The 57,671-nt window shown below is 64.3% G+C and carries 45 protein-coding genes and 1 pseudogene (2 of these 46 running past the window's edge); 15 read left to right on the top strand and 31 right to left on the bottom strand.

Going from position 1 to position 57,671, the window contains the following annotated elements; genetic code table 11:
- Positions 1 to 443, top strand: partial view of an anti-sigma factor family protein gene (locus AC0L2F_RS03505; RefSeq protein WP_473247501.1) — the 3' portion only. It extends 325 nt beyond the left edge of the window; 443 of the gene's 768 nt are visible here — the last part of the coding sequence; its start codon lies off the left edge, out of view; it ends in the stop codon at positions 441 to 443.
- 228 nt (positions 444 to 671) lie between these two features.
- Here the strand turns inward: AC0L2F_RS03505 and hpnO are convergent, their stop codons facing one another.
- Complete coding sequence (gene hpnO, locus AC0L2F_RS03510) at positions 672 to 2,063, bottom strand: aminobacteriohopanetriol synthase HpnO (RefSeq protein ID WP_473247502.1); 1,392 nt, start codon at positions 2,061 to 2,063, stop codon at positions 672 to 674.
- A 141-nt stretch (positions 2,064 to 2,204) separates the two neighbouring features.
- Here hpnO and AC0L2F_RS03515 point away from each other — a divergent pair, with 141 nt between their 5' ends.
- A complete protein-coding gene (locus AC0L2F_RS03515; protein ID WP_063993111.1) occupies positions 2,205 to 2,837 on the top strand; it encodes a DUF2147 domain-containing protein in 633 nt (210 codons plus the stop codon).
- Here the strand turns inward: AC0L2F_RS03515 and hpnN are convergent.
- A complete protein-coding gene (gene hpnN, locus AC0L2F_RS03520; protein WP_473247503.1) occupies positions 2,805 to 5,393 on the bottom strand; it encodes a hopanoid transporter HpnN in 2,589 nt (862 codons plus the stop codon). The two genes, AC0L2F_RS03515 and hpnN, sit on opposite strands and share 33 nt — an antisense overlap.
- A 463-nt stretch (positions 5,394 to 5,856) precedes the next feature.
- Here hpnN and ispH point away from each other — a divergent pair, with 463 nt between their 5' ends.
- Both ispH and hpnH read left to right on the top strand, forming a co-directional pair.
- Complete coding sequence (gene ispH, locus AC0L2F_RS03525; protein ID WP_473247504.1) at positions 5,857 to 6,783, top strand: 4-hydroxy-3-methylbut-2-enyl diphosphate reductase; 927 nt, start codon at positions 5,857 to 5,859, stop codon at positions 6,781 to 6,783.
- Positions 6,784 to 6,818: 35 nt separating this feature from the next.
- Positions 6,819 to 7,979, top strand: a complete 1,161-nt coding sequence (gene hpnH / locus AC0L2F_RS03530; protein ID WP_007608088.1) for an adenosyl-hopene transferase HpnH — start codon at positions 6,819 to 6,821, stop codon at positions 7,977 to 7,979.
- Positions 7,980 to 8,615: 636 nt separating this feature from the next.
- Here hpnH and AC0L2F_RS03535 read toward each other — a convergent pair.
- Positions 8,616 to 8,948, bottom strand: a complete 333-nt coding sequence (locus AC0L2F_RS03535) for a DUF6572 domain-containing protein (protein WP_473247505.1) — start codon at positions 8,946 to 8,948, stop codon at positions 8,616 to 8,618.
- A gap of 68 nt (positions 8,949 to 9,016) precedes the next feature.
- Here AC0L2F_RS03535 and AC0L2F_RS03540 point away from each other — a divergent pair.
- Positions 9,017 to 9,550 (top strand): annotated as a pseudogene (locus tag AC0L2F_RS03540) (REP-associated tyrosine transposase).
- 152 nt (positions 9,551 to 9,702) lie between these two features.
- On the opposite strand, the gene AC0L2F_RS03545 reads toward AC0L2F_RS03540, so the two are convergent.
- From AC0L2F_RS03545 to AC0L2F_RS03570, 6 genes are all read right to left on the bottom strand, one after another.
- Positions 9,703 to 10,452, bottom strand: coding sequence for a phosphorylase (locus AC0L2F_RS03545; protein ID WP_007608085.1), 750 nt, complete (start codon positions 10,450 to 10,452; stop codon positions 9,703 to 9,705).
- Entirely contained in the window at positions 10,449 to 12,416 is a 1,968-nt protein-coding gene (gene shc, locus AC0L2F_RS03550; RefSeq protein WP_007608083.1) for a squalene--hopene cyclase, read from the bottom strand. The genes AC0L2F_RS03545 and shc overlap by 4 nt, the downstream gene beginning before the upstream one ends.
- Before the next feature lie 76 nt (positions 12,417 to 12,492).
- The gene (gene hpnE, locus AC0L2F_RS03555; protein ID WP_473247507.1) at positions 12,493 to 13,746 is read right to left on the bottom strand and encodes a hydroxysqualene dehydroxylase HpnE; all 1,254 of its coding nucleotides are present in this window, start codon (positions 13,744 to 13,746) and stop codon (positions 12,493 to 12,495) included.
- Positions 13,746 to 14,585: a presqualene diphosphate synthase HpnD gene (gene hpnD / locus AC0L2F_RS03560; RefSeq protein WP_063993116.1), complete on the bottom strand. Its 840-nt coding sequence runs from the start codon at positions 14,583 to 14,585 to the stop codon at positions 13,746 to 13,748. The genes hpnE and hpnD overlap by 1 nt, the downstream gene beginning before the upstream one ends.
- A complete protein-coding gene (gene hpnC / locus AC0L2F_RS03565; RefSeq protein ID WP_063993117.1) occupies positions 14,575 to 15,459 on the bottom strand; it encodes a squalene synthase HpnC in 885 nt (294 codons plus the stop codon). The genes hpnD and hpnC overlap by 11 nt, the downstream gene beginning before the upstream one ends.
- Before the next feature lie 194 nt (positions 15,460 to 15,653).
- Entirely contained in the window at positions 15,654 to 15,887 is a 234-nt protein-coding gene (locus AC0L2F_RS03570) for a hypothetical protein (RefSeq protein WP_007593627.1), read from the bottom strand.
- Positions 15,888 to 16,349: 462 nt separating this feature from the next.
- Here AC0L2F_RS03570 and AC0L2F_RS03575 point away from each other — a divergent pair, with 462 nt between their 5' ends.
- Positions 16,350 to 16,847, top strand: coding sequence for a hypothetical protein (locus AC0L2F_RS03575; RefSeq protein ID WP_007608075.1), 498 nt, complete (start codon positions 16,350 to 16,352; stop codon positions 16,845 to 16,847).
- A 123-nt stretch (positions 16,848 to 16,970) separates the two neighbouring features.
- Here AC0L2F_RS03575 and AC0L2F_RS03580 read toward each other — a convergent pair whose 3' ends face one another.
- From AC0L2F_RS03580 to AC0L2F_RS03595, 4 genes are all read right to left on the bottom strand, one after another.
- Positions 16,971 to 19,337 carry an efflux RND transporter permease subunit gene (locus AC0L2F_RS03580; protein WP_473247508.1) on the bottom strand — a complete coding sequence of 789 codons (2,367 nt, stop codon included), beginning with the start codon at positions 19,335 to 19,337 and terminating at the stop codon, positions 16,971 to 16,973.
- A gap of 206 nt (positions 19,338 to 19,543) precedes the next feature.
- On the bottom strand, positions 19,544 to 20,329 hold the full coding sequence (gene eutC / locus AC0L2F_RS03585) for an ethanolamine ammonia-lyase subunit EutC (RefSeq protein WP_473247509.1): 786 nt from the start codon (positions 20,327 to 20,329) through the stop codon (positions 19,544 to 19,546).
- 6 nt (positions 20,330 to 20,335) lie between these two features.
- Positions 20,336 to 21,922: a B12-binding domain-containing radical SAM protein gene (locus AC0L2F_RS03590; protein ID WP_063996594.1), complete on the bottom strand. Its 1,587-nt coding sequence runs from the start codon at positions 21,920 to 21,922 to the stop codon at positions 20,336 to 20,338.
- 152 nt (positions 21,923 to 22,074) lie between these two features.
- The gene (locus AC0L2F_RS03595) at positions 22,075 to 23,457 is read right to left on the bottom strand and encodes an ethanolamine ammonia-lyase subunit EutB (RefSeq protein ID WP_473247510.1); all 1,383 of its coding nucleotides are present in this window, start codon (positions 23,455 to 23,457) and stop codon (positions 22,075 to 22,077) included.
- A gap of 220 nt (positions 23,458 to 23,677) precedes the next feature.
- On the opposite strand from AC0L2F_RS03595, the gene AC0L2F_RS03600 reads away from it, so the two are divergent.
- Both AC0L2F_RS03600 and AC0L2F_RS03605 read left to right on the top strand, forming a co-directional pair.
- Complete coding sequence (locus tag AC0L2F_RS03600; RefSeq protein WP_473247511.1) at positions 23,678 to 25,417, top strand: methyl-accepting chemotaxis protein; 1,740 nt, start codon at positions 23,678 to 23,680, stop codon at positions 25,415 to 25,417.
- Between the two features lie 748 nt (positions 25,418 to 26,165).
- Complete coding sequence (locus AC0L2F_RS03605) at positions 26,166 to 28,139, top strand: AI-2E family transporter (RefSeq protein ID WP_473247513.1); 1,974 nt, start codon at positions 26,166 to 26,168, stop codon at positions 28,137 to 28,139.
- 113 nt (positions 28,140 to 28,252) lie between these two features.
- Here the strand turns inward: AC0L2F_RS03605 and AC0L2F_RS03610 are convergent, their stop codons facing one another.
- From AC0L2F_RS03610 to AC0L2F_RS03640, 7 genes are all read right to left on the bottom strand, one after another.
- The gene (locus AC0L2F_RS03610; protein WP_063993120.1) at positions 28,253 to 28,744 is read right to left on the bottom strand and encodes a septal ring lytic transglycosylase RlpA family protein; all 492 of its coding nucleotides are present in this window, start codon (positions 28,742 to 28,744) and stop codon (positions 28,253 to 28,255) included.
- Between the two features lie 349 nt (positions 28,745 to 29,093).
- Positions 29,094 to 30,323, bottom strand: coding sequence for an acyl-CoA dehydrogenase family protein (locus tag AC0L2F_RS03615; RefSeq protein WP_473247514.1), 1,230 nt, complete (start codon positions 30,321 to 30,323; stop codon positions 29,094 to 29,096).
- A 186-nt stretch (positions 30,324 to 30,509) separates the two neighbouring features.
- Entirely contained in the window at positions 30,510 to 31,718 is a 1,209-nt protein-coding gene (locus AC0L2F_RS03620) for an ABC transporter substrate-binding protein (RefSeq protein WP_473247515.1), read from the bottom strand.
- A gap of 110 nt (positions 31,719 to 31,828) precedes the next feature.
- Positions 31,829 to 32,404: an HdeD family acid-resistance protein gene (locus AC0L2F_RS03625; protein ID WP_007608059.1), complete on the bottom strand. Its 576-nt coding sequence runs from the start codon at positions 32,402 to 32,404 to the stop codon at positions 31,829 to 31,831.
- A 128-nt stretch (positions 32,405 to 32,532) separates the two neighbouring features.
- Complete coding sequence (locus AC0L2F_RS03630; RefSeq protein WP_473247516.1) at positions 32,533 to 34,056, bottom strand: FAD-dependent oxidoreductase; 1,524 nt, start codon at positions 34,054 to 34,056, stop codon at positions 32,533 to 32,535.
- A 27-nt stretch (positions 34,057 to 34,083) separates the two neighbouring features.
- Positions 34,084 to 34,710, bottom strand: a complete 627-nt coding sequence (gene folE / locus AC0L2F_RS03635; RefSeq protein WP_473247517.1) for a GTP cyclohydrolase I FolE — start codon at positions 34,708 to 34,710, stop codon at positions 34,084 to 34,086.
- Between the two features lie 136 nt (positions 34,711 to 34,846).
- A complete protein-coding gene (locus tag AC0L2F_RS03640; protein WP_473247518.1) occupies positions 34,847 to 35,737 on the bottom strand; it encodes an alpha/beta fold hydrolase in 891 nt (296 codons plus the stop codon).
- A gap of 105 nt (positions 35,738 to 35,842) precedes the next feature.
- Here AC0L2F_RS03640 and AC0L2F_RS03645 point away from each other — a divergent pair, with 105 nt between their 5' ends.
- Complete coding sequence (locus AC0L2F_RS03645; RefSeq protein WP_473247519.1) at positions 35,843 to 36,175, top strand: hypothetical protein; 333 nt, start codon at positions 35,843 to 35,845, stop codon at positions 36,173 to 36,175.
- 90 nt (positions 36,176 to 36,265) lie between these two features.
- On the opposite strand, the gene AC0L2F_RS03650 is transcribed toward AC0L2F_RS03645, so the two are convergent.
- From AC0L2F_RS03650 to hpaR, 10 genes are all read right to left on the bottom strand, one after another.
- Positions 36,266 to 37,093: a metal-dependent phosphohydrolase gene (locus AC0L2F_RS03650; protein WP_007608041.1), complete on the bottom strand. Its 828-nt coding sequence runs from the start codon at positions 37,091 to 37,093 to the stop codon at positions 36,266 to 36,268.
- 217 nt (positions 37,094 to 37,310) lie between these two features.
- The gene (locus tag AC0L2F_RS03655) at positions 37,311 to 38,189 is read right to left on the bottom strand and encodes a transglutaminase family protein (protein ID WP_473247520.1); all 879 of its coding nucleotides are present in this window, start codon (positions 38,187 to 38,189) and stop codon (positions 37,311 to 37,313) included.
- The gene (locus AC0L2F_RS03660; protein ID WP_473247521.1) at positions 38,186 to 40,711 is read right to left on the bottom strand and encodes a circularly permuted type 2 ATP-grasp protein; all 2,526 of its coding nucleotides are present in this window, start codon (positions 40,709 to 40,711) and stop codon (positions 38,186 to 38,188) included. Before AC0L2F_RS03660 ends, AC0L2F_RS03655 begins: the two co-directional genes overlap by 4 nt.
- A 27-nt stretch (positions 40,712 to 40,738) precedes the next feature.
- Complete coding sequence (locus tag AC0L2F_RS03665; protein WP_473247522.1) at positions 40,739 to 44,008, bottom strand: transglutaminase family protein; 3,270 nt, start codon at positions 44,006 to 44,008, stop codon at positions 40,739 to 40,741.
- A 225-nt stretch (positions 44,009 to 44,233) separates the two neighbouring features.
- A complete protein-coding gene (locus AC0L2F_RS03670; RefSeq protein ID WP_473247523.1) occupies positions 44,234 to 45,538 on the bottom strand; it encodes a methyl-accepting chemotaxis protein in 1,305 nt (434 codons plus the stop codon).
- Complete coding sequence (locus tag AC0L2F_RS03675; RefSeq protein ID WP_473247524.1) at positions 45,516 to 46,037, bottom strand: PAS domain-containing protein; 522 nt, start codon at positions 46,035 to 46,037, stop codon at positions 45,516 to 45,518. The genes AC0L2F_RS03670 and AC0L2F_RS03675 overlap by 23 nt, the downstream gene beginning before the upstream one ends.
- A 186-nt stretch (positions 46,038 to 46,223) precedes the next feature.
- On the bottom strand, positions 46,224 to 47,747 hold the full coding sequence (locus tag AC0L2F_RS03680) for a UxaA family hydrolase (RefSeq protein WP_473247525.1): 1,524 nt from the start codon (positions 47,745 to 47,747) through the stop codon (positions 46,224 to 46,226).
- A 170-nt stretch (positions 47,748 to 47,917) separates the two neighbouring features.
- Entirely contained in the window at positions 47,918 to 48,694 is a 777-nt protein-coding gene (locus tag AC0L2F_RS03685; protein ID WP_035974924.1) for an HpcH/HpaI aldolase family protein, read from the bottom strand.
- A gap of 145 nt (positions 48,695 to 48,839) precedes the next feature.
- The gene (locus tag AC0L2F_RS03690; RefSeq protein ID WP_007608031.1) at positions 48,840 to 49,925 is read right to left on the bottom strand and encodes a malate/lactate/ureidoglycolate dehydrogenase; all 1,086 of its coding nucleotides are present in this window, start codon (positions 49,923 to 49,925) and stop codon (positions 48,840 to 48,842) included.
- A gap of 118 nt (positions 49,926 to 50,043) precedes the next feature.
- Positions 50,044 to 50,562 (bottom strand): homoprotocatechuate degradation operon regulator HpaR, encoded by a 519-nt coding sequence (gene hpaR, locus AC0L2F_RS03695; protein ID WP_473247526.1) that lies wholly within the window; start codon positions 50,560 to 50,562, stop codon positions 50,044 to 50,046.
- Positions 50,563 to 50,672: 110 nt separating this feature from the next.
- Here hpaR and hpaH point away from each other — a divergent pair, with 110 nt between their 5' ends.
- The 6 genes from hpaH to AC0L2F_RS03725 all read left to right on the top strand — a co-directional run bounded on the left by hpaH (position 50,673) and on the right by AC0L2F_RS03725 (position 57,167).
- Positions 50,673 to 51,479: a 2-oxo-hept-4-ene-1,7-dioate hydratase gene (gene hpaH, locus AC0L2F_RS03700; protein ID WP_473247527.1), complete on the top strand. Its 807-nt coding sequence runs from the start codon at positions 50,673 to 50,675 to the stop codon at positions 51,477 to 51,479.
- A gap of 30 nt (positions 51,480 to 51,509) precedes the next feature.
- Positions 51,510 to 51,908: a 5-carboxymethyl-2-hydroxymuconate isomerase gene (locus AC0L2F_RS03705; protein WP_473247528.1), complete on the top strand. Its 399-nt coding sequence runs from the start codon at positions 51,510 to 51,512 to the stop codon at positions 51,906 to 51,908.
- Positions 51,901 to 53,439: a 5-carboxymethyl-2-hydroxymuconate semialdehyde dehydrogenase gene (hpaE, locus tag AC0L2F_RS03710; protein ID WP_473247529.1), complete on the top strand. Its 1,539-nt coding sequence runs from the start codon at positions 51,901 to 51,903 to the stop codon at positions 53,437 to 53,439. Before AC0L2F_RS03705 ends, hpaE begins: the two co-directional genes overlap by 8 nt.
- 133 nt (positions 53,440 to 53,572) lie before the next feature.
- The gene (hpaD, locus tag AC0L2F_RS03715; protein ID WP_473247530.1) at positions 53,573 to 54,556 is read left to right on the top strand and encodes a 3,4-dihydroxyphenylacetate 2,3-dioxygenase; all 984 of its coding nucleotides are present in this window, start codon (positions 53,573 to 53,575) and stop codon (positions 54,554 to 54,556) included.
- Positions 54,557 to 54,643: 87 nt separating this feature from the next.
- Complete coding sequence (locus AC0L2F_RS03720) at positions 54,644 to 55,513, top strand: fumarylacetoacetate hydrolase family protein (RefSeq protein WP_473247531.1); 870 nt, start codon at positions 54,644 to 54,646, stop codon at positions 55,511 to 55,513.
- Between the two features lie 25 nt (positions 55,514 to 55,538).
- Positions 55,539 to 57,167: a thiamine pyrophosphate-dependent enzyme gene (locus AC0L2F_RS03725; RefSeq protein WP_473247532.1), complete on the top strand. Its 1,629-nt coding sequence runs from the start codon at positions 55,539 to 55,541 to the stop codon at positions 57,165 to 57,167.
- Here AC0L2F_RS03725 and AC0L2F_RS03730 read toward each other — a convergent pair.
- On the bottom strand, positions 57,145 to 57,671 hold the end of the coding sequence (locus AC0L2F_RS03730; RefSeq protein WP_473247533.1) for an MFS transporter. It continues 715 nt past the right edge of the window; the window shows 527 of its 1,242 coding nt (coding positions 716–1,242); its start codon lies off the right edge, out of view; the stop codon is at positions 57,145 to 57,147. The genes AC0L2F_RS03725 and AC0L2F_RS03730 overlap by 23 nt on opposite strands.

The raw sequence follows: 57,671 nt of genomic DNA on the forward strand, positions 1-57,671 counted from the left end.
AGGACGACCAGCAGCGCATCCTGTCGGAGGTCGTCTCCGCGCATCTGCGCTCGCTCCAGGCCGGCCACCTCATCGACGTGGTCTCGACCGACCAGCACACGGTGAAGCCGTGGTTCAACGGCAAGCTCGACGTCGCCCCGCCCGTGATCGACCTCACTGCACAAGGCTTTACGCTGGTGGGAGGCAGGCTCGATTATATCGACGCGCGCGCCATCGGCGCGGTCGTCTACAAGCGCCGGCAGCATGTGGTCAATCTGTTCGTCTCGCAGACGTCGAACGCGGAGTATCGCGCGCCCAAGACTGAGACCATGCAGGGCTTCAACTGCCGCCGCTGGGGCAATCGCGGCCTGAACTTCTGGGCCGTGAGCGATCTCGGAGCCGACGAGCTCGCTGAGTTCGTCGACAAGTTCGAGGCCGCGATGAAGGGGAATGTGGAGGGGTAGCGGCGCAACATCGCACCACGATGTTGATAGACCGAAGTGCCTCCACTTGGTCGTCCTGGCGAAAGACCCATTGCCACAGGGCAAAGTTATGCACGTGGTACTGGCCCCGAGGTCTATTGATAAATCACGCGGTATGGGTCCTGACTTTCGCCAGGACGACATCGGGGGCTTGGAAGCATTGGAGCGACACGCCGGTCTCGCGCGACGGACCGCGCATTCGGCCTCAGGTTACGCCGACCGCCTCACCGCGTTGTCCACCAGCGTCTTGCCGAGCGACCAGATCGCGCCGGGGACCTTGTGGCTGCCCGCGATGACGTCGTCGAAGGCGCGCTCGATCCAGCCGCAATCTTCCTCGGTGATGGTGAGCGGCGGCAGAAGCTTGATGGTGTGGCTGCCATGGCCGGCGACCTGCGTCAGGATCTTGTGGTCCTTGAACAGCGGCACGGTGATGAGCTGGCAGAACAGGCCCTTGTTGGCCGCCTCCAGCACGTTCCAGGACGCCCGCAGCCGCAACGATTTCGGCGGGCCGAACTCGACGCCGATCATCAGGCCCTTGCCGCGGACTTCCTTCAACAGCTCGTAGCCGGGCACCATGCGCGTGAGCGCGAGGCGCAGCTCGGCACCGCGCTTGGCGGCGGACTCGATCAGCTTCTCGGACTCCATGATGTCGAGCGTGGCGATGCCCGCGGCCATCGCCAGGTCGTTCTTGGAGAAAGTGGAGCCGTGCACGACTGCACGGTCCATCTGGTTGAAGATCTTGTCGAAGATGCTCTTGCGCGTCAGCACCGCGCCGACCGGCACGTGGCCGCCGGACAGCGACTTCGACAGCAGCACCATGTCGGGCTCGACGTTCCAGTGCTCGATCGCGAGGAAGCGGCCGGTGCGGCCCATGCCGGTCTGGATCTCGTCGGCGACGAACAGCGTGCCGTATTTCTTGCAGAGCGCAGCCGCACCCGGCAGGAACTCGTCGGTGGGCATGTTGACGCCCTTGCCCTGGATCGGCTCGACGACGAAGGCCGCCACCTCGCGCGAGGCCAGCGCCTTTTCAAGGGCGGCGAGATCGTTGAACGGGATCGAGGTGCAGCCCGGCAGCAGCGGCTCGAAGCCGGTGCGGAAGTTCGAATCACCGGTGAGCGACAGCGCGCCATAGGTCAGGCCGTGATAGCCGTGGGCACAATAGACGATCCCCGGACGGCCGGTGGCGCCACGGGCGAACTTGATCGCGGCTTCGACGCATTCGGCGCCCGAATTGGCGAAGAACGCCTTGTCGAGATAGGGGACGTACTTCAGGAGCCGCTCGGCGAGCACGCCGGCAAGCACCGAGACGTCGAACTGGACGAGGTTGGGCAGATCGGCATCGAGCACGCTCTTGAGCGCCTCGCGCATGACAGGATGATTGCGCCCGATCGCAAACACGCCAAAACCGGACAAGAGGTCGAGATAGCGCGCCCCGTCACGATCGTAGAGGTACTGTCCCTGCCCCTTCTGGAAGCCGACATCGTAGCCGATGGTCTTCAGAACCCGAACGAACTGCTCGTTCAGATGCCGATTATGCAGGGCGCTGCGCTGGGCCTGGCGGTCCGCGAACAGCTGAGACATGTCTGGATTTGGGCTGTGCATCCGCTACATACTTCGGTTGAGGGCCGTCTCGTCAACTGAAAACGGACCGTTGCCAAAAACGGTCTGTGCGGCCTTTTGCCCTTTTTCGGACCATCTTCGCAAGCAGAGCTTTAGACCATGTTGCACTGCCAAGGAACTATCATGCGTTTAGCCCTTTACACCGGACTAATACTGGCTGGCGGTTACACCTGCCTGACTCCGGCGCTCGCCGCCGATCCGACCGGCGACTGGCGGGTTGCCGACGGCGTCGCCAACATTCGTGTCGCCCAATGCAATGGCAGCATGTGGGGCGCGGTTTCCTGGGAAAAACAGCCCGGCGGCCGCGACGAGAACAATCCGGACGCGTCGAAAAAGACCCGGCCCACGCTGGGCATGGCGACCCTGATCGACATGAAGAAGAAGCCCGGCGCCGATCAGTGGGAAGGTCAGGTCTACAACGCCAAGGACGGCCAGCTCTACAGCGCGACCATCACGCCGGTTGGCACCGACCAGCTCGAGATCAAGGGCTGCGTGATGGGCTTCCTGTGCGGTGGCGAGACCTGGACACGGGTCAGCCCCCCGATTCCCTTGAGCTCCGCCAACGCCATGGCCAAGGGCGCGCCAAAGCCCACCGGCGCGGCGCCGAAAGCCCTGGGAACGACGGGCGCTATGGCGGCGCAGCCTGCGCCCGCAGCCCCGAAGGCCGCCGGCACCGCCAAACCCGGTCAGAAGGGCGCCGCCGACCAGGTCGGCGACATCTGCCTACTCCCTGAGATTGCGGGGTTTGCCCATTAGGGCGGGCTGAAACAGCAGCACAGCGGCGAGCGTCGTCACCAGCGACAGCGCGAGCAGCTTGCCCATGCTGGACGTGCCGGGATGGCTCGACAACCAAAGGCTGCCGAACGCGGTCGCCGTCGTCAGCGCGCTGAAAAAGATCGCGCGCGTCAGGCTGGTCTGGAGCAGGTTTGTCCTGCCCGAGCGCCAAGCCACGACATAGTAGATCTTGAAGGCCACGCCGACGCCGAGCAGCAGCGGGAACGCGACGATATTGGCGAAGTTGAGCGGCAAGCCGATCAGCACGCAGATCTCGAGCGTCACCGCGCCGGCCACCAGCAGCGGCACCAGCGTCATCAGCACATCGACGAACCGGCGCAGCGTGATCCACAGCAACAGGCCGATCACCAGCAGCGCATAGATTCCGGCATGGATGAACGCCTTCACCACGGTGTCGCCGGATTTCAGGATCGAGACCGGACCGCCGATCGCGGTCGGCTCGGCAACGAGTACCGCCGCCGCAAATTTGCGTAGCGTGTCGTTGTCGTTGGGATCGCCCTTCGGCAGCGCCTCGACGCGGATGATGCCGTCCTTGCTCTTCCAGGCGCTGACGAGATCTGCCGGCAATGATTTCAGGGTGACCGGCTCGGCCTGCATCGCGTTCCGGAGCTGGTCGAACACGATCTTCATCGGCGCGACGAACACATCCTGCGCCTTGTTCCGCGTGGCTTCATCGCCATTGGCGAGCTTTTCCAGTGCGTCCGCGAGCCGACGCGAGGCGACCGCACCCGGGCCCTTCGCATCGCCTGCGGTCCGGCGCAGATTGTCGACCGAGGATTTCAGCGCATCGACGTTTTCCTTGTCCGTCGGTGCGGCGTCGATCTGGTCGGGATTGAGCGCGGGGTTCAGCACCTTGGCGCCCTGCGCGAGCAGCTTCAGCTTCGGCGGCTGGTCTTCAGGAACGAAGCTGTTGAGCGACATCACGCGCAACACCTCCGGTACCTTCTCCAGCTTTGCCTCCACCTGCCTTGCCTGCTCTTCCGACGTGGTCATCACGTTGATGGCATTGGCGCCCGTGTTGGGATCCTTGCGCAAATCGAGGAAGGTCGCGATCGACTCCGCCTTCGGGTTGCGCAGGTTCATCGGGTTGAAGTCGAACTTCATGTAGTAGAGCAGCGGCAGGCCGGCGACCGCCAGAAACATCGTGCCACCGACGACCAGCACGCGGTGCTTCTCCAGGAAGTGATCGAGCGGCGCCAGGAAGGCGTAGCCGACCGGCTCCTTCTCGCCGGGCGGGTTCAACAGCTTCAGCATCGCCGGGAGTACCGTGATGCTGGTGACGAACGCGACCAGCATGCCGACGCCGGCGATCTGGCCGAGTTCGGCGATACCCTTGTAGTCGGTGGGGATGAAGCAGAGGAAGCCGGCCGCTGTCGCCATTGCCGCCAGCGACAACGGAATTGCCGAGCGCTTGGCGGCCAGCACCAGCGCCCCCGAAAGGTCGTTATGCTTGTAGCGCTCGGAGCGATAGCGGACGCTGTACTGAATGCCGAAATCGACGCCGAGGCCGACGAACAGCACGGCGAATGCGATCGACAGCAAATTGAGCGAGCCCACCATCATCAGGCCGGCGGCGGTTGTCAGCGCAAGACCGACGAAGAGATTGACGAACACCGCGAAGATGATCTTCGCCGAATGCAGCGCCAGCCACAGGATGAGCAGCACGACGAGGACCGTGCCGATGCCGTTGACGACGGCGCCTTCCTGGACGGTTGCATATTCCTCGTTGGCGATCGGGACCGGTCCGGTCAGCCGGACTCGCGCCTGATACTTGGTGGCAAAATCCAGATCGGCTGCGGCCTTGCGGATCGCATCGGTGGCGCCCTTGCCGGGCTCGAGCGCGTTGTAGTCGAGGATCGGCTTGAACTCGATGAAGGCGCGCTTGTCCGAATCCGTCAGCGGCTGGTCACTGACGAGCTCGCGCCAGGAGAAGGTCGCGTTGCCCTTATTGAGCACGGTCTCGACCGTTTGCGCGATCTGGTTGAAGGGCCGCTCGGTGTTGTCGAGCTTGACCTGCCCGCGCTTGACGCCGGCAAGCCCCGTCTCGAGCGCGCCGGTGAGGCCGCGGATCGAGGGATCGCCCGCCATGATCTCGATCAGGGGCGCCGCGGATTCGAACTGGCCGGTGACCTTGGCGACTTCCTCTGTCGGCAGGAACAACAGACCATTCTTCTCGAAGAACTCGCCGGTGCCGAGCTGCTGCATCGACTGGAAGTCGGTCTTGTTGTCCTTTAGCTTGGCATAGAGCGCGTCCGACGCCGCGGTCGCCATCTCCGGCGTCTTGGCTTCGACCACCGCCGTGATCGTCGCATCGCGGTCGAAGGCGCGATCGAACTGCTGGTCGCGTTGGCGCCAGTCCAGATTTTGGGCAATCAGCGAATTGATGTCGGTGTTGATGGCGAAATGCCGGGACGTGTAATAGCCCGCCCCCACCGCCAGCAGGAGCCCGAGAACGACGACGAGGGAGGCAAACCGGGTGCAGGCCCTGACGATGGCAACGACGACGCTTTGCAGCACTACTTTTCTTTCTGCGGTTAACAGCTTGCCGGAAACGCCCGCTGTTTAACGGAGTTCCCGGCCGAAACCTATTGCTGTTTTGAGTGGTTATCGCCGTCAGAAGGTTCGAGGTAAACGGCGGAAGACCATGGCAAAATCATGCGGGGGCCGTCGGTATAGCCGGGGAGTTGAGGCGGGAAAGTGACGAAGCGCGCGCACAAATGTCGTCACATTTGCTGCCACGGACGACATCTACTATAATACCGCGAAACTGTTCCCGCAGGGAACCAAAGTTCATTCCACCTTTCCTTGCTGCCGATTTTTTGACACAAAGTGCTGCGCCTCCATGCATCGGGCCCCGAAAGGGGTGGGCGGCTACCGCGTGCGCGAAACCGATGGTGCGGATATTGCAACTCATTGGTTCGTATCGGGCTGTCCCCTGAACTTGAGAGCGGATTGGTGCAACTTGCGTGATGGCCGTCCAATGGAAGTTTATCTGGCGCAACCGCGCGGCTTTTGCGCGGGCGTGGTACGTGCGATCGAGATCGTGGAACGGGCGCTGGAGAAGTACGGCCCGCCCGTCTACGTGCGCCATGAGATCGTGCACAACAAGTACGTCGTCGAGAGCCTGAAGAACAAGGGCGCGATCTTCGTCGAGGAACTGTCGGAGGTACCGCCGACGGCCGTGACCGTCTTCAGCGCTCATGGCGTCGCCCGCAGCGTCGAGCAAGAAGCGGCCGCGCGCGATCTTCCGGTGCTCAATGCCACCTGCCCCCTGGTCACGAAAGTTCACAATCAAGGGAAGCGCTACATCGCCAGGGGCCGCACCCTGATCCTGATCGGCCATGCCGGCCACCCCGAGGTCGAGGGTACGATGGGCCAGGTTCCCGCCCCCGTCCTGCTGGTCCAAAGCGTTGAAGAGGTTAAGGCCCTCGAGCTGCCGGCGGATACGCCAGTGGCCTATATCACCCAGACCACCCTGTCGGTGGACGACACCAAGGACATCATTTCGGCCCTCCAGGCCCGCTTTACAGATATTCAAGGCCCGGATATCCGGGATATCTGCTATGCGACACAGAACCGCCAATCTGCGGTAAGGGACTTGAGCAAGCTGGTCGACGTGATCTTGGTGGTGGGCGCTGCCAATAGCTCGAATTCGAACCGGCTCCGCGAAATCGGCACTGAGGCCGGTGTCGCGAGTTATCTGATCGCCGACGGCAGCGCGCTCAATCCCGAGTGGTTGAAAGATGCCAGGACCGTCGGTGTCACGGCTGGCGCTTCGGCGCCCGAGGTACTCGTGGATGACGTGATCGAAGCAATGCGGCGGATCGGACCGGTCAAGGTCTCGGTGCTCCCCGGCCGCGAGGAAAACATCGAATTCCGGCTTCCGGCCCAACTGGCTGCGAGCTGACCCACCCGAATTTCAAGCCCAGAAAGAAACTTGTAATGGCTATCCCCTTCTTCAAGGAAATGCGTATCGGCGGCTATTTGATCAAGCAGAAGCTGCTTGGCCGCAAGCGCTATCCGCTCGTGCTGATGCTGGAGCCGCTGTTCCGCTGCAACCTCGCCTGCGTCGGCTGCGGCAAGATCGATTATCCGGATGCGATCCTCAACCGCCGCATGACCGCGCAGGAGTGCTGGGACGCGGCCGACGAGTGCGGCGCGCCGATGGTCGCCATTCCCGGCGGCGAGCCGCTGATCCACAAGGAGATCGGCGAGATCGTGCGCGGCCTCGTGGCGCGCAAGAAGTTCGTCTCGCTCTGCACAAATGCGCTGCTGCTCGAGAAGAAGCTCGATCTGTTCGAGCCTTCGCCCTACCTGTTCTTCTCCGTGCATCTCGACGGCCTGAAGGAGCACCACGACAAGGCCGTGTCGCAGAAGGGCGTGTTCGACCGTGCCGTCTCCGCGATCAAGGCGGCCAAGGCCCGCGGCTTCACCGTCAACGTCAACGCCACCATCTTCGACGGCCACCCGGCCGAGGAGATCGCCAAGTTCTTGGACCTCACCGTCGAGCTCGGTGTCGGCGTCTCGATGTCGCCCGGCTATGCCTATGAGCGCGCGCCGGACCAGGAGCACTTCCTCAACCGCACCAAGACCAAGAAGCTGTTCCGCGACGTCTTTGCGATGGGCAAGGGCAAGAAGTGGAATTTCATGCATTCCGGCCTGTTCCTCGACTTCCTCGCCGGCAACCAGGAATACGAGTGCACGCCCTGGGGCATGCCCGCGCGCAACATCTTCGGCTGGCAGAAGCCCTGCTATCTGCTCGGTGAAGGCTACGCAAAAACCTTCAAGGAGCTGATGGACACCACCGACTGGGAGACCTACGGCACCGGCAAGTACGAGAAGTGCGCCGACTGCATGGCCCATTGCGGCTACGAGCCGACGGCGGCGACCGCCGCCATCAACAACCCGCTAAAGGCGATGTGGGTGTCGCTGCGCGGCATCAGGACCACGGGTCCGATGGCGCCGGAGATCGACATGAGCAAGCAGCGCCCGGCGCAGTACATCTTCTCGGCGGAAGTGCAGAAGCGCCTGTCGGAGATCCGCAAGGACGAGGCCGAGGCTGCGCAGGAGAAGGCGGCGCGGAAGGCTTCGACCGCCGCGTAAGCGCGATGACCTGTAGCCCGGATGGAGCGCGAGCGAAATCCGGGACGGTCCCTCCGCGTTGAATGTCCCGGATTGCGCCCCGCTCCACTCAGGTTAGGCAGACATCAAACAAAAAGCGCCCGATCGCCAATGGCGACCGGGCCTTTTGTTTTTTTGCTCAGGCGCATTGGGGAAGAGCAAATGTGCAGGCAGTGCTCCTCTCCCTCCGCTTGGGGTCAGTTAGCTCTCTCGCAAAAAAGTGAAAAACAACCCCATGCACAGTAGAAACGCGACTGCTGAACGGCTCAGTGTGCATTCGGCAAGTCATTGCGGGGTCGAACAAATCAGCGGCAACCGGGCAATGGCTGGGATTCTGCAGATTTGCACCGCATTCGAGCCGCGCCCTCATTTTGAGCGCAATCGAAGGCCAGCACCAGCTTCGTATTTTACGAATTTAATTTGACGCGTCGGGCAAAACAGTGGCACTATGCCATCATGGCCCATTCGAAAGCGGCGCCAGCCAGTCGGCGGCGCGCGGAAGCACTACTTTCCCGAAATCCAACCTCCGCGCAAACCGTACGATAGACGAGCGCTTGTCACAGGAATTACCTGTGTCTCACTTAGGGGTGCATTCCAAGGGTGCCCCGCGAGGGCCACTTAATTGGGGCTCATAAGGCTAAACTGTAACCGAACGCCCGCGCTTTCTATGGCGGCTCGCGCCTTCCCGTAGAAGAAGTCGGCCTTATGGCTCAGCGGGAAATTCCCGACCAAGTTTATTACAATACCGCGCCCCTTGGCATCGGGCAACTTTTTGAATACCTCGCCACTTTCGATAAAGCGAAGATACGCGTTGAGCTTGTTCTGAAGAAGGACGAGATGGTCGCCTTCGTTGTCATCCCACGGCAGATGATCGCTGATCGTGAGCCATAGCTCACCGGAAGCCTTGTTGATGGTCGCGAGGTCAATTGTATCGGCCTGATCTACTGACATATTCAGCCCGTAGGATGGGTTGAGCCCTTGCGAAACCCATCTCACTTGTTTGGTGATAACGTTGCGCCATGACCGCATACCGTCGCAACTTCGTTCCGGGTGGGTGCTTCTTCTTTACCGTCAATCTGGCGGAACGGAAGCTATCGTTGCTCACGGATCATGTCGAGCTATTGCGCGCGGCGTTTCGCGAGACGCACCAGCGCCATCCGTTCACGATCGATGCCATCGTGGTGTTGCCTGACCATCTTCACACCGTATGGACGTTTCCTGAAGCTGACGCCGATTTTGCAATGCGCTGACAATTGATCAAGTCCACGTTTTCGCGCGGTCTGGCGCGAAACGAAAGGATCTCCCGAAGCCGTTCGGCCAAAGGTGAGCGGGGCATCTGGCAACGCAGATATTGGGAGCACACCATTCGCGACGAAATCGATTTCGCCCCGCATATCGACTATGTTCATATCAATCCGGTCAAGCACAGGCTCGTCGACCGGGTACGCGACTGGGCGCCGTCCTCGTTTCATCGTCACGAGGAGCTTGGCAACTATCCAGTCGATTGGGCGGGCGATCAGTCGGATGATGGCCGCGATTATGGAGAGCGCTGATCGGGAAGAGATGGGTTTCGCAAGGGCTCAACCCATCCTACGGAGTGACGCTTTGCGAGGCCCGGCCGCTGATGGCGACCAGGCCACGATCAAAAAAAGGCCCGGCGCCAATGGCGACCGGACCTTTTGTTTTTAGTGATCGCAGAACCCGCTCAGGCCGCCTCGGAGACCAGGGCCTCGCTCTCCACGAGCTCGGTGCCGATCAAATAGTCGCGGCAGCCGCGCAGGCTGCGCAGCGCGCGGTTGAAGTCGAGGCCGGTCGAGACCAGTCCATGCAGCGCGGTCGGATTGCGCGCGATGCCGCGCAGCACGGCCAGCACGTCGATCTGACCGTTCGGCTTGATGGCGGCGCGGGCGAGCGCCGGCAGCGCGCGATGGGCGGGATCGCTGATGACGCGGACCGCGGCGAACGGCAAGCCGGCCTCGGCGGCGTAGGCGGCCGCGATGTGGCTTTCCATGTCGACGGCGGCCGCTCCGGTCTCGGAATGCAGCGCCGCCTTGCAGGAGCGCCCGGTGACCACTTCCTCGGCACCGGCGAGGCTGCCGCGCACCACGCGGCGGCGCCCCGACGTCAGGCGGTCGATCAGGTCGTCGCCGAGCGACAGGCCGGCAGCCCAGCGGGTGTCGCCCGCGAGCACCTCGGTCGCCAGCACGACGTCGCCGGAGCGCAGCGTCGGGTCAAGCCCGCCGGCCACGCCGAACGAGATCACACCGCGAATCGTCTCGGGATCCAGCACCGTCAACAGCGCCCGCAACTGGGTCGGGCTGCTCGACGAGCAAATAACCGCCATTCCGGGCCCGGCCGCGATGCGGGCCTCCTGAACCAGTCCAGTCACGATCAATATCGGCCGCGGATCAACGGTTTGACCCGCGGTAACATAGTCCCCCGTCCCCAAAGTCACATTCCGACCCCTACCACCCTGCTGTTGGTGTTCCGCAAGTTCCGATACCGCGCCAACGCCCACAGCGGGAAGAACTTCGGATAACCATGGTACCGTAGATAGAATACACGGGGAAAGCCTGTGGCGGTGTACCGCTGTTCGTCCCACAGTCCTTTTTCGTTCTGTGTTGCAATCAGGTACTCCACCCCGCGGGCGACGGCCGGGTGATCAACCTCGCCTGCCGCCATCAGGGCAAGCAAGGCCCATGCCGTTTGCGAGGCGGTCGAGGGGGCAGCCTCCCAGCCGCGATAGTCCAGCCGGTAGCTGACGGCATCCTCGCCCCAGCCGCCGTCCTTGTTCTGGATCGAGGCCAGCCAGCCGGCGGCTTTCCGGATCATGGGGTCGTCATGGCGGACGCCGGCCATGTTGAGGGCGCACAGCACCGACCAGGTTCCATAGATGAAGTTCATGCCCCAGCGGCCGTACCAGGAGCCTTCGGGATGCTGGGTCTTCCGCAGGTAGGCGATGCCATCGGCGACATGCTTGCTGGTCTTCGCGGTCTCGCCGAGCTGGGACAGCATCGAGATGCAGCGCGCGGTGACGTCCTCGGTCGGCGGGTCGAGCAGCGCGCCATGGTCCGAGAACGGGATGTTGTTCAGATAATATTCGAGGTTGTTGACGTCGAAGGCAGCCCAGCCGCCGTCGTCGCTCTGCATGCCCTCGATCCACTCCCGGGCGCGGTCGATCGCGGCGTCATAGCCGGTCGCGCCGTGCTCCCGGCGCATGCGGTCCATCGACATCACGACCACCGCAGTGTCGTCGAGATCGGGATAATGGGCATTGTTGTACTGGAAGGCCCAGCCGCCCGGGCGCACGTCGGGCCGCTTCACCGCCCAGTCGCCCTTCACCTCGAGCTCCTGCTTCGGGATCAGCCAGTCGAGACCCTGCTTGGCCGCAGGCACCGCCCTGTCACCGCCGGCTTCGAGCAGCGCGTGGGCGGTCAGAGTCGTGTCCCACACCGGCGAGACGCAGGGCTGGCAATAGGCTTCGTCGTCCTTGATCACGAGCAGCTTGTCTATACCCCGGCGCGTGATCGCGCGCGGCGGATAACTCTCATCCTTGCCGAGCGCCTCGTACATCATGACGATGTTGGCCATCGGCGGATAGATCGCCCCCATGCCGTCCTCGCCGTTCAACCGCTCCTCGGTGAAGGCGAGCGCGGCATCGATGGCGCGCTTGCGCAGGCTCTTGGGAAACATCGGCTCGATCACGCGCAAAATGCCGTCGAGCGCACGGAACAGCACGAACCAGGCCATGCTCTGGTGCGGCGCCTTGGCGGTCATGCCGATCGAGCGCGGGTCCTGCAGGAACAGCTCGTCGATGCCGACGCCCTTGGGATTCTTCGCTCGCGGCTTCAGCGCGGCGATGACCATCAGCGGCACCATGGTGGTGCGCGCCCAGTAGGAGATCTTGTTGATGTGGAACGGCGACCAGAACGGCAGCAGCACGATCTCGATCGGCAGCACCGGTACCGCGCGCCAGGTCACGACGCCAAACATCGCAAGCATGAAGCGCGTGAAGACATTGCTGTGAACGGCGCCGCCGCGGGAATGGATCGCCTCGCGCGCACGCACCATGTGCGGCGCGTCGATGGGATCCCCGATCATCTTCAGCGCGAAATATGCCTTCACGCTAGCGCTCATGTCGAACTCGCCGTCGTGCACCAGCGGCCAGCCGCCATGGGCGCCCTGAACGCGGCGAAGATAATTGGCGATCTTGGCTTCGAGCACGGCATCGACCGGCTCGGCGAGATAGTGGCGCAGCAGCACGTATTCGGCCGGAATCGTGCAATCGGCCTCGAGCTCGAACACCCAATGGCCGTCGGATTGCTGGAAGCCGAGGACGCCTTCGGTGGCCGACGCAATGCTCGATTCCAAGTTCCCCAATTCTTGGGCTTCGCGGCTGGTCGCGTTCACGGAATCCATCTCGCTCGATTGCTCCGATAGTCGATTGAATGGGCCGAAATTGACCGGGACAAATGCCCGTCAGGGCCGCCTGTCACTATCCCTTGGCGGCCAGAACCAGATCGGCGGCGCGATCACCGGATCGGACCGATCCCTCGATGGTTGCAGGCAATCCCGTAGCAGTCCAATCGCCTGCAAGAAACAGGTTTTTCAGCGCAGTGACCGGCCCTGGACGCAGGGCATTCTGCGCCGGCGTCGCCGCAAATGTGGCACGACGCTCGCGCACGATCTGCCAGGGCGGCAGCTCGCCGGAAACACCGCCCGCCTTGCAGACGTCGTTCCAGATCGCCTGCGCGAGTTGCTCGCGCGGCATGTCGACCAGACGGTCGCCGTTGCTGATGGTGACGGACAGCCGGTTCGGGAACGCAAACAGCCATTCCACGACGCCGCCGATCACGCCGAGGATCGGAGCCGATCCCGCTGGCGGCTCGACGCGGAAATGCGCATTCACGATGGCGCGGAATTCGGTCGGCGTCTTCAGGCCCGGCAGCAGGTTGGAGGCAGCGCGCGGCGGCACCGCCATCACGACGACGTCGCCCGCACCGATCTGGATCACATCCTCGCCGCCGAAATTCAGCGCGCCGACCTTGCCGTCATGGGTTGCAAACGAGCGCAGCTCATGGCCGAGCTGAACGCTGTGCCCGCGCTCCTGCAGGAACGTCACGGCAGGCTCGATCAGCACCGCGCTGAGCCCGTCGCGCGCGATCAGGGGGCGGCAGGCCTGCCCGCCGGCGAGCAGCGTCTCGCGCACGATCGCGCCGGCAAGCCCCGCCGAGCCTTCGGGGGGATCGACGTTGAGCGCCGCGAGCAGCAGCGGCTGCACCAGGCGCTGATAGAGGACGCCCTCGCAGGGAATGGACTTGCCGACCAGCGTCTCTTCCGACGCCCAGATCAGCGGCGCCAGCTTCAGATAATCGGTCAACCCGGTGTCGGGGACACGCCGGCTCTCGTCGAGCACCCACGTCGGCAGCCGGCCATCGCCGAGATCAATCTGCCAGCGCTGCCCGGTCGTGATATCGACGAAGGGAAACTGCGCGCGCTCCGGACCGACGAGGCCCGCTTCGGTGCCGATCGAGCGCGCATAGGCGCGCGCATGGCTGTTGCCGGACAGCAGCAAATGGTTGCCATTGTCGATGGTGAGGTTGGTGGCGCCGTCGAAATAGGAACGGCAGCGACCGCCGGCCTGCTGCGTCGCCTCATGCACGGCGACCTTGAAGCCGGCATTGGCGAGCCGCACGGCGGCGGAGAGGCCGGAGATTCCAGCACCGATGATGTGAGCTGTTTTTTGCATCAGATGAGAGCGTAACGGAGCAGGATTGCGATACGTGTGACCTTCGACACACGCACCGGCTCGCGCGGCGCGTTGAACCCGCGCGCGATCAGGAGATCCAGAATGGCATGATAGTATTTCGACATCATCCGCGGCGCGCGCACCACGCGGCGCCGGTTGCGATTCATGATCTCGTCCGACTTCTCGAAATACACCTTTGCGCGCTGCGCCAGCGGCAGGCAGACCTTCGGCAGCGCGCGCTCGACGATCACGCGGTCCGGATCGTTGGAGGTGATGCCGGCATGCAGCAGCGCTTCGCGCGGCAGATAGAGCCGGCCGAGGCCCGCGTCCTCGTCGATGTCGCGCAGGATGTTGGTGAGCTGGAGCGCGCGGCCGAGATGATGAGCAAGCTCGATGCCGTCTTCTTCCGGCAGGCCGAAGACCCGGACCGACAGCCGCCCCACGGCACTCGCGACGCGATCGCAATAGAGATCCAGCGTCGCCATGTCGGGCGCGCGGATGTCCTGCGGCACGTCCATCTCCATGCCGTCGACGATCGCGAGGAAATCCTCGCGCTTGAGGCCGAAGGTCTTCACCGAGGCGACGTAGTCCTTCAGCCGCGGTGGCGGATTGCCCTGATAGAGCGCATCGATGTCGTTGCGCCACGCCTGAAGGGCGGCGAGCCGCTCGTCGCGCGGGCCATCGGAGTCGGCGATGTCGTCGACCTGGCGGCAGAAGCTGTAGATCTGGAACATCGCTTCGCGCTGGTCGTGCGGCAGGATGCGCATCGCGGCGTAGAACGAACTGCCGGATGCGGTCGAGCCATAATTGGCGCCGGGCGAGCTCGCCTCAAGCGTCATGTGCAGTCCCCGGTCTGGAAATGGCCTTGCGTCCGACCGCGCGGCGGCCGACTTCGCCAATCATGCCGGCGAGGCTGAAGGTGAGGAGCTCGAGCTTGTTCAGGTGCACGCGCTCGCGCAGGGGATCGCGCACCTTCAACAGGCGCACGATGCGATCTGCATAGGCCTGGATCACCGAGACCTCGACGCCGAGGCGGAAATCCCGGATCTCCGCAGCTAGCGACCTGCCCTCGTCGAGCAGAGCTTCGTTGCGCACGGCGAGAGCCTGAAGGCAGGCCAGCATCGCCGGCGGCGACTGCGCCAGTCCGAGTTGCTCGACCGAGGCGCCGCTCGCGGCCAGCGCATCGCGCGGCAGGTAGACGCGGTTGAGCTCGCGGAAATCCTTGCCGCAATCCTGAAGGTGGTTGTTGATCTGCAGCGCTGCGCAGAGCGCATCCGACGCGGCCCAGGTCGAGGTGCTCTCACCATGGACGTCGAGCATGAAGCGGCCGACCGGCATCGCCGAATAGCGGCAATAGTGGATGACCTCGTCCCAATTCTCGTAGCGCAACTTGGTCACGTCCATCCGGAACGCGATGAGCACGTCGAGCGCGTGGCGCGGCGCCATGCCGCGTTCGGCCAGTGCGTGCCGCAAGCTGACGGCCTCGGCCTGGGTGTCGCCCTTGCCGAGCAATTCCGCCTCGAGCAGGTTGAGATAAGCGAGCTTCTCGTCCGGCGGCAGCGTGGCGTGGTCGGCGATGTCGTCGGCGGTGCGGACGAAATTGTAATACGCCAGGATCAGCGCGCGATGACGCGGATGAATGATCCAGGACGCGACGGGAAAATTCTCGTCGCGCTCACCCTTTCCGGATCGCAATTCGCTCGCAGAGGTCATCGAGGGCTGGTCTACAATCGTTTGGACAGGAAGGGCTTTTTCGCTCGCGCTAGCCCGTGCCGGCGATGCCGCCGCGGCCCCCATATAGGGGAATACGGCCGCAAAACCAATCCTGTCTCTCGATGGCTGCCCTTTGCGGATCAGGTCCGAAAAGACGGCCCCGGGGGCCGCCTTTGGTGGGCCAGTGGCCGAGCTTACTGGTTGTGGTTCTTCAGGACCTGGTCACAGGCCTGCGAAATCTTCGCCCGGTTTTCCTTGAGGCAGGCCAGGATGGTGAAATCGCCCTGATCGATGACCGGACGGCAGAGCTTCTGCACATCGCGCGAGCAGGCCTTCTGCTCGGCGTCCGTGCCGCGCCCTTGCTGGGCGAACGCTGCGGTCGAGAGGGAGGCCGACAGCAAGGTGAGAGCGACGAGAAGCTTACGCATTGTATTCCTTCATTCTGACGGCAGAATCGCACCAATCCCGGACAGCACAGGGCGACGACCGGAGCGGATTGTTCTGATGGGCAAGTCGCCGCGGGAGTAGCGGCCTCGGAGAAGGCACAAGCACTGGCAAATGCGGCCAAATTGGCGCCACGTCCACCAAATCAGGGCTTCCCTGCGCCTTCTCTGGCAAATGTAAGAGATTGATACTACGTCATAATTCAGGCACGCCGCGTTTTGCTGCGCACCTGTTGCAGAGCTGCATCTCTCCGTCCCACCTCGGGCGTCAGAAACATGCCGAAACGCAGAGAATCCGGAGACCAACCATGGCAAGCGCGCTTCGCGATGCCGACGTGTGGGCGGCCGGCCATTGAACCTGACACAGGCTCGGAACACTAAACCTTCGATGTGGCGAGACGTCCTTGGTGACAACCGGACGTCGTTCCAAAACGGGATATTTTGAAGATGAAATTCTTTGGGCGATCTGAACTGGCAATCAAGGCAGCCGGCATCGGCGCTGTGCTGCTCTTCTCGGTGTCGACAAGTCAGGCTCAGGCGTCCGGACCGTTTGCAGGTTTCGAGGGCGCGTGGACCGGGACGGGTACGGTGTCGCTGTCCGACGGCTCCACCGAGCGCATCCGCTGCAAGGCGGACTACAAGGTTGCCGGCACCGGTCTCAGCCTCAAGCAGGCGTTGCACTGCGCGTCCGACAGCTACAAGTTCGACCTCACCAGCGACGTGACCAGTCAGGGCGAGCGCATCTCCGGCAATTGGAGCGAGACCAACCGCAACATCTTCGGCAATTTGCAAGGCACCGCCGGTGGCGGCCAGATCGAGGTGTTCGTCGAGGCCAACGGCTTTGCCGCCAATTTGTCGCTGCGCACCAACGGCACCAAGCAGACGGTGCAGATCTCATCGAAGGGCGAGATTCGCGGCGTCAACATCACGATGACGAAGGGCTGACAGCTCTTACCGCTTCGAAAGCAGCAAGCCCCGGTTCTCGCGAACCGGGGCTTTGTTGTTTTTCGGAGACGCGGCGCAGTCGCCCGGACCGCGCCGATTCGAGTGTCCGATGAATGAAGCCGCTCAGATCGCCGGCTTGTCGGTGCCCTGAAGCTTGCCGTGCAGATTGATCAGCCACATCGCCGTCGGCCGCAGGATGAAGAGATCGGCGACGAGCGCCATCACCATCGAGAAGGCGCTGAGCCAGCCGAACAGCCGTAGCGACGGCAGGTCGGAGAACACCGTGACGACGAGACCGCAGGCCAGCACCAGCGTGGTCAGGATCAATGCCGGGCCGACCAGCACGGTCGCGCGCTCCACCGCGAGCGCCGAGCCGACGCCCGGCTTGCTCTCGAGCCTGAGGCGGTTGAGGAAGTGGATGGTGGCGCTTAAGCCGAGACCAAACGAAACGGTCAGAGCCACGACACTGGCGAATTGCAGTCCCTCACCCATCGCCCACAGCACCGTTCCCGACATCACGACGGGGAAGATGCCCGGCAGGATGCAGGCGAACATCACGACCCAGGAACGGAAGGCCAGGCCGATGAAGATCGCGACCAGCGCGAATTCGACGGTAAGCCCGCGGTTGAGCTTCTCGATCATGCCGGCCGAGTTGCGCGCGGCAATCGCGGCAAGTCCCGTGACCGCCACTTCATAGCCGGGATGCTTCTTGCGGACGGCGTCGAGCTCGGTATCGAGCTTGTCGACGATCGGCAGGAGCTGGCTGGAATCCTTGTCCGGCACGCGACCTGCGACCACGACGGCGTCCTGCTCGGCATCGATGAACCGGCGCACCAGATGCTCCGGAATGACGCTGACATATTCCTTCAGCGTCGCGACGTCGGCGCTCCCGGCCTTGTCCGCGAGCCAGCGGCGCAGGGTCTCGACCGACCAGACATTGCCCACACCGGCTGCCTTCTCCACCGTCGCGTGCACGTCGGCGATGGTCTGCAGCGTCTCCGGCGAATAGAGCGATTCGCCCTTGGGGAACTGGATCAGAACGTTGACCGGATTGGCGCCGGTGAGCTTGGCGTCGAGCCGGTCGCTGGCGGCGACCGCCTGGCGCTTGTCCGGCACCTGGTCGGCGAGCCGGTAGCGCGGCTCCAGATTGGCGTAGATGACACCGAGGCCGGCCACGAACACCACGGCGATCAGGCTGAACAGGCCGGGGCGGCCCACCATGCGCACCGCGATCCAGTAGCAGAAATTACGCAGCGCCTGCACGCCGGCGTCCGCGGTCTGGAACTTGGTCGCAAAGACCTTCTCGTTGCGCACGAGCAGCACGCCGAACACCGGCACCAGCGACAACACCGCGACCAGCGCGATGATGGTGGCGGCGAGACCCGCCTCGCCAAACTTGCGGATCAGATCGGAGTCGGAGAACTGCAGCGCGATGAAGGAAATACCGGCGGTGCCGTGCGTCAGCACGCAGGCCGGTCCGACCACCAGCACCGCGTTCTTGAATGCGGTGAACTTGTCCTGGCCCGCGATCAGCCGGTCGCGCGCGGCGAAGGTGAGCTGCATCGAGTCCGAGAAACTGATCACCATGATGAGCGGCGTCATCACGTTCAGGAACATGTTGAGATTGAAATTGGCCCAGCCGAGCGCGCCGAGCGCCAGCAGGATCGCGATCATCGGCGGGAACGCCGCCGCCACCATGAACGAGATCTTGCGGAAGAAGATGATGGCGATGACACAGCCGGCGAGAATGCCGAGGATGTTGTAGGTGAGCCCGTCGCGCTCGACCGCGTTGCGGATTTCGAGCTGCATCACCGGCACGCCGGAAAGCTGCACGTTGAGGCCGGTCTCGCCGAGGTCTTCCTTCATCAGCGCGCGGATGTCGGCGACGGTCTTGGTCAGCTTGTTGGAGGCGACCACCTCCGGATCGAGCGACAGCACGATCAGCGCCAGCGTGCCGTCCTCGGACAACAGCTTGCCGCGGATGATCTCGTTGGTTTTGACACCCTCGATGAACTTGTCATAAGCCGCGCCCTCGGGCAGCTCGGGCGGGAACAGCGCGGCGGGAAGCTTGCCCGGCGCCGGCGCCTGACGCGCGGAGAACAGCGAGACCAGTCCGCGCGTGCCGTCGATCAGCTGCATGTCGGTGACGAAGTCGCGCAGCTTCTCGAGGTTGTTCCGCGCCAGCAGGGTCTTGCCCTCGACCACGACGAGGACGTCGAATTCCTCGGCCGGGAACTTCTTGGTCACCGCTTCGTACTGGCGGAATTCCGGCGTGTTGGACCGGAACAGCTGCGACAGCGAATCGTCGATCTTGATCCGGTGGATGCCGAACACGGCGCCGACGATCAGCACGAGCAGGACGATGCAGGAGACGATGGGCGCCCGGACTGCGATCAGCCCGATGCGCTCCAGCCCGAAGGCGATCGAGGACGCAGGTCCCTGCTCGACCTTGTCGACATGAACCTCACTCTCGCTGTGCTTTTCGAGCATGCCTTGTCCAGTTCCTAAATCGGCTCGGGTCTGTGAGCTTGTCGCGCCCCGCGAACGGCTTGAAAATGCCATACCAATAGGAGGCTTGCCCTTTGAAAATGCGCAGAAAATCGCCGCGAGGGGTTTAGCAGGTCAATCACCCTTCTCGCAAGCAGGCGGAGTGTGGCCGAATCGATCAAGATGTGGCGATTTTGCCTCAATGCCCTTCATTCGGGCAAAGCCGTGCCAATTCGACGCGGCGCGCGGTCCGCGCTCTCGTCCTTCAGCGCCACACCGGTCACTTCCCGCGCGAGCCCCTCGCGGACCAGCCAGGCGATCTTGAAGGCAGCCTCGTCATAGCTCAACCCGGCCTTGTGGATGTTCGACACGCAATTGCGCTCGGCATCGGTGCGATCAGGCTTCGGGGCGAAAGTCAGATAGGCGCCGAGACTGTCGGGCGCCGACAGGCCCGGCCGCTCGCCGATCAGCATCACGACCATGCGCGCGCCGAGAATGGTGCCGATCTCGTCGCCGAGCGCGACGCGCGCGCCTGAGGCGACGACGACATGGCCGATCGCGACACCATCGTCGGCTGCAAGCAACGGCAGCAGGCGCATCACCAGCGCGGCCGCATGGGCGTGGACCGCCGCCGCCGACAGCCCATCGCCAATCACGACCGCGAGTTGGCACGGCTCCGAGGCGCACCGCGTCAAGGCCTCGGCTGATCCTGCATCGAGCCGTCTGCCCAGATCGGGCCGCCGCAGATAGTCCCCGCGGTCGACCGCCCGGCTGTTCGCCTCGGTGACGACGAGGCCAAGCGCGCGGAGATCTGCGACCAGCCGCGGCGCATCGAAGACGGCATGCACAGCATCGCGGGCGCGGGCATGGTCCAGCGTGAAATCGAGCAGTGCCCGCGTCGGCAGGCTCGCGCCGCTGCGCCCGAGCGCGACGCGCGCGGGCGTAAGCGACCGCAGATCGAGGGTCGGACGACGCGGGATGGCCGGATCAGACATGTTGTGTCATTCGGCGGGGACGGAGGCCTCGCGTAGCCGGATCGAATAGTTCGAGGCGTTCTGCTGGCCGGTCGAGGCCGCCCGCGCAAAAGTGATGAGATGGTGCGCGATCAGCGTGCAGCCGATCAGGCCTTCGAGATCGCCGCGCTTGATGCGGCCCAGCGCGAATTTCCAGAACACGCGCTTGTAGTCGCCGAGCACGCCGACCTTCCAGAAGATGTTTCGCAGCATGACGAGGCCACGCCTGATGTTGGGCCAGGTCTTCATCTCGTCCGGCGTCGGCATCTTCAGCCGGTGCACGTAAACGTGGTCGCATTGATACTGGAAGCGCGCGTAGACCTTCTCGGGCTCGTAGGCGACGGCCATGGCGTGCTTCCAGGACGCGACGACGTCGTCGTAGGGCAGCAGGAAGTTGACATTGGAATCGCGCCCGTCGTCCTCGACCAGGCGTCCCTCGCGCTCCAGACGGTCCCACAGCGGCGTCTTCGGCAGCGCCTGAAGCAGGTTGATCGTGAGCAGCGGAATCCGGGAGTCCTCGACAAAGGCGAGCAGCGCCTCCGAAGTATTCGGCTTGTCGGTGTCGAGCCCCATGATGATGCCGGACACGACCTCCATGCCGTAGGAGTTGATGGTTTGCACGCCCTCGAGGATCGGGACCATCATGTTATGGTCCTTGTGCATCGCCTTCAGCGCATCAGGGTCGGGCGTCTCGATGCCGCAGAAGATCGTGATGAAATAGGCCTCGCGCATCTTCTCGAGGATTTCCGGCCGCTTGGCGATGTTGAGCGTCGCCTCGCAGGCGAGCCGCACCACGTAACCGGTCCTCTTCTGCCATTCGATCAGATGCGGCAGGAGGTCCAGCGCCGCCTTGCGGTTACCGATGAAATTGTCGTCGACGAAATAGACCGTGTCGGTCATGCCGCATTCGCGCAGTCGGTCGAGTTCGGCGATGATCTGCTCCGGCGACTTGATGCGCGGATTGCGGCCGTAGAGGCCGGGGATGTCGCAAAACTCGCACTGATACGGACAGCCGCTGGAATACTGGATGCTGCCGAGGAAGTACTTCTTGACGTCGGCGAGCTCGTAGGCCGGGATCGGAAACTCCGTCATCGGCACGCGATCCTTGGTGGTCAGAACCACCTGGGTCTCGGGGCGCGAGATGTCGCGCGACAGTATTTCGAGCAGCTGATTGGTCGCGTCGCCGAGCTCGCCGACATGGAGATAGTCGAAGGACGGATAGTAGTCCGGGCAGGCGCTGACGGAGGGACCGCCGAGCGCGACCGGCAGGTCGAACTCATGGGCGCGGCGGCAGATGTCGTTCATCTGCTGGCGCTGGATGTGCATGCCGCTGACGAAGACCGCCTCCGCCCATTCGAACTCCTCCTTCGTCGTGCGGCGAAGGTTCTCGTCGACGAATTTGACCTGCCACTCCTCGGGCAGATAGGCCGCGAGCAGCAAAAGTCCCTGCGGCGGCATGAAGGCGCGGACGCCATCGGTCAGGGGGTAAGAATGCTCGAACGTCCCGAACGACGATGTGTATCGCGGAAACACGCAGAGAATCCGCCGGGACGTCCCGTTACTTTCAGCTCGCATCAAAGCTCCCCCGCCACGCTCGACTTAGCCGCGGAAATTGCCAGACAGACACATAGCGTAATGCTGCCGCCGGAATTTCTCAATATTGTGGCATGAGCCTAATTCCCGGAGGGACCAATGGTTTCCTCGGGCCGCCGGGTGCTTCCGCCGCGTCACGCGATCAGCCGTGACGCAAAATCGGGCAGCTGGCCTGCATCGCCGGCAAGCCGGAAATCGGCGCCCGCAATGCCGGACCGCACCAGCCAGTCGTCGAACTCCGGCGCACGACGCAGTCCGAAGACGTCGCGGACATAGAGTGCGTCGTGAAAAGACGTGGACTGATAGTTCAGCATGACGTCATCGGCGCCGGGGACACCCATGATGAAGGTGACGCCGGCGGCAGCGAGCAGCGTCAGCAGATTGTCCATGTCGTCCTGGTCCGCCTCGGCGTGGTTGGTGTAGCAGATGTCGATCCCGAGCGGCAGGCCGAGCAGCTTGCCGCAAAAGTGATCCTCCAGCCCGGCCCGGATGATTTCCTTGCCGTCGTAGAGATATTCCGGGCCGATGAAGCCGACCACGCTGTTGACCAGGAGGGGCGCAAAGGCGCGGGCGACGGCGTAGGCGCGGGCCTCGCAGGTCTGCTGGTCGACGCCGTGATGGGCATTGGCCGAAAGCGCCGAGCCCTGCCCGGTCTCGAAATACATCACGTTCTGCCCAACCGTACCGCGCCTCTGCGACAACCCGGCCTCGTGCGCCTCCTTGAGAAGCGCGAGGTCGATGCCAAAACCGCGGTTGGCAGCCTCAGTGCCGGCGACCGACTGGAAGACGAGGTCGACCGGCACGCCCTGCCCGATCAGCGACAGCGTCGTGGTGACATGGGTCAGCACGCAGGCCTGGGTCGGGATCTTCAGCCGCGCGATGACCTCGTCGAGCAGCCGCAGCAATTGGCCGATCACGGCCGGGTCGTCGCTCGCCGGGTTGATTCCGATGCAGGCATCGCCGGCGCCGAGCAGGATGCCGTCGAGGATGGAGGCGGTGATGCCCCTGGCGTCGTCGAAGGGATGGTTGGGCTGGAGCCGGGTGCTCATCCGGCCCTTCAGGCCGATGGTGTTGCGGAAAGCGGTGGTGACCTCGCATTTCCGCGCCGCCAGGATCAGATCCTGGTTGCGCATCAGCTTCGAGACCGCGGCGGCCATCTCCGGGGTGATGCCGCGGGCCAGCTTGCGCAAGATTTCGGGCGTCGCGGCATCCGACAGCAGCCAGTCGCGAAATGCACCGACCGTCAGCGAAGCCACCGGCGCGAAGGCCTTGGCGTCGTGGCTGTCGATGACGAGGCGGGTGACCTCGTCGGTCTCATAGGGGATGACGGCTTCCTGCAAGAACTGCCCGAGCGGGACGTCGGCCAGCGCCATCCGCGCCGCGATCATCTGTTCGGCACTGGCGGCGGCGATCCCGGCCAACCGGTCGCCGGAGCGCGGCGGCGTCGCCTTGGCGAGCAGGTCGCGCAGATCCGGAAATGCGTAGGTCGTGGCGTCGATGGTGTGGCGGTAGACCAAGGGTTTCTCCGGGGTTCGTCGGCCAGAGGCCGACTCCAGCGCGATCCCAAGACTATACCTTCAGATCAAGACGCTGAAATATCTCCCTTTCTTTCGACCGCTGCCGAGTGGGGCCAAACCCGGCGTTAACGCCGCGTCCATCTTCATTCTGCATAGTTTTGCATTAATTTGTACGACCGCGCTCTCCGGCCGCTCCCGGCCATTCGGGCCCCTGAAAACCATGACAACCGACCAATCTGGGAATGCCACCGGCCTCGCCGGCCGCTTCACGCTTGCCAACAAGCTCTACGCGATCTTTGCGCTGTTCGCGCTGCTCACGGCGGCGATCGCGATGCTGTCCGACTACAACAGCCGCCGCGGTGCCGAGCTGACCACCGCGATCGAGACCGCGAACGCCGCCGCGCTGAACGTCGAGCGGGTCAACTCGCTGGTCTATGCGGTCGTGATGGAATCGCGCGGCGTCTACATGTCGACTGAACCGGCCGTGGTGAAGAAATACGGCGAGGGCCTGCTCAAGTTCAACGCCCAGATCCTCGGCGTCGTGAAGCGCTGGGAGACCATCGTCAAGGCTGACGATGCCGAGCAGTTCGCCACCTTCAAGAAGCGCATCGAGCAGTTCGTCGAGTTTCGCAAGGAGCTGGTGCGCCGCGGCGTCGAGATCAATGCGGCCGCGGGCCGCGAATGGGGCGACAACGACGCCAACCGCGCCGTGCGCTCGGCGCTGAACAAGGATCTCGAGGCGCTGTCCAAGGTCTATGCCGAGCGCGCGAGGCAAATCGCGCACGAGACCGAGACCAATCGCACCCTGTCCTTCGTCCTGACCTGCCTCGCCGGTGTGGCGCTCGCGCTCGTCGTGATCGGCGTCGTCATCATCGCCCGCTCGATCGCACGCCCCCTCTCCGCCATAACCGCGACCATCAAGCAGGTCGCTGACGGCGCCGAGAACGTCGTGGTGCCGCACTCTGACCGCGCCGACGAGATCGGCGCACTGGCACGCGCGATCCAGATCTTCCAGGACGCGATGGGGCGCAACCGCAACCTCGCCTCGCAGGTCTCGCAGGACTCCGCAGCGCGCGAGGAGCGCGCCCGCCACATCGAGCAATCCGTCGACGCGTTTCGCGGGGCGATCGGCGCGATCATGCGCGGCCTCAGCGACAACGCCTCCGTCATGCGCGAGACGGCGCAGACCATCACCCGCGTCACCGCGGACGCGAGCAGCCGCGCCGGCACGGCGGCGAACGCCACCGAGCAGGCCTCGCACAACGTCACGGCGGTGGCAGGTGCGGCCGAGGAGCTGTCTGCGTCGGTGGTGGAGATCGGCCGGCAGGTGCGGCAATCCGCCAGCGCGGTCGAGCAGACCGGCCAGCGCACCGAGAAATCGATCGCCGAGATCGAGAGCCTGGCGGCCGCCACGCAACGCATCGACGGCGTGCTTAGCCTGATCCAGGCCATCGCCGAGCAGACCAATCTGCTCGCGCTCAATGCCACCATCGAGGCCGCGCGCGCGGGCGATGCCGGCCGCGGCTTTGCCGTCGTCGCACACGAAGTCAAGGCACTCGCGGGGCAGACCGCGAAGGCGACGGCCGACATCAGCGAAAACGTCTCGATGATCCAGTCCTCCACCCGCAACGCGGTCGACGCCGTCCGCGAGATCGGCGGCGCGGTGCGCGAGATCAACGATGTCACCTCGGCGATCGCCGGCGCCATCGGCCAGCAGGACGCCGCCACGCGCGAGATCTCGTCCAACGCGCAATCGGCTGCCCAAGGCAACGAGACCCTCGTCGCCAACATCAGCTCGCTCCGCGACGCCATCGGCAAGACCGACACTGCGGCCTCCTCGGTGCTGACGGCTGCGAGCAGCGTGACCGAGACGGCGGAGACGCTGTCGCGCGAGGTGGAGAAGTTCTTCCAGAACCTGCGCTCAGGCGCGGCGGACGGCCGCGTCGCCAAGGTGGGGTAGCAGCACGTCCATCGGCAGCAGAGCCGGCGGTGGGGTCGCTCCATCAAAAAGCGCGAAAACAACCCCATGCACAGTAGCCGGGGACAGCGATATCAATGGCTTGGCTCTAGTCCAAAACTATTCGTATTTTACGAAATGATGTTTGACTCGTCGGGCAAAACAGGGGCATGATGTCAATATTGGAGCTTTCCGCGCCGGGCCGGCAGATCGTGAGAAGCCGAAGGCTGGCTGAGGCCGCCTCCCTGTGAACCAAAGCCGCGGAGCAGTCCGCGGCTTTTTGTTATCGCCACCATCTGGCTTTAGCGGAAGCGATGCAGGAGGCAGTGATCCTTGGAAGCGGCCCGAATGCTCAGGCTTTTCGGCGGAAGCAGGCCGGAAAGATCACACGCCGAGTCGCTATCGCGAGCTAAAGCGGGGCGCCATACCGCGCTCTTGGAGCACGCGCGGAACTAAACCCGGCGTGGCATGTTCATCCCAACGTGGCTTGGCGCTCCCGATTCAATGCCGCCGTCAGCGCAACATCGTTCGCTCCAGATGCTCATGGCAACAATGCGTACCCGTCGGGATCGTAGCCCTAGCCGATCGGGCTTGGTCAGTTGTGACCGGCCTCGCAAACCGGCCTGAAGCTCATGCACCGACTTCGACAGCTTGCGTCATGTAAGGACTGGATGACCTTCCCAAAGATGTGCCGTCCGAACTCACTGGACCCTCAACAAACTCGCCGTCTTTCCCGGCCTAGCGAGGAGCTGTGATCAGGCAGCCATTCAAAGCACGAACACCGGAAGAACTGATTTCCCTGTTGAGCGCCGTGGCGATGGCTATTCTCGCCGCGATCATTGTTATGGTGCTCTATTACGGTCGCGAGATCATCATACCCATAGCGCTGGCCGTCTTGCTGAGCTTCGTGCTGGCGCCCCTGGTTCGACTGGTTCAGCGACTGCGCATTCCACGAAGTTTGGCTGTGGTGAGCGTGGTCGTGATCGCCTTCGCGTTCATATTTGCGATGGGCAGTCTGCTCGCTACCCAACTCGCGCAGCTGGCCGGCGATTTGCCGCGATATCAGTCCACAATCAGCGAGAAGATCCAATCCTTCCGTGAGACCACCGCCGGTCGAGGCACGCTCGAGCGGGCTTCGAGCATGTTGAAGGACCTCAGCAAAGAGCTCGATAAGCCCAAGGACGCCGCGAATTCGTTGGGGACCATAGCAGCTCCGAAAGCGGCCTCGCCGAAGCCCGTTCCTGTGGAAGTGCTTCAGCCCGATCCCGGCGCGCTGGAGAGCTTGCAAACGCTGATTTCACCGTTGCTTCATCCGCTCGCAACGACCGGGATCATCGTCATATTCGTGATCTTCATTTTGCTTCAGCGCGAGGATCTTCGCAATCGTCTGATCAGGCTGGCCGGTTCGGACGACCTGCAGCGCACCACGGCTGCCCTTGATGACGCGGCGAGCCGCCTCAGCCGGCTTTTCCTGATCCAGCTTCTGCTGAACGGGAGCTTCGGCATCATCATCGGAATGGGTCTCTGGCTGATCGGCGTTCCAAGCGCGATCCTGTGGGGCATTCTGGCAGCAGTGCTGCGCTTCGTGCCTTACATTGGGGCGGTCATCGCCGCCGCCTTTCCTCTCGCTCTCGCGGTCGCCGTCGATCCAACCTGGACGATGCTGCTGTGGACGATCGCGTTGTTCGTGGTGGTGGAGCCGGTCGTCGGCCATGTGCTGGAGCCGATGGTCTATGGACACAGCACGGGACTCTCGCCGGTGGCCGTTGTGGCTTCCGCGACGTTCTGGACGGCGCTCTGGGGTCCAATCGGCCTCGTTCTCGCGACCCCCCTTACCGTGTGTCTGGTCGTACTGGGCCGCCATGTCGAGCGCCTGGAGTTCCTGGACGTCATGTTTGGAGACCGACCAGCGCTCTCTCCGCCTGAGATATTCTATCAGCGGATGCTCGCCGGCGATCCGACAGAAGCATCGGCAAAAGCCGAGGAGTTCTTGAAGGAGCGATCTCTTGGCTCCTATTACGACGAAGTCGCCCTGCGAGGACTGCAACTGGCTCAAGCGGATGCCGAGCGCGGCGCTCTGGCTCCCGACCGGCTGACCAAAATCAGGGATGCGGTCCAGGAATTTGCCAATAACATTTCGGAGCAGGATGAGCGTCCGTCGCCGAAGGTCAACCCGACCACTGATGTCGAAGCTACATCTGCCATAGAGGGCGTGGCTGAGGACGCGCCTTATGAGAGCCTGCGGGTGCTGCGCAAGGAGGACTTGCCTTCTGAATGGCAAGGCGATCATCCCGTGCTCTGCTTGGCTGGACGAAATCCGATCGACGAAGCCGCCGCGATCATGCTGGCTCAACTGACGGATGCGCATGGTTTGTCGTCCCGAGTTGAAGCAGCGGGAGCGTTATCGACGGCGAATATCTTCCGGCTGGAGACCGCCGGGGTCGCCATTGCCTGTCTTGTCTATATGGACGCAAGTAGTCCTGCCCATATGCGCTACTCGGTGCGACGGCTTCGCCGTAAATTGCCGAAGGCTACAATCATTCTGGGTTGCTGGATGAAGGACATCGACCCAGCGGCGCTGGAAAGCCTGCGGGAAGGTGCCAAGGCGGATCTGGCTGCTGCAACTCTGGGCGGAGCGCTCAAACTCTGCATAGAGGCGACAGGTGTGGACTCCCTTGGCACAGGAGCCGAAGGCCAGATTTCGAAGATCACGGCCGCTTCGTAGTTTGGACGCGTGGACATGGCTGCTACGGGCGCGCAGCAAACCATGATGTCATCGCGGCGATGGCGCGGCGCCCGGGATCTTCGGCCGTGCTGCGCGACCTTCTGGTGCGCGATTCAACCAACCGGTCCGGGTGTCCAATCGCCGCCGGCAAGCGGCCGGACTTTTACGTCAGGAATGACCCCACGCTCCAGGCTCGGATCGAAATGGCGCATGGTCCGCTCATTGAAGTCGATGATGCGGCCAGGCCTTAGTGGTCCCACGTCATTTATCCTGACGATGACTTTCTTGCCGACGGCCTCGACGAGGGCGTATTTCGGCTTCGCGCCAAATCGGACCCCACCGAATTTCTTACGCAAGCTCGTCTTGATGGCAGCCGACCATACCGAGGGATCATAGCGCTCGCCGGAAGCCGTCTTCGGGCCGCCCTCCTCTTTGCCCGGCTTGAACGGATTGTACATGGATGCCGCGCCAACGATCGCTTCCCCGGAAGCGGCATTGTCGGCAGTGCTTGAGTGAACCCCACCAGCTTCACATCGCGCAATAGAAACGGAAACGGCAAGCGCAATTACGGCGCCGCAAATTGCGGCGCTCGATCGGAACACCATTATATCTCCTGTGATTTTCGATTGTTCGGTTCCGATGCCGCAAATCGTTTTGCGGGTCGAGCCACCCCTGGCTCCGGAACAGTTTGCAGGAACCGCAATAGTTCCAGCACGGCGTCTTAGTTGTCGCCGTCTAAGACAGACATTGCGTCAACAGCATGACGACGAGAGCGACAGTGAAATAGCGCGACGACATGAGTCTCGCGGCGTTACAAATCAGGCTAATCGATGCGCCCGCCTGCCTGACCGTGTTCATTCTTATTGACGTTGTTTTTCCCAGGAGCGCGATCATCGCCGCGACGCGCTGGGGCGGAGGCAGGCACCTTCTTCTACAAAGAAGGAGAGATCGTCCCTAAGCCATCACCCCGCCTCGCTTGATCAGCTCCTTCCCCACCGCTGCCAGATGCACCTGATCCGGTCCGTCGCCGATGCGGATGAAGCGGGCGTAAACGTAAGCACGCGCCAGGAACGTGTCCTGCGAGACGCCGGCGGCGCCGTGGATCTGGATGGCGCGGTCGATGACGCGGGCGGCCATGCTGGGCACCACGATCTTGGCGGCGGCAATCAGGTCGCGCGCCATCTTGTTGCCCTCGCGGTCCATCCTGTCGGCGGCCTGCAGCGTCAGCAAGCGCGCCTGCGCGATCTCGCAGAATGAGTGCGCGATGTCCTCGCGCACCGAGCCCTGCTCTGCGAGCGGCTTGCCGAACGCTGTGCGGGAGACCGCGCGCTGGCACATCAATTCCAGCGCACGCTGCGCGCAGCCGATCAGCCGCATGCAATGATGGATACGGCCGGGGCCGAGCCTGCCTTGCGCGATCTCGAAGCCGCGGCCCTCGCCGAGCAGGATGTTCTCCGCGGGCACGCGAACGTTCTCGTAGACGATCTCGGGATGGCCGACCGGCGCGTCATCATAGCCGTAGGTCAGCATGTCGCGGACGATGCGTACGCCGGGCGTCGCTCTCGGCACCAGGATCATGGATTGCTGGCGGTGGCGATCGGGATCTTCGGGCGCGGTCTTGCCCATCACGATCAGGATCTCGCAATCCTCGTTCATCGCGCCGGAGGTGAACCATTTGCGGCCGTTGATGACGTAGTCGCCGCCGTCGCGCTTGATCTCGCACTGGATGTTGGTGGCATCGCTGGAGGCGACCTGCGGCTCCGTCATCGAGAAGCCGGAGCGGATGCGTCCTTCCAGAAGCGGCTTCAGCCAGCGCTCCTGCTGTGCCGGCGTGCCGTAATTTGCCAACACCTCCATGTTGCCGACGTCCGGCGCCGAGCAATTGAACACCTCCGGCGCCCAGAGGATGCGGCCCATGATCTCCTTCACCGGCGCGTATTCGAGATTGCTGAGGCCAGTGTTGTTAAGGTCTTGACCGTGCTCGCCGGAGAGGAACAGGTTCCAAAGCCCCTGCTCGCGCGCCAGCCGCTTCAAGTCCTGAAGGACCGGCGGCGTCCGGTAGCGCGTCGCTTCCGGCTTCACCTGCTCGTAATAGAGCTCCTCGACCGGCTCGACATGCGTGCGCATGAACCGGCGGACGCGCTCCTGCAACTCGAGCGAACGTTCGGAGTGGTGAAAGTCCATTGGCTCCTCCTTTTACTTCTCCCCTTGCGGGAGAAGGTGGCGCGAAGCGCCGGATGAGGGGTCTCTCTCCGCGAACGCAATAAACAGCTTCGCACGCGGAGAGAAACCCCTCACCCGGCTGCGCTTCGCGCATCCACCCTCTCCCGCAAGGGGAGAGGGTGCACCGTCTCTGCGGTCGCTTGCGCCTCACGTCCCGCGCAACAGCTCGCTTGCCACGATCCAGTCGGTGCCGTTGAACTCGAGCATATAGCCGTCCTTGATCGGGCGGAAATCCTGCGGCGTGGTGTTGAGCGTGATGCCGGGCATCAGCAACGACAGCGGCACGTTCTTCAAATTGGCCGCCTGCGCCATGATGTTCTCGCGCGTCAGATTGTCCTTGCACTGCTTCAGCAAGACCACCAATGCCTCGGCGACGGTGTAGCCGTAGAGACCCGCGACGTTGTTGACGTCGGCATTGGGCAGGCGCTTCTTCATGAAATCGATATAGGCCGTCATCGCCGGATCGCCCTTCGGCACCTCGACGAACGGCTTGAGCGAGCCGAGCGAGAGCACGCCCTTGCCGGCATCGAGGCCGGCCGGGACCATCACGGTGGCCTTGTTGGCGCAGCCCGAGGCGAGGAAGCGCGTCGCCTGCCAGCCGACCTCATGCGCTTTCCGGATCGCCTGGGCGCAGGCGCGCGGCGTCACCGAATAGATCATGAACACGTCGGCCTTGGTGTTGGCGAGCGTCAGCACCTGGGAATCGACGGTGGGGTCGGCGACCTCGAAGCTCGACGCCATCGCAATCACCTTGTCGGCGTCGGCACCAAGCGCTTCCTTGACGCCGCGCAGATATTCCTTGCCGGCGTCGTCGTTCTGATAGAGCACCGCGAAGCGCGCGTTCGGGTTCTTGGCACGGGCATAGGCGACGTCGATGGCGGCCTCGCTGGTGTAGTTCGGTGCCCATGGCAGCGCCATCGACCAGGGCATGTTGGCGGGATCGTTCCACTTCGAGGCCGAGCTGATCAGAAACAGCTGCGGCACCTTGTTGCTGTTGAGATATTTCGCGATCGCCGAGCTCGGCGCGGTGCCCATGGTCGCGAAGATGAAGGCGACGCCGTCACCCTCGACCAGCCGCCGCGCCGCTTCCATGGTCTTCGGCGGCGAGAAGGCGTCGTCGAGCGACAGCAGATTGAGCTTGCGGCCGTTGATCCCGCCCTTCTCGTTCACCTCGTCGAAATAGGCCGAGATCACCCTGCCGGTGATGCCGAGCGGCGATGCGGGACCGCTATAGGGCATGGTGTTGCCGATCTTGATCTCGGTGTCGCTGATGCCGGGACCGTAGGATTTTTGCGCGGAGACAGGCGTGGACAGGCAGGCAGCCAAGGCTGCAGCCAGGACCAAGGCGGCTTTCATGGTTTCTCCCCGATGATGATCGCCGCGAGTCGGAAGGCGCAGCGTGCTGCTTTTTGCCAGCACGCCAGATCAGCGGAGTTCCGTGAGAGGGTCTTGCGTCGAGTTGCTGATCAGTGGCGCCGCTTCAGGCTGAAGCCCAGGCTCACCCACCCCGCGCCCGCCATGATCAGGTCGATGCCGAGAAACAGGCCGAGGATGTAGACGCTGTTCACCGGCCAACGTGCCAGGATCAACAGCCCCAGCAGCAGCGTGATGGCGCCCGAGAGCGCCACCCAGACCCACGGACTTTCACGCTTCATGCTGAAAGCGAGAAACAGCCGGACGGCGCCGGAGGCAAGCAGCGAGGCACCCAGGAACAGGGTCAGCAACACTGCAGCAAACAGCGGGTTCTCGAAGGTGAGAAAGCCCGCGATAACATAGAGTACGCCGAGCAAGGCCCAGATTACGAACTTGCCCCAGCTTTTCATCTGGAACGCGCCGATGATTTCGGCCGCGCCTGCGACGATCATCATGGCACCAACCACGATCACGCTCGCCACCGTCGCCATGACCACGCTGCCAAGTGCGACGAAGCCGGCGACGAGGTAGACGACTCCCAAGGCTACGATCCAGCCCCATTTGGCATGCAGGGCCGCGATCCCGGAGCCCAGGCCGGAAGGATGGGAGATATCCGAGGCACTTGTCATGACGGCCACTCCTGCATGGAAGCCCGCGAGCACAGGCCAGTATAGCGCGCGCCGCACCGGGACGACAGCCAGCACAGCAGCCCTCGCGGTCAGCAACCTTGACGCAAATCAAGACCGGATGCGGCGCCTTAGCCGCGCGTCCGCTCCATCTCCAGCTCGGCCTTGAGATTGTCGAGATCCCTATAAATTGAAGCAACCGCAAGGACGCGGCCGCCCTTGCGATACTTCAGCAGGCAGTCCTTGCCGGAAATGCTGCCGTCGATCGCGATCTCGTCAAAACTCTCGGCGTGGCCGACATAGTTGATCGGCACGTCATAGTGCTGCGACCAGAAGAACGGCACGGCCTCGAAGCGCTCGCGCTTGCCGAGCATATTGCGCGCCGCGGTCTGGCCCTGCCGCTCCGCCACGACCCAGTGCTCGACGCGGATGGTTTGCCGCGAATGCGGATCGGGCCAGCGCGCGATGTCGCCGGCCGCGAAGATGCCGGCTATGCTGGTCTCCAGATATTCGCTGACGCTGACGCCCCGGTCGGCCGCAAGCCCTGCCTGCTCGGCAAGCGCGAGGCGCGGCTTGACGCCAATGCCGACCACGACCAGTTCGGCCTCGATCACGCCGCCGCTCTTCAACGTGGCGCGGGTGCCGTCCAGCTTTTCCACGGTGTCCTCGAGATGGAAGTTGACGCCATTCTCCTCATGCAGCGCACGCACGAAATCGCCCATCTCGGGACCGAGCACCTTCTGCATCGGCCGTTCGTCCGGCGCGACCACGTGCACCTCGATCTTGCGTGCCCGCAAGGAGGCCGCAACTTCGAGGCCGATGAAGCTGGCACCGATCACCAGCGCACGCTTGGCGCTGCCGGCCGCCTTGATGATGGCGCGGCTGTCGGCGACCGAGCGCAGGGTGTAGACATGAGGCTGGTCCGCACCCGGAATCTGCAATCTGACCGGCTCGGCGCCGGTCGCGAGCAGCAGCCGGTCGAACGGCAGCCTGTCGCCGTTGCCCAGCGTCACGCTGCGCGTCTTCGCCTCGATCGCGGCGACATTCGTGTTGAGCCTGAGATCGATCCCGGCGTCCCGATAGTCCTCCTCGCCCCGCAGCGGCAGCCATTCCTCCGGCGCGTTGCCCGCGAGGTAATCCTTGGAGAGATTGGGACGGTCGACCGGCATCGCGCTGTCATTGCTGAGCATGGTGATGGCGCCGGCAAAGCCCTCGCGACGGAGCGTCTGCGCCGCCGCGAAACCCGCCGCGCCGCCGCCGATGATGACGAATTTATCCGGCATTGGCGCCGTTCGGTGAGGCGCCGGAGGCTTTGGCATCTCGTGCTTGCGCTGAACGACGATCTTGTCCTGATCGCGCGAGACCTCCCACACCGCCAGCGCATTCAGCGCCGGCGGACGGGTCGCCTCGCCTGACCGCAAGGAGAAACAGGCGTGATGCCAGGGGCAGCGGATGGTGTCGCCAACCACCAGCCCTTCGGCGAGCGGTCCGTGATAATGGCTGCAGGCCGGCTCGATCGCGAAGATCTCGCTGCCGGCCTGCACCAGCAGGACGTCTTCCTCGCCGACATGGCCGAGCAATTTGCCGTCCTTGAACGCGGCAAGCGTCACGCCCCTGCTCAGGTCGGGCCCGCTTGGCTTCTTGTCCTCGGTCATGGCATTGCCTCCTTGAGCCGTCGCGGATCAATCGTCCGAATTGGCCAGCCCCAGCAGCTCCTGGCGCGTCAGCGCATTGTCGCAGAACACGCCGAGCATGCGGCTGGTGACGAGATCGGTCCCAGGCTTGTGCGCGCCGCGCGTAGTCATGCAGTGATGCGTCGCCTTGATGATGACTCCGACACCTTCAGGCCGCAGCACATCGTTGATCGTGTTGGCGATCTGCGCGGTCATCTTCTCCTGGATCTGAAGCCGCTTGGCGTAGATGTCGACGAGACGCGCGAGCTTGGAGATGCCGACGACGCGCCCTTGCGGGATATAAGCGACCCAGGCGCGGCCGACGATGGGTGCCATGTGGTGCTCGCAATGGCTTTCGAAGCGAACGCCGCGCAGGACGATCATCTCGTCATAGCCTTCGATCTCCTCAAAGGTCTTTTGCAGGATTTCGGTCGGATCCTGCGCATAGCCGGAGAAATACTCCTCGAAGGCGCGCGCGACCCGGTCCGGCGTATCGCGTAGACCGTCGCGCGCGGGATCGTCGCCGGCCCAGCGGATCATGGTCCGGATCGCCTGCTCGACCTCCGCCCTCTCGGGCCGCTCGGTCGGCGCCTGCGCGACCGCGACACGTTCCAGCCTGCGCGTTTGCGTCTTCATCGAAAACCTCCCCTGCAACAAACCGCATACAGAATGCGGCCCACAGCTTGGACGGCTGCGATTGGAAAAGGTTCCCGGGATCAGGAAAAATTGGAAGCTGCGAGAGCGGCAAGACAGTGGGACGAGAAACCCGGCTCTACGAGGCCGCTTTCCGCACATCGAGCACGGCCTGCGCCCATTCGGCCGGCCGCTCCTGCGGCAAATTGTGGCCGGCCCCTGTAAAGACGCGCCGCTCGAAAACGCCCTCGAATTTGCGTGCATGGTGCGCGGTGCCGGAATTGACGCCGTCACTGTCGCCGTCGATCGCGATGGTCGGCACCCGGATCGGCGGCTGGGCGGCGAGCTTCGCCTCGATCGCGGCATAGGCGGGATCGCCCGCGACCAGCGCGTAACGATGTCGATAGGAGTGGATCACAACATCGACGAAATCAGGATTGTCGAACGAGATTGCGCTGGTCTCGAACGTCGCATCGTCGAAGGCCCATGTCGGCGACCACATCGACCAGAGCTGGCGCGCAAAACCGCGCCGGTTGCGCTCCAGCGCGCGGCGGCCGCGCTCGTTGTGGAAGAGATATTGATACCAGAGCGCCGCCTCCTCCGGTGGCGAAGCCGGCTCCATCGAACGCGCGATGTTCTGGATGTTGTAGGAATTGCCCGAGACCAGCGCGATCACGCGCTCCGGGTGCAGCACCGAGACCACGCAGGCTGCGCGCCCGCCCCAGTCGTAACCGCCGACCACCGCGCGCGAGATTCCAAGCGCATCCATGAAGGCCAGGAGATCGGCGCCGAGCGCCGCCTGCTCGCCGGAGCGCAACGTCGCAGCGGAGCGGAACCGCGTCGGCCCGTAGCCGCGCAGCCAGGGCACCAGCACCCGCGCGCCCGCTTGCGCTATGATCGGCGCGGTCTCGGCATAGGCGTTCACGTCGTAGGGAAAGCCATGGCCCATGATGCAGGGCCAGCCGTCCGGCGCGCCGTATTCGCGATAGGCGATGTCGAGGATGTCGGTGGTGACTGATTCTTCTTGCATGCAGCGCACCTAATTGAGCGCGGCAGCATAAAGGCAACGACGGCTGTGATCCATCCCCTCACGATTTTCGTTTCGCCTGCAATCGAATGAATCGCGAGAATCGAGATGGTCTATGTCTCAATGACCGGCTTTCGCCCGAAAGGCGTCATGCAGCTGCCTATGTTCTGGTGGCGAACGAGGTCGTCCTTCGTGCAGGCTCGGCGCGCGCCCGGCAATCTGCTCACCGCTGTCAGAGTGATCGGAGGTGTCTATTACACTCTGACGGCATGGGCGGATCCGGCAAGCATGCGCCGCTTTGTGTTGGCCGGCGCGCATCTCCAGGCCACGAAGAACTCCAGCAAACTCGGTACCGGGTGGGTTTTCGGCTATGCCTGCGACGAGATCCCCGACTGGGACAGTGTTTACGAACTCTGGAAATTGCACCGCCGAGAGGTGTGACGGGCCGTTCGTTTGCCAGTGATCCGGGAGCGCGCCTGCAATGCGCCGCGATCCGGCATGGCGCAGCGAAATCCAGGCGATACATCCGCCTTATTTCTGCGGCCCGGACAACGTGATGTCACGCTCGGCGCGGAAGACGTTGCTGTAGAGGTTGGCGATCCACTGGCGACCAATCTCGGTCTTGTTGAGATAACCAATCTCGGTCTGAATGTGCGGCGCGACGCTGTTCCAATAGAACTGCGGATAACGGTTCACGATGTCGGCCGGCGAATCGTAGCCGAGCTGGCGGTTCATGCCGACCTCCTCGAACTCGTAGTAGAGCGCGTTGGCCTTGCGCAGATAGTTGGGATCTCCGAGCTGGCCGATGAAGTCGGCGGCGCGCAGGATCGAGGCGTCGTCGTCATAATCCTGGCCTTCCCGGGCCGGAAACCGCGTGCCCTCGATGGCGCGGGCGATGCGTTCCGGATCGAGCCCTGGAATATGCTGCAGCCGGCGCATGACGTACAGCTTGGACCGGTCGACATGATACATCATCAGGCTGGCATCTGATGAGCCGCGGGGCAGCGAGACCTTGGTGCCTGCCGCATCGACCACAAAACCGTCCTCGTCATCTTCCTCGAACAAGCCGCGGACATAACCGATGTCATGGGCAAGACACGCGATCAGGACGTGGACGTAATCCTCGGCCGAGAGATGAATATGAAGATACCGGCCGCTCAGGATGGAATGGCCCGCGAGCGTGACCAGCATCGTATGCTCGACATTGTGATAAAGCGCATCGCTGTTGCCGATGCATTCCATTGCAGTGCGGGTTGCGCTCTCGACGATGTTTGCCGGAGCATCGCCGTATCTGCGGCGCATGAACGAACCCAGCGTCTTCTCCAGGGATTCAGCCGCCAGTCTCGGTAACGTCATCATGGATGCAGCCCCGTCTGTCGGTGGTGTCCCATGCCAACTCCCGACGTCTCATTGTTGTCCTCGACGCAGGCATCAGCATAACCCATCTTGGGCCGACTGGCCAAACCCCGGAGTGAAAACACGGAAATATGTTGCGGTTTGTGCCCCGCGATATCGCGGTTGCGGTGCGGGCCTGACACACCTAGGCAGGGCGTCGCCGGCACGGCAGGATACGCAATCATTCCACCAGCAGCACGTCGACGGCGACGTCGAGCTTCTGCTTCGGCGAGCCGACGATGATGCCGTCGACCGGCGAAACGTCGGAAAAGTCGCGACCGACCGCGAGCACGATATGGTCGCCAGCAACCATAAGATCGTTGGTCGGATCGAAATCGACCCAGCCAAGCTCCTCCCCGCACCACAGCGACACCCAGGCATGGGTGGCATCGGCGCCCTGCAGGCGCGGCTGGCCCGCCGGCGGAATGGTGCGGAGGTATCCGCTGACATAGGCAGCGGGCAGGCCCAGCCCGCGCAAGCCCGCGATCATGATATGGGCAAAATCCTGACAGACGCCATGGCGCTTGACGAAGACCTCGTCGAGCGGCGTCGAGATTACCGTCGCCTTCGGGTCGTAGCGAAATTCGGCGCGGATGCGATGCATCAGATCGACCGCCCCGGCGAGGATACCCACACCTGGCGCGAAGCTTTGCGCCGCATAGGCGCTGACCGGTCCCAGCACCGGCACCAGCGGGCTCGCAAAGACATAGCCGACCGGCGAGGACGGCCCGAGGCTCGTCGCCTCGAAGGCGATGTCGCGAATGCTCTCCCAGCCCGGGCTGTCAGCGTCACGCGCCCGGGGCTGGCGCGACACCTTCACGCGAGAGCGGGAATCGATGCGCAGAGTGCGATGCGCGGCCTCGATCACCACACTCTCGGTCAGCGTGCCGAAGAAATCGCGGCGGACGCTACGCTCCGCGGGGCGCGGACGGATCTCGACCTTGTGCGAGATCAGCTCCTGGCCATGGCCGCTCCTCGGCTCCAGCCGCAGCGTGCAGCGGGCGAAGCTGACCGGACTCTCGTATTCGTAGGTGGTGACGTGACGGATGTCGTAGATCACGCCAGCCCCGTCAGTTTTTCCGGCCGGCTCGCATTGGGGCCGTGCGGGAAGTAGTGCTGCCCGACTGCCTCGGCGAGGCTGAGCAGATCCTGCTCGAGCGCGAACAGCGTCTTGACCTCGAGCTTCTCGGCCTCCGCGGTCGCGAGCATCGCCTGCATCGCGACCGCGAGCCGCTGCGGCTTCTCGATCAGGCCGTGCTCCTTCAGGCTCGGAAGTGCGGCGATGTGCTCGTTCAGCGCCGTCACCTGGAACGCCACCGAACGCGGATTGTAGCTGTCGAGCACGGCGAGGTCGCGCACCGGCGCCAGGATCGGCGCCAGCAGATAACGCGAGCGGTAGGTGATCTGGCAATCCACCAGCGTCAGCAGGATATCGAGATCCTCATCGCCGGCTTCGTCATAGGCAAACTGCCGGGCAAAACGCGTGGTGTTGATGGCGCGCTCGGTGCGGCGGCCGATATCGAGGAAGCGCCAGCCCGCGGCGCGGTTCATGTTCTCATGCGCAAGGCCGGCAAAGCTCGCGAGCTCCTGCAAGGTCAGCTCGGCCGCGCTCAGCACGCTGTCGTCGTCCTCGACCTCGACGGCCAGCCGCTCGGCCATCTCGGTGATGACTTGCCAGGCATCGGGCGACAGCCGCTCGCGCAAGGAGGTCGCCGTGCGCTGGGCCGCGCGGACCAGCGACAGTGCCGAGCCGAAACGCTCCGGGCTCTGCAGCGCTTCGGCAACGATGCGGCCGGGCGCCGCGCGCGAGGTCTGCGAGATCGCGCCCCAGGTCACCAGCAGGCGCTGGATACGCTCGGCCGATTGCAGCGAGGCCGCGGTGCCCTTGTTGGGCCCGCTCGGCGAGCCCAGCGCCCGCACCAGCCGCAGCGTCGCCTCGGCGCGTTCGAGATAGCGGCCGAGCCAGAACAGATTGTCGGCCGCGCGACTCGGCAGCACGCCGGCGATACGGCGGATGCGCACCTTGTCGACCGCAGGCAGCAGCGTCGCGGTCGAGACCTGCTTGTCCGAGACCACCCAGACATCGGCGGAGCGCGCGCCGTCGCCCATCGACACCGCGCGCGCATCCGGCTGCTCGGCGATCCGGCAGAAGCCGCCGGGCATGATGGCCCAGCCGTCGGGCGTCGCGGCTGCGAACACGCGCAGCACGAAGGGACGGGGCGTGATCTGCCCCTGCTCCCACACCGGCATGGTCGAGAGCCGCACCACCTCCTGGCCGACATAGTCCATGCCGCGCGCGGCGATGGCGTCGCTCAGGCGCCGGCGCCCGGCGGCATCGAGCTCGCTCGCGAGCACCGGACCGTTGCTGTCGAAACCGGGAACGCCGCGCTGATAGGCGCCTTCGATCGCGACCTCGTCGAGCCGCGACAGCACCTCGTCGCGCGCCGAGCGCTGGCCGCACCACCAGGTCGCGATGTGCGGCATCTTCAGCTCTTCCCCGAGCAGGCGGCGGCTGAGCGCCGGCAGGAAGCCGAGCATCGCGCGCGCCTCCAGAACGCCCGAGCCGGGCATGTTGGCGACCACGACGCCGTCCTTGCGCAACACGTCGATCAGGCCGGGGACGCCGAGCCGCGAGGAGGCGTCGAGCTCGAGCGGGTCGAGCGAATTGGAATCGACACGGCGCAGCAGCACGTCGAGGCGCTTGAGGCCCGCAACCGTGCGGATGTGAATATGGTTGTCGCTGACGGCGAGATCGTCGCCCTCGACCAGCAGGAAGCCGAGATAGCGCGCCAGCGTCGCGTGCTCGAAATAGGTCTCGCTGAAGCTGCCCGGCGTGAGCACGCCAATGCGCGGCTCGTCGCGGTCGGCGCGCGCACGCAGACTGTCGCGAAACGCTTCGAAGAACGGCGCGACGCGCGGCACGTTCATCGACTTGTAGAGATCGGAGAAGGCGCGCGAGAGCACCAGGCGGTTCTCCAGCGCATAGCCCGCGCCCGACGGCGCCTGCGTGCGGTCTCCGAGCACCCACCAGCGGCCGTCGGGCCCGCGGCCGACATCGGCGGCATAGAGCGAGAGATAGCGCCCGCCCGGCGGCGGCACGCCGCAGACCGGACGGAGATATTCGGGGCTGCCGGCAATCGCGGCCGCAGGCAACGCGCCTTCGGCGACGAGGCGGCCCTCGCCATAGATGTCGCGCAGCACAAGCTCGAGCAGCTCGGCGCGCTGGGTGATGCCGTCGGACAGCTGCTTCCAGTCGGCCTCGTCGATCAGCAGCGGCAGATGGCTGATCGACCAAGGCCGGTCGGCGCTCTCGCCCGGCGCGCGATAGGTGACGCCGGCCTCGCGGAGATGACGGTCGGCCATGCCAAACCGCCGCTCGACCTCATCGGGCGCGAGCGCGCCGAAGGCATCGAAGAAGCGGCTCCAGACCGCGCGGGGCTTGCCGTCCGGGCCGAGAAACTCGTCGGGGATACCGGGCAGGCGCCTATAGTCGCGGACCCATTGCGCCAAGCGGCGCTGGCCATCACGTTGACCTTGCGCCTGACCCGCCTTGTCGTCCTCTTCGGCTGCGCCCTCGGCCATGCGCCTCTCCCTGCCCCGGCATCATACTCATTGCAGGAGCGGGGACCGCAAGTCGAGAGTCAGCGGAAACTCATTTGTGCGTTCCTCGGGCGGCGGCTGCATCGGGCCCGGCGTATGGCCGTGGTCCTGGAAGCGCGCCAGCCGCCGCGCCTCGGCCTCGTAGGTGTTGACCGGCTTGGTGTCGTAGCTGCGGCCGCCGGGATGGGCGACGTGATAGACGCAGCCGCCGAGCGAGCGGCCGTTCCAGGTGTCGATGAGATCGAAGGTCAGGGGCGCGTGAACGGGAATGGTCGGGTGCAGGCCGGAGGCCGGCTGCCAGGCCTTGAAGCGGACGCCGGCCACCGCCTCGCCGGAGCGGCCGGTGGCGGTCATCGGCAGGCGGCGGCCGTTGCAGGTGACGATATGGCGGCCCTCGACGAACCCCTCCGCCTTGACCTGGAGCCGCTCGACCGATGAGTCGACATAGCGCACGGTGCCGCCGGCCGAGCCCTCCTCGCCGAGCACGTGCCAGGGCTCAAGTGCCTGCCGCAGTTCCAGCGTCACGCCGCCATGATGGATGCGGCCGAAAGCGGGGAAGCGGAATTCGAGCTGCGCCAGATACCATTCAGGCTCGAACGGATAGCCGGACTGCTTCAGCTCGGTCAGCACTTCGAGGAAATCTTCCCAGATGAAGTGCGGCAGCATGAAGCGATCATGCAGCGCGGTGCCCCAGCGCACGAACTTGCCTTGTTGCGGCTCGCGCCAGAATTTTGCGATCAGCGCGCGGATCAGCAACTGCTGCGCCAGCGACATGCGCGGATCCGGCGGCATTTCGAGCGCGCGGAATTCGACCAGGCCGAGGCGGCCGGTCGTGCCGTCCGGTGAATAGAGCTTGTCGATGCAGATCTCGGCGCGATGGGTGTTGCCGGTGATGTCGACGAGGAGATGCCGGAACAAGCGATCCACCAGCCACAGCGGCGCCTGAACGCCCGGCGGCGGCACGTGGGTGAGCGCGACCTCGAGCTCGTAAATGCTGTCGTGGCGGGCTTCGTCGATGCGTGGTGCCTGGCTAGTCGGACCGATGAACAGGCCGGAGAAGAAATAGGACAGCGCCGGATGACGCTGCCAGTGCAGCACCAGGCTCTTCAGCAAATCGGGCCGGCGCAGGAACGGCGAGTCCTGCGGTGAGGAGCCGCCGACCACGACGTGATTGCCGCCGCCGGTGCCGGTGTGGCGGCCATCGACCAGGAAGCGATTGGCGCCGAGGCGTGTCTTGCCGGCATCTTCATAGAGCCCGGCGGTGATCTCGACCGCCTCGCGCCAGTTCTTGGCCGGCTGGACGTTGACCTCGATCACGCCGGGATCGGGCGTCACCTTGATGACGTCGACGCGCGGATCGAATGGCGGCGGATAGCCCTCGACATGGACCTGGAGCTGCATCTCCTCGGCCGTCGCTTCGAGCGCCGCGACCATCTCGAGATAATCCTCGATCTGCTCGACCGGCGGCATGAAAGCACAGAGCACGCCGTCGCGGACCTCGACCGACATCGCGGTGCGGACCGGGACGGAGGTGTTGAGCTGTTCGGGCTCAAGCCGCTCCGGCGAGTCCGGACGCGCCGGAAGGCTGAACACCGGCAGCTTGCCGCGGGCCTCCATCGGATCCCGCTCGACGATGTAGGGATATTGATCGGGCGGGACATAGCCGAGCGAGTCCAGCGGCAGGCGCAGGCCGAGCGGCGAATCCCCCGGCATCAGGAACAGATGATTGCGCCGGAGCTGCCAGCGCTCGCTGCGCCAGCGTGGCGCCGCATTCCAGCGCTGCACGGGCAGCACGAAGCCGCGAGGATTGTTGAGCCCCTGCTCGAACACCCGCGCCATCCGCGCGCGGGCCTCCGGATCGGATAGTTTGGAATCGGACGGATCGACATTGACGGGAAGCTCGGATTCCTTCTGCAGCCAGTACGCGGTGTCTTCATAGGCCGGCATGATGTAACCGGGATCGAGGCCAAGCCGCAGCGCCGCGCCTTCCACGAACGCCTGGACGTCCTTGGCCTGCGCCGGCCGCGGATTTTCGATGCTGGCGATGAGGTCGGCATTCTTCCAGATCGGTACGCCGTCCTTGCGCCAGTACAGGCCAAACGCCCAGCGCGGCAGGCTCTCGCCGGGATACCATTTGCCCTGACCGAAGTGCAGCAGGCCCCCGGGTCCGAAACGCGCGCGCAGGCGGCGGATCAGATCGTCGGCGAGCCCGCGCTTGGTCGGACCGACCGCGTCCGTGTTCCACTCGGCGCCTTCGAGATCATCGACGGAGACGAAGGTCGGCTCGCCGCCCATGGTCAGACGCACATCCTGCGCTGCAAGATCGCCATCGACCTGCTCGCCGAGATCGTTGAGCCGTATCCAGGATTCGTCGGAGAACGGCTTTGTGATGCGCGGCGCCTCGCGAATGCGCTTGACGCTCATGTCGAAGGCGAATTCGACCTCGGCAAAGCCGGCACCGCCGGAGATCGGCGCGGCCGAACGGTAGTGCGGCGTCGCCGCGACCGGGATGTGACCCTCGCCCGCCAGCATGCCCGAGGTCGCGTCGAAACCGATCCAGCCCGCGCCCGGCAGATAGACCTCGGCCCAGGCGTGCAAATCGGTGAAATCGCTCTCGACCTCCGGCGGCCCCTCGATCGGATCGATGTCGGGACGGACCTGGATCAGATAGCCGGAGACGAAACGGGCGGCGAGACCGAGGTGCCGGAAGGTCTGGATCAGAAGCCAGGCGGAGTCACGGCATGAGCCGGCCGCGGAGGAGAGCGTCTCCTCCGGCGTCTGCACGCCCGCTTCCATGCGGATGACGTAGCCGATCCTTTTCTGCAACTCCCTGTTGAGATCGACCAGGAAGTTGACGGTGTTCGGGGCTTCGTGCGGAATCGTATCGAGATATTTCGCGAACAGCCGATCGGGCTTGACGGTCTCCAGATAAGGCGCGAGTTCGGTCTTGAGATCTTGCGTATATTCGAACGGAAAGCTGTCGGCATAGGGCTCGACGAAGAAGTCGAACGGATTGACCGTGGTCATCTGCGCCGTGAAATCGACCTCGATCTTGAGCTCGGTCGTCTTCTCCGGGAAGACGTAACGCGCGATCCAATTGCCTAGCGGATCCTGCTGCCAGTTCACGAAATGGTTGGCCGGAGTGACCTTGAGCGAATAACTCAGGATCGGCGTGCGCGTATGCGGCGCCGGCCGCAGACGGATGGTCTGCGGGCCAAGATCGATCGGGCGGTCGTATTTGTAGTGCGTGACGTGGTGTAATGCGACGTAGATCGACACGGGGTGCGGTACTCCAGCAGCTTTTTTGAGCAGAACACCGCTGGTGACCTCGATCAAGCACTAACAACGGGCAAAGGGTGCCTAGGAAGTATCCCCCGTTGTCCACGGGGCAATCGCAGCGTCATGGCCGGGCTTGTCCCGGCCATCCACGACCTTCTTTCACGGTCCCCAAGAACGTGGATGCCCGGGACAAGCCCGGGCACGACGACCTCATGTGGGGTAACGTTACGCCGCTGAGGTCAACCGTTGCAGGAACTGCGTCACCTCGCGCCGGAGCGTTTCGACCTCGCCATGGACGCGTTCGGAGGCGCTGTTGACGCGGCTCGCCACACGGCCGGTGTCGGCGGCGGCTTCGCTGATGCCGGTCACGTTGGAGGACATTTGCGAGGTACCGGATGAGGCTTCCTGGACGTTGCGGGCGATCTCACGGGTGGCGAGACCCTGCTGCTCGATCGAGGTCGCGATCGAGGCGGTGATGCCGTTGATCTCGGTGATGGTCTGCGCGATCGCCTCGACGGCGGCGACCGAGTTGGTGGTCGATTGCTGCATCTCGCCGACCTTGGCGCTGATTTCCTCGGTCGCCTTCGCGGTCTGGTTGGCGAGGCTCTTGACCTCGGATGCGACCACGGCGAAGCCGCGACCGGCCTCGCCTGCCCGCGCGGCCTCGATGGTGGCGTTGAGCGCCAAGAGATTGGTCTGCTCGGCAATCGCGCTGATCAGCTTGACTACGTCGCCGATCCGCATCGCCGCATCCGCAAGCGTGCGGATCTCGGTGCCGGCACGATTGGCTTCGTTCACCGCCCGCTCCGTGCTCGTGCTGGAGCCCGCCACCTGGCGGCTGATCTCGGTGATCGATGATGCGAGCTGCTCCGCGGCGCTCGCGACGGTGGCGACGTTGCGCGAGGCCCGGTCGGACGCACTGAGCACGCCGGAGGTCTGCTGGCTGGTCTTCTCGGCCGCCGCCGCCATCTGGCCGGCGTCGGATTCGAGATCGGTCGCCGCGCCCATCAGAGTGCCGGCGACCTGGTCGAGATGCGTGCCGAACTGCGTTGCGAGGTCCGCGATCTCGACCACGCGACGGCCGAGGCTGTCGGTGCCGGAATTGATGACGGTGGCCGAACGGCGGAACGAGCCGGGCAATCCGCGCGCGAGGATCTTGCGGAAATATTTGCCGCGGCTGGCATAGTCCATCGAGGCCGAAGCTTCCCGCAAATAGGCATCGGTGACGTCGAGCATGTCGTTGACCGACTTCTGAATGGCGCCGATCCGTCCGGCCTGGCGGATGCTGAGGATGCGCGCCTCAAGGTCGCCGCGTGCCGCCTTGCGGCACACGTCTGCCACCTCGTCGACGGCCACCGCCGTGCGGTGCTGGCACCAGACGGCATAGCCGAGCAGCGCGACCGTAGCGGCCAGCAATGCCGCGCCGGAAATTCCGGTCGCACCGGCCAGCGAGAGCACGAACGCAATAACGGCAAGAACGGATGCGAGCGCGGTCGCTCCCTGCGCCTTAGAGAGAGAGCACGAATTCATCGTAACCGACACCCTGTTGCTTGAGCAGCCCGATCATCGCCTCGAAGCTCGCATGCATGCCGTCCTTGGCATTGGCATGCCGCGCCTCTTCCGCGCACAGCGCCTTGTAGATCGGCTTAATGCGCTCGATCTGCGCAGGATCGGGCTTGCGACGGTTGGAGTGATAGCCGACGATATTGCCACGCTCGTCGAATGTCGGCGTGACGTGGGCGAACACCCAGTAATGGCTGCCGTCCTTCGCGAGGTTGACGACGTAGGCGAAGATCTCCTGCCTGGACTGGAGCGTGTCCCACAACAGCTTGAAGACGGAGCGCGGCATCTCGGGGTGGCGGATCAGGCTGTGGGGGGCGCCCATCAGTTCGTTCCAGGAGTACTTCGCCATGCGGATGAAGACATCGTTGGCGTAGGTGATGCGGCCCTTGAGATCGGTCTTCGAGACGATCAGCTCCTCCTCTCCAAGGAGATTTTCCACGCCGGTCGGCCGTATCGCACGCGTCATCGTTGACGAATCCTCACGAAGGGCGAATGCCCCAAATGAGTGGAGCTCGCATCCTCCCAGGGATTACGGCAGAAAATGTTAATCAGGTGTGACCGCGGAAACCCCCGTGATCACTTCACGGCTCCGTATCATTACTTAGGAGCGTCGCTTGCAGTGCGCGGCTACCGCCGACACGCAACGATGGGATTACATCGTCGCGCCCAGCACCCAGGGCGCGAACTCGGCGCCGCCGAAATCAAAACTCTCGCTCTTGGTCGGCTGTCCCGAAGCCGTCTTGAGAATCAGTTCGAAAATGCGCTGGCCGCACTGCTGGACGCTCTCCTCGCCCTCGAGGATGGTGCCGCAATTGACGTCCATGTCCTCTTCCATGCGCTTGTACATGGGCGTGTTGGTGGCGAGCTTGATCGAGGGCGCCGGCTTGCAGCCGAACACGCTGCCGCGACCCGTGGTGAAGCAGACCAGATTGGCGCCGCCGGCGACCTGCCCGGTCGCGGCAACCGGATCGTAGCCGGGCGTGTCCATGAACACGAAACCCTTCTTGGTGATGGGTTCGGCATAGCGCAGCACCTCGACGAGATTGGTGGTGCCGGCCTTCGCCATCGCGCCGAGCGACTTCTCCAAAATGGTGGTGAGACCGCCGGCCTTGTTGCCCGGGCTCGGATTGGCGTTCATCTCGGCGCCTTCGCGCGTCGTGTATTCGTCCCACCAGCGCATGAGATCGACCAGCTTCTCGCCGACCTCGCGGCTGACGGCGCGGCGCGTCAGCAGATGCTCGGCGCCATAGGTCTCCGGCGTCTCCGACAGGATCACGGTGCCGCCGTGACGCACGATGAGATCGCTGGCCGCACCCAGCGCCGGATTGGCGGAGACACCGGAATAGCCATCCGAACCGCCGCATTGCAGCGCCACGGTCAATTCGCTCACCGGAACGGACTCGCGCTTGACCTTGTTGGACTCCGCGAGTGCCTCGCGCACGAAGGCAATGCCGGCTTCCACCGTCTTGCGGGTGCCGCCGACCTCCTGGATGTCCATCGCGCGCAGGCGGCCGGCGAGCTTCTGCTCCTCCATCAGGCCACCGATCTGGTTCACCTCGCAGCCGAGGCCGAGCACGATCACGTGGGAGAAATTCACGTGCCGCGCATAGCCGCCGAGCGTGCGGCGGAGCAGCGCCAGGGGCTCGTTCTGCGTCATGCCGCAGCCGGTCTTGTGGGTCAGCGCAACTACGCCATCGACATTGGGGAAGTCGGCCAGCGGATTGTCACCGGTGAACGGATTCTTCTTGAACACGTCGGCGACGAGGCTTGCGACATGCGCGCTGCAATTCACCGAGGTGAGGATGCCGATATAGTTGCGCGTGGCGACGCGGCCGTCCGGGCGGCGGATGCCTTCGAAGCTCGCCGGCAGATCGAAATTCGGCGTCGGCTTGACGTCGGCGCAATAGGCATAGTCCTTGGCGAAATCGCCCATGCCGCAATTCTGCACGTGCACGTGCTGGCCCGGCGCGATCGGCACCGTCGCAAAGCCGATGATCTGGCCGTAGCGTATCACCGGCTCGCCCAATGCGATCGGCTTGATCGCGACCTTGTGGCCGGAAGGAATGCGCTCGACCGTGGTTACGCCGTCGGCCACCAGCGTTCCCGGCTGCAAGCTCGCGCGCGCGATCAGCACGCCATCATCAGGATGGAGGCGAATGACGGGGCTGATGGTCATGGGAGGTCTCCTTGGTCTTCACGTATCGTGCCCCGGACGCAGCGCAGCGCGAAAGCGGTGCGCTGCTGAGCCGGGGCCTAGTTGTCACGTCATCTGCTTGGTTAGCGACTGGGTCCCGGCTCTGCGATGCACCGCTTCGCGCTGCATCGCGTCCGGGACACAGAGAGAGCTCAGGCCTTGCCGCCCGAATCCTTCCGCGTGGCATTCACCTGCATCTTGGCGTAGGTCGTCATCAGGCCGACCTCGTTCGAGAGCGTCACCAGCTTGAAGCCCATGTTGATGGCGCGCGCGGCACCCTCGGCGCCGCTGCAATGGATGCCCGGGTTGAGGCCGCGCTTGCCGCACTCCTTGATGATCTTCTCGTAGATCGCGAGGATTTCGGGCTCGGTGCGATCGAGCTTCGGTTCGAGGCCGTAGGAGAAGCCGAGGTCGGACGGACCGATATAGACGCCGTCGATGCCTTCGACGTCGAAGATCGCTTCCATGTTCTCGACCGCGGTCCTGGTCTCCATCATCGGCAGCAGCACGATGTCGTCGTTGGCCGTCTTCTGGTAGGAGCCAGCGGTGCCGTACATGCCGGCGCGGATCGGGCCGTTGGAGCGCACGCCCTTCGGCGGGTACTTGGAATAGGAGACGAGATTCCTGGCTTCCTGCGGCGTGTTGACCATCGGGCAGATCACGCCATAGGCGCCGCCATCGAGCACCTTGCCGATGATGCCGGGCTCGTTCCAGGGCACGCGGACCATCGGCGTGATGGGGTGCTTGTCCATCGCCTGGAAGCACTGCACCATCGACAGATAATCCTGCACGCCGTGCTGCATGTCGACGGTGACGCTGTCGAAGCCGCATTGCGCGATCATCTCGGCCGAGAAGCCGGAGGGAATCGCGAGCCACGCGTTGACCACGGCCTTGCCCGACTTCCAGATTTCCTTGACCTTGTTCGCCACGTTGCCTTCCTTCTTTGTTGTTTGGGCCGTCATTGTTTAAGTCGTCGTTATTTGGACCTTCGTCACCATGACGAGCGTCGCGACAGCACAGCCCCGCTGTTACCGCGAACTGGCGCGCCGCGCTACGCTCGCAATGACGCAAGACCTATGCGGTCGCCCTCTGGATGCTGACTTCGCTGACGCCGACCTCGCGGGCGGTATTCACTATTGCCGCCCAGGTGTCATCCGGCAAGGGGATGCCGTTTTGGGTCCGCTCAGCCCGGGTTTTCCGCTCGGGGTCGCCGGGAATCAGCACCTGGTCGACCCCGGACACCGGCTTGGTGGCACGGATGAAGTCGGCATAGCGCGACACCTCTGCGTCGAAGACATGGGAGGTATCGACCACTTTCGGATCGACGTAGAAGGCCAGCATGCCGTTGGCGAAGCGCCGACCGCCGGACGTGGCCCCGGTTCCGGTCAACGCGCCGCCGAGCAGCTCGCACATGAAGGCAAGGCCCGAGCCCTTGTGCTCGCCGAACGCACGGATCGCGCCCGTTCCCTTGGTGTGATCGCGCGGCCCATCCGGCGTGTAGGGGCCGTAGAGCACGGCCGGCTCCTCGCTCAGGCTGCCGTCGGCATCGACCAGCGCGCCCTTCGGCAACTTCTTGCCGCCGCGGCTTGCGACCAGCACCTTGCCCTCGGCCACGACCGAAGTCGCAAAATCAAGCACGATCGGATCCTGGCCCTCGCGCGGAATGCCGACGCAATAGGGTGCGGTGGAGAGCCGTTTCTCCACGCCGCCGAACGGCGCCACCAGCAGCGAGCCGGCGGCATTGACGAAATGAACCGAGATCAGTCCTTCGGCGGCGGCCATCTCGGCCCAATCGCCGACGCGGCCGATATGGCCGGCATTGCGTAGCGCGACAGCGGCAAGTCCCGCCTTCCTGCACTTCTCGATGCCGATCCGGACCGCCTGCGGCGTCACGGTCTGGCCATAGCCGAACTTGCCGTCGATCACCGCGAGCGAGGGCGTGTCGAGCACGATTTCGGCGTTCTGGTTGGGCACGACCGCGCCGCTCTTCTGCCAGCGGATATAGACGGGGACGCGGATCACGCCGTGGCTGTCATGGCCGGTCAGATTCGCCGTGGTTAGATAAGTGGCGATGCGCCTGGCTTCGTCAGGCGACGACTGCGCATGCGCGAAGACCTCGGTGACGAAGTCGATCAGCTTCTGAACCTGGATGGTGACCATGAGGGTCTGTTTGCCTCTACCTCGGCGCCGATTTTGCAGTCATCGGCTTGAGCGGCACTTGAGCGAAAAAATGCGGCGATGTCCATGATTGTTGCCGCGCGCTTGCGCATATCAGCTTTCACCCCTCGGCACTTGCCTCCTCGCCCGCGCCGAGCCCTGCGAGACTTTGTTCGAGCTCGCCAAGCATCTCCTGCAACTCGACGAGCTTGCGTGCGCCAAAGCGGCGCGTGATCTCCGCATAGATCGCTTCGGAGGATGGCGCCACGGAGGCCATCAGCTTCACGCCCTTTTCCGAGATCGAGACCATGCTGCGGCGCTGGTCCGCCTTCGCGGTCTTGCGCTCGATCAGGTTGCGCGCCTCCAGATCACGCAGGATCCGCGACAGGCTCGGTCCGAGCAGGAACGCGGTGCGCGCGAGTTCCGTGACCTCGACCGTATCGATCGCCGCGAGGGCGCGCAGAATGCGCCATTGCTGCTCGGTCAGGCCGTGCTCACGCAACGAGGGACGGAATTGCCGCATCACAGCTTCGCGTGCCCGCAGCAACGACATCGGCAGCGAACGCGAGAAGTCACGCATCGGCACCTGCCGCACGGCGGGCTCGCTTCCGTCCGCAGGATCAGCCGGTCTCTTCGTCATGACGCCCTTTCAAGCCGCGAAACGTTTGCAGTGCAGCAAGCCAATTTGCGATTGACGCATTCACTTAACATGTTAAGTATCTTCCGGCACCACGATTTGTAAGATTACACATGGCGCTTTCAAACGACGATATCCGAGCTTGCGCGAACCGTCTGCATCAGGCGGAGAAGACCCGTACGCAGATCCGGCAGCTCTCGCAGGACTTTCCCGACATCAGCATCGCTGACGCCTATGCGATTCAGAAGGCCTGGGTCGACGTCAAGATCGCCGAAGGGCGCATCGTCCGGGGACACAAGATCGGCCTGACCTCGAAGGCGATGCAAAGCGCGCTCGGAATCAACGAGCCGGATTCCGGCGTGTTGCTCGACGACATGTTCTTCGCCGATGGCGGCCTCGTCCCGACGGAGCGCTTCATTGCGACGCGCGCGGAAGCCGAGCTCGCCTTCGTCATGAGCAAGCGCCTCGCGGGCCCCGACTGCACGCTGTTCGACGTGCTCAACGCCACCGATTTCGTGGTGCCGGCGCTGGAGATTCTGGACACGCGGATCGAACGCGTCGATCCCCGGAGCAAGGCGACGCGAAAGATCTTCGACACCATCGCCGATAACGCGGCGAACGCCGGCATCGTGCTCGGTGGACGGCCGATCCGTCCGCTGGACGCGGACCTGCGCTGGATCGGCGCGTTGTGTTTCAAGAACGGCCAGCTCGAAGAGACCGGCCTTGCCGCCGGCGTGCTCAATCATCCCGCCACGGCCGTTGCCTGGCTCGCCAACAAGATCGCGCCGCTTGGGCTAGCGCTCGAGCCCGGACAGGTCGTGCTGGCGGGCTCCTTCATCCGTCCGATCGAGACCCGCAAGGGCGACACAATTCAAGCCGATTATGGCGCCTACGGCTCGGTGAGCTGCTACTTCGCCTAGACGAACAAAAAGACAGGGAGTGAAACCGCGATGCCGCATTTCACGATCGAGTATTCGGCCAATCTCGACGACCGCCTCGACATCGGCGCGGCGTGCGAGGTGGTACGCAGGGCGGCGGTCGAGACCGGCATCTTCCCGCTCGGCGGCATCCGCGTCCGCGCCGTCAGATGCGAGCATTATGCGATCGCCGATGCGCGGCAAGACTACGGCTTTCTCGACATGGTGCTGCGCATTGGCGAAGGCCGTGATCTGCCAACCCGCAAGACAGCCGGCGAACATGTCTTCCAGGCGCTCTCCCGCCATCTCGATCCCGTCTTCGCAAGCTCCAAATTCGCCCTGTCGTTCGACATGCAGATCAACGACAAGGACACGAGTTGGAAGCGCAACAACATCCACGACGCCCTGAAGGCGGAGGCCGCCCATGGATAAGCCCACGCCGAAAATCGATGTGTTCCAGGCCAATCGCGACCGCATCGCACCGCTGCTCAAGACGCTCCGCGCCGACGGCGTCGGCCACATGATCGACGGCAAGATCGTGCCGTCGATCTCAGGCGAGACGTTCGAAACGAAATCGCCGGTCGACGGCGCGACTCTGGCCAGCGTCGCGCGCGGCAATGCCGAGGATATCGATCGCGCCGCCACCGCTGCTTCGCTGGCCTTCAAATCCTGGCGCGACATGGCGCCGGCGATGCGGAAGAAGCTGCTGCATCGCGTCGCCGACGCCATCGAGGACAATGCCGAGGACATCGCGGTGCTCGAATGCATCGACACCGGCCAGGCCTATCGCTTCATGGCCAAGGCCGCGATTCGCGCCGCCGAGAATTTCCGCTTCTTTGCCGATCGATGCGGCGAGGCGCGCGACGGCCAGAACACGCCGAGCGACGAGCATTGGAACGTCTCGACCCGCGTGCCGATCGGCCCGGTCGGCGTCATCACGCCGTGGAATACGCCGTTCATGCTTTCGACCTGGAAGATCGCCCCTGCCCTCGCGGCCGGGTGCACCGTCGTGCACAAGCCGGCCGAGTGGTCGCCGGTCACGGCGGCCATTCTTGCAAAGCTCGTCAAGGAAGCCGGCGTGCCCGACGGCGTGCTCAACACCGTGCACGGCTTTGGCGAAGAGGCCGGCAAGGCGCTGACCGAGCATCCCGCCATCAAGGCGATCGGCTTTGTCGGCGAAAGTTCGACCGGCTCGGCGATCATGGTTCAGGGCGCGCCCACGCTGAAGCGCGTGCATTTCGAGCTCGGCGGCAAGAACCCCGTCATCGTGTTCGACGACGCCGATCTCGACCGCGCGCTCGATGCGGTCGTGTTCATGATCTACTCGCTCAACGGCGAGCGCTGCACGTCGTCGAGCCGCCTGCTGATCCAGGCCAGCATCGCGGAGAAATTCGTGGAGAAGCTGGCCGCGCGGGTAAGAGCCCTGAAGGTCGGCCACCCCCTCGATCCCGCAACCGAGATCGGCCCGCTGATCCACGAGCGGCATCTGGCAAAGGTGTGCTCTTATTTCGACGTCGCCCGCCAGGACGGCGCGACGATTGCGGTCGGCGGCAAGGCTTATGACGGGCCGGGCGGCGGACATTATGTCGAGCCGACGCTGGTGACCGGCGCGCATGGCAAGATGCGCGTGGCGCAGGAAGAGGTGTTCGGCCCCTTCCTCACCGTGCTCCCCTTCAAGGACGAAGCAGACGCGATCGAGATCGCCAACGACATCCGCTATGGCCTGACCGGCTATGTCTGGACCAACGATGTCGGCCGCGCGTTGCGTGTCGCGGATGCGCTGGAAGCCGGCATGATCTGGCTGAACTCGGAAAACGTCCGCCATCTGCCGACGCCGTTCGGCGGCATGAAGGCCTCCGGCATCGGCCGCGACGGCGGCGATTACTCGTTCGATTTCTACATGGAAACCAAGCACGTCTCGCTGGCGCGGGGCACGCACAAGATTCAGAAGCTGGGAATCTAGAACCGCCGTCGTTCCGGGGCGGCGCGGAGCGTCGAACCCGGAACCTCGAGATTCTCAGGTGCGCAATTGCGCACCATAGATCGGCTCTGCGAGCCGCCCCGGAATGACGGGGGACCTCAAGAGGGGAAACGCAATGCCCGTACCGCAACATATCTTCGAGCCGCCGTTCAACATCATCCGCTCCAGCCACGCCGTGCTGGACGTCACCGATCTGAAGCTCAGCCGCGAGTTCTATGAAAGCGTTGTCGGCCTGCATGTCGAGGACGCCGACGACAAAGTCGTTTACTTGCGCGCCGCCGAGGAGCACCAGCATCACTCGCTGGTGTTGCGCAAGGCGGCGGCGCCCGCCTGCAACCGCCTCGGCTTCAAGGTCGGCAATGACGGGGATCTGGACAAGGCCGCGAAGTTCCTGTCCGAGAACGCTCTGGGCTACGCGTTCATCGATCAGCCGTTCCAGGGCCGCACGCTGCAATTCACCGATCCCTTCGGCTTCCAGATCGAGCTGTATGCGTCGATGGACCGGCGGCCGCATCTGCTGCGCCGCTACGATCTCTACAGGGGCTGCCATCCGCAGCGGCTCGACCATTTCAACGTGTTCGCCGCTGAAGTGCAGGACACCGTCGAATTCTATGCCCGGCTCGGCTTTCGCCTCACCGAATACGCCGAGGAGGACGGACCGAACGGGCGCATCGCCGCGGCCTGGATGCATCGCAAGGGCAATGTCCACGATTTTGCCATCACCAACGGCAAGGGCCCGCGGCTGCACCACTTCGCGTACTGGACGCCGACGGCCATGAACATCATCCATCTCTGCGATGTCATGGCCTCGCAGGGCTTCGTGAAGAACATCGAGCGTGGTCCGGGACGCCACGGCATCTCGAATGCGTTCTTCCTCTACGTCCGCGATCCCGATGGACACCGGCTGGAGCTCTACACCAGTGACTATTTCACCGGCGATCACGACCACGAGCCGCTGCGCTGGTCGCTGCGCGATCCCCGTCGCCAGACATTGTGGGGCGCACCCGCCCCGCGCTCCTGGTTCGAGCAGGGCTCGCCGTTCTCCGGCCAAGCCGTGCGCGAGCCGAAGTTCGTGGCCGACGTGCTGGTGGCGGATTGATGCTAGCGCAGAACTTTCAGTCCGTCGTCCCGGCCCCCGTGCGCAATTGCGCACTAGGCCGGGACGACAAAGAATGATGAGCAGCCAATGAACCCCCCTCGCCTCGCCACCTATTCCGTCAAGGGTGCAACGAAGTATGGCGCCGTCGTCGACGGCGGCATTGTCGATCTCTCCGCGCGCCACGGAAAAGACTATCCGACGCTGCGCGAGGTGATCGCGGCAGGACAGCTCGCGAGCCTTGCCGAGGACGCCGCCGGCCGCGCGCCCGATCACGCGCTGGATGACATCATCTGGCTGCCGCCGGTGCCCGCGCCGGAAAAGATCATCTGCATCGGCGTCAATTATCCCGACCGCAATGCCGAGTACAAGGACGGCCAGGACGCGCCGAAATATCCGAGCATGTTCATGCGCTCGCCGCGCTCCTTCGTCGGCCACGACACGCCGCTGGTGCGCCCGCGCGCCTCCGCGCAGCTCGACTATGAGGGCGAGATCGTGCTGGTGATCGGCAAGCAAGGCCGGCACATCCCCGAAAGTTCTGCGCTCGACCACATCGCCGCGCTGACGCTCTGCAACGAAGGCTCGGTGCGCGACTGGCTGCGCCATGCCAAGTTCAATGTCACGCAAGGCAAGAACTTCGATTCCAGCGGCAGTCTCGGCCCGTGGCTGGTGCCCTACACGCAGGAATCGCAGATCGCCGACATCCGCCTCACCACGCATGTCAACGGCGAGCTGCGGCAGGACGACCGCACCAGCCGGCTGATGTTTCCGTTCCGCTATCTCATCAGCTATATCTCGACCTTCGCAACGCTCGTTCCCGGCGACGTCATCGTCACGGGCACGCCAACGGGCGCCGGTGCGCGGTTCGATCCGCCGCGTTATCTCAAGCCGGGCGATATTATCGAAGTCGCGGCCGAGGGCATCGGAACCTTACGCAACGGCGTCGTCGACGAAGCCTGAACACCGATTGAAATGGAATAATGCCATGACCACCCTCACCGGCGGCGAAGCGATCGTAAGCGGCCTTGTCGCCCACGGCGTCGACACCGTGTTCGGCCTGCCCGGCGCGCAGGTCTACGGCCTGTTCGACGCCTTCCACCAGGCCCAGCTCAAGGTGATCGGCGCGCGGCACGAGCAGGCCTGCGGCTACATGGCGTTCGGCTATGCGCGGTCCAGCGGCAGGCCCGGCGTGTTCAGCGTGGTGCCGGGTCCCGGCGTGCTCAACGCCAGCGCGGCACTGCTCACCGCCTTCGGCTGCAACGAGCCGGTGCTATGCGTCACCGGCCAGGTGCCGACGCAGTTTCTGGGCAAGGGTCGCGGCCATCTGCACGAGATGCCGGACCAGCTCGCGACCTTGCGCACCTATGTGAAATGGGCGGATCGGATCGAATATCCCGGCAACGCGCCGACCACGGTCGCGCGCGCCTTCCAGGAGATGACGTCTGGACGGCGTGGCCCCGCCTCCGTCGAGATGCCCTGGGACGTCTTCACCCAACGCGCGGATACCACCGCAGCACAGGTGCTGGCGCCCTTGCCCGCGCCCCAGCCCGACCCTGATATGATCAAGCAGGCGGCCGCGCTGATCAAGAACAGCAAGGCGCCGATGATCTTCGTCGGCAGCGGCGCGATCGAAGCGCGCGAGGAGATTCTCGAACTCGCCGAGATGATCGACGCGCCTGTCGTCGCCTTCCGGAGCGGCCGCGGCATCGTCTCCAACGCGCATGACCTTGGACTCACGATGGCGGCGGCCTACAAGCTGTGGCCGACAACCGATTTGATGATCGCGATCGGCACGCGCGCCGAGCTGCCGGCGTCGGGCTTCCGCTGGCCATATCAGCCGAAGGGGCTGAAATCCATTCGTGTCGATATCGATCCGGCCGAGATGCGCCGGCTCGCCTCCGATGTCGCCATCGTCGCCGACGCCAAAGCCGGCGCGGCCGATCTGGTCACCGCCGTGAAGAGGGCCGGCTATGCCAGGACCAGCGGCCGGCGGGGAGAGATCCGCGAGGTGACCGCGACGGCGCAAGCCGAGATCCAGCGCATCCAGCCGCAGATGACCTATCTCAACATCCTGCGCGAGGTGCTGCCGGCGAACGCGATCGTGACGGATGAATTGTCGCAGTTCGGTTTCGCATCCTGGTACGGTTTTCCGATCTACGAGCCGCGCACCTTCATTACGTCAGGCTATCAGGGCACGTTGGGCTCGGGCTTCCCGACCGCGCTCGGGGCCAAGGTCGCCAATCCCGACAAGCCGGTGGTGGCGATCACCGGCGACGGCGGCTTCATGTTCGGCGTGCAGGAGCTCGCCACCGCCGTGCAGTTCAACATCGGCGTGGTGACGCTGGTGTTCAATAACAACGCCTATGGCAATGTCCGCCGCGACCAGCGCGAACGTTTCGACGGCCGCGTGGTGGCGTCCGATCTGGTAAACCCGGATTTCGTCAAGCTCGCGGAGTCATTTGGCGTGGCCGCCGCGCGCGTCACCGCGCCGGACCAGTTCAAGGCGGCGATGGAGAAGGCCCTGGCGCATGGCGGGCCCTATCTGATCTCGGTCGAGGTGACGCGGGACTCGGAAGTCAGCCCGTGGGCGTTCATCCACCCGCCGAAGCCTTGAGGTGAACGCCGCCCTGTAGCCGCGCCGCCGCGATCACCAGCAGGCCCGCGCCTGCGACCGCCCAGCAGGCGACCGGGGCCCAGTGCAGCAGCGGCGCGTAGTCAGGCATTTTCTGCAAGCCGCCGGCGACCGCCGCCATCCGCGCGAAGGTCCCGAGTGCCAGCGCCGAGAAGACGAGGCCAGTCACCTTTCCTTCCGCGCCGGTCGAGCCGATGGCCAACGCAGCCGAGATCGCGCTCATCAGCATGCAGCCCCACGCCGCTCCGGCGAGAAACTGCGCGACGATCAGCGTGTTGAGGCTGCCGGCGAATTCGGCCGCAGCAATCGCGACCGCTCCAAGCAGTCCGGCCGCGCCCATCACGATCACGCCGCCACGGTGCTTGACGACGAGGCTTGCCGGAAACATCGCAATGTTGAAACCGATCCAGAACACCGGCATCAGCCATTGCAGCTCATCCGGCTTGGCAAAGCGCAGGTAGAACGGCGCGCTGTTCAGAGCGAAGT

The sequence above is a fragment of the Bradyrhizobium sp. Ken64 genome (assembly GCF_055807555.1).

What these genes read in the sequence shown, in the direction of transcription:
- AC0L2F_RS03690 (WP_007608031.1), bottom strand. Translation starts at nt 49,925, where the DNA reads ATGGTCACCATCCAGGTTCAGAAGCTGATCGACTTCGTCACCGAGGTC.
- AC0L2F_RS03615 (WP_473247514.1), bottom strand. Translation starts at nt 30,323, where the DNA reads ATGGACTTTCACCACTCCGAACGTTCGCTCGAGTTGCAGGAGCGCGTC.
- hpnH (WP_007608088.1), top strand. Translation starts at nt 6,819, where the DNA reads ATGGCTATCCCCTTCTTCAAGGAAATGCGTATCGGCGGCTATTTGATC.
- ispH (WP_473247504.1), top strand. Translation starts at nt 5,857, where the DNA reads ATGGAAGTTTATCTGGCGCAACCGCGCGGCTTTTGCGCGGGCGTGGTA.
- folE (WP_473247517.1), bottom strand. Translation starts at nt 34,710, where the DNA reads ATGAAGACGCAAACGCGCAGGCTGGAACGTGTCGCGGTCGCGCAGGCG.
- AC0L2F_RS03645 (WP_473247519.1), top strand. Translation starts at nt 35,843, where the DNA reads ATGGTCTATGTCTCAATGACCGGCTTTCGCCCGAAAGGCGTCATGCAG.
- AC0L2F_RS03625 (WP_007608059.1), bottom strand. Translation starts at nt 32,404, where the DNA reads ATGACAAGTGCCTCGGATATCTCCCATCCTTCCGGCCTGGGCTCCGGG.
- AC0L2F_RS03535 (WP_473247505.1), bottom strand. Translation starts at nt 8,948, where the DNA reads ATGTCAGTAGATCAGGCCGATACAATTGACCTCGCGACCATCAACAAG.
- hpaH (WP_473247527.1), top strand. Translation starts at nt 50,673, where the DNA reads ATGGCGCTTTCAAACGACGATATCCGAGCTTGCGCGAACCGTCTGCAT.
- AC0L2F_RS03580 (WP_473247508.1), bottom strand. Translation starts at nt 19,337, where the DNA reads ATGCTCGAAAAGCACAGCGAGAGTGAGGTTCATGTCGACAAGGTCGAG.
- hpaR (WP_473247526.1), bottom strand. Translation starts at nt 50,562, where the DNA reads ATGACGAAGAGACCGGCTGATCCTGCGGACGGAAGCGAGCCCGCCGTG.
- eutC (WP_473247509.1), bottom strand. Translation starts at nt 20,329, where the DNA reads ATGTCTGATCCGGCCATCCCGCGTCGTCCGACCCTCGATCTGCGGTCG.
- hpnE (WP_473247507.1), bottom strand. Translation starts at nt 13,746, where the DNA reads ATGCAAAAAACAGCTCACATCATCGGTGCTGGAATCTCCGGCCTCTCC.
- shc (WP_007608083.1), bottom strand. Translation starts at nt 12,416, where the DNA reads ATGGATTCCGTGAACGCGACCAGCCGCGAAGCCCAAGAATTGGGGAAC.
- AC0L2F_RS03590 (WP_063996594.1), bottom strand. Translation starts at nt 21,922, where the DNA reads ATGCGAGCTGAAAGTAACGGGACGTCCCGGCGGATTCTCTGCGTGTTT.
- AC0L2F_RS03575 (WP_007608075.1), top strand. Translation starts at nt 16,350, where the DNA reads ATGAAATTCTTTGGGCGATCTGAACTGGCAATCAAGGCAGCCGGCATC.
- AC0L2F_RS03705 (WP_473247528.1), top strand. Translation starts at nt 51,510, where the DNA reads ATGCCGCATTTCACGATCGAGTATTCGGCCAATCTCGACGACCGCCTC.
- AC0L2F_RS03515 (WP_063993111.1), top strand. Translation starts at nt 2,205, where the DNA reads ATGCGTTTAGCCCTTTACACCGGACTAATACTGGCTGGCGGTTACACC.
- AC0L2F_RS03610 (WP_063993120.1), bottom strand. Translation starts at nt 28,744, where the DNA reads ATGGTGTTCCGATCGAGCGCCGCAATTTGCGGCGCCGTAATTGCGCTT.
- hpnO (WP_473247502.1), bottom strand. Translation starts at nt 2,063, where the DNA reads ATGCACAGCCCAAATCCAGACATGTCTCAGCTGTTCGCGGACCGCCAG.
- hpnD (WP_063993116.1), bottom strand. Translation starts at nt 14,585, where the DNA reads ATGACGCTTGAGGCGAGCTCGCCCGGCGCCAATTATGGCTCGACCGCA.
- AC0L2F_RS03620 (WP_473247515.1), bottom strand. Translation starts at nt 31,718, where the DNA reads ATGAAAGCCGCCTTGGTCCTGGCTGCAGCCTTGGCTGCCTGCCTGTCC.
- AC0L2F_RS03680 (WP_473247525.1), bottom strand. Translation starts at nt 47,747, where the DNA reads ATGACCATCAGCCCCGTCATTCGCCTCCATCCTGATGATGGCGTGCTG.
- hpaD (WP_473247530.1), top strand. Translation starts at nt 53,573, where the DNA reads ATGCCCGTACCGCAACATATCTTCGAGCCGCCGTTCAACATCATCCGC.
- AC0L2F_RS03630 (WP_473247516.1), bottom strand. Translation starts at nt 34,056, where the DNA reads ATGACCGAGGACAAGAAGCCAAGCGGGCCCGACCTGAGCAGGGGCGTG.
- AC0L2F_RS03570 (WP_007593627.1), bottom strand. Translation starts at nt 15,887, where the DNA reads ATGCGTAAGCTTCTCGTCGCTCTCACCTTGCTGTCGGCCTCCCTCTCG.
- AC0L2F_RS03675 (WP_473247524.1), bottom strand. Translation starts at nt 46,037, where the DNA reads ATGACGCGTGCGATACGGCCGACCGGCGTGGAAAATCTCCTTGGAGAG.
- hpaE (WP_473247529.1), top strand. Translation starts at nt 51,901, where the DNA reads ATGGATAAGCCCACGCCGAAAATCGATGTGTTCCAGGCCAATCGCGAC.
- AC0L2F_RS03720 (WP_473247531.1), top strand. Translation starts at nt 54,644, where the DNA reads ATGAACCCCCCTCGCCTCGCCACCTATTCCGTCAAGGGTGCAACGAAG.
- hpnC (WP_063993117.1), bottom strand. Translation starts at nt 15,459, where the DNA reads ATGACCTCTGCGAGCGAATTGCGATCCGGAAAGGGTGAGCGCGACGAG.
- AC0L2F_RS03660 (WP_473247521.1), bottom strand. Translation starts at nt 40,711, where the DNA reads ATGGCCGAGGGCGCAGCCGAAGAGGACGACAAGGCGGGTCAGGCGCAA.
- AC0L2F_RS03725 (WP_473247532.1), top strand. Translation starts at nt 55,539, where the DNA reads ATGACCACCCTCACCGGCGGCGAAGCGATCGTAAGCGGCCTTGTCGCC.
- AC0L2F_RS03640 (WP_473247518.1), bottom strand. Translation starts at nt 35,737, where the DNA reads ATGCAAGAAGAATCAGTCACCACCGACATCCTCGACATCGCCTATCGC.
- AC0L2F_RS03600 (WP_473247511.1), top strand. Translation starts at nt 23,678, where the DNA reads ATGACAACCGACCAATCTGGGAATGCCACCGGCCTCGCCGGCCGCTTC.
- AC0L2F_RS03650 (WP_007608041.1), bottom strand. Translation starts at nt 37,093, where the DNA reads ATGATGACGTTACCGAGACTGGCGGCTGAATCCCTGGAGAAGACGCTG.
- AC0L2F_RS03670 (WP_473247523.1), bottom strand. Translation starts at nt 45,538, where the DNA reads ATGAATTCGTGCTCTCTCTCTAAGGCGCAGGGAGCGACCGCGCTCGCA.